The sequence below is a fragment of the Aureispira sp. CCB-QB1 genome (assembly GCF_000724545.1).
Lineage (GTDB): Bacteria > Bacteroidota > Bacteroidia > Chitinophagales > Saprospiraceae > Aureispira.
On sequence record NZ_JHBV01000024.1, the window covers coordinates 1 to 57,671 of the forward strand.

59 protein-coding genes, 1 tRNA gene and 1 pseudogene are annotated in these 57,671 nt (G+C 35.5%); 43 read left to right on the forward strand and 18 right to left on the reverse strand.

What is annotated here, in order from left to right; translation table 11 throughout:
- Window positions 1-82: 82 nt before the first annotated feature.
- Window positions 83-424, forward strand: a pseudogene (locus CG11_RS11260) (restriction endonuclease subunit S); the annotation flags it as partial.
- A 364-nt stretch (window positions 425-788) separates the two neighbouring features.
- Here CG11_RS11260 and CG11_RS11265 read toward each other — a convergent pair.
- Window positions 789-2,438 carry an RNA-binding domain-containing protein gene (locus CG11_RS11265; RefSeq protein ID WP_052596220.1) on the reverse strand — a complete coding sequence of 550 codons (1,650 nt, stop codon included), beginning with the start codon at window positions 2,436-2,438 and terminating at the stop codon, window positions 789-791.
- Between the two features lie 133 nt (window positions 2,439-2,571).
- Here CG11_RS11265 and CG11_RS11270 point away from each other — a divergent pair, with 133 nt between their 5' ends.
- Window positions 2,572-5,850 (forward strand): DEAD/DEAH box helicase family protein, encoded by a 3,279-nt coding sequence (locus CG11_RS11270; RefSeq protein ID WP_052596222.1) that lies wholly within the window; start codon window positions 2,572-2,574, stop codon window positions 5,848-5,850.
- Window positions 5,851-5,900: 50 nt separating this feature from the next.
- Here the strand turns inward: CG11_RS11270 and CG11_RS11275 are convergent, their stop codons facing one another.
- Window positions 5,901-6,575 carry a JAB domain-containing protein gene (locus CG11_RS11275; RefSeq protein WP_052596224.1) on the reverse strand — a complete coding sequence of 225 codons (675 nt, stop codon included), beginning with the start codon at window positions 6,573-6,575 and terminating at the stop codon, window positions 5,901-5,903.
- Window positions 6,576-6,694: 119 nt separating this feature from the next.
- On the opposite strand from CG11_RS11275, the gene CG11_RS11280 reads away from it, so the two are divergent.
- Entirely contained in the window at window positions 6,695-7,402 is a 708-nt protein-coding gene (locus CG11_RS11280; RefSeq protein ID WP_052596226.1) for a hypothetical protein, read from the forward strand.
- 379 nt (window positions 7,403-7,781) lie between these two features.
- Here the strand turns inward: CG11_RS11280 and CG11_RS11285 are convergent, their stop codons facing one another.
- Entirely contained in the window at window positions 7,782-8,195 is a 414-nt protein-coding gene (locus CG11_RS11285) for a transcriptional regulator (protein ID WP_052596228.1), read from the reverse strand.
- Between the two features lie 494 nt (window positions 8,196-8,689).
- Between CG11_RS11285 and CG11_RS11290 the strand changes: the two genes are divergently transcribed.
- The 14 genes from CG11_RS11290 (at window position 8,690) to CG11_RS11355 (ending at window position 19,650) form a co-directional block, all read left to right on the forward strand.
- Window positions 8,690-8,956 carry a hypothetical protein gene (locus CG11_RS11290; RefSeq protein ID WP_052596230.1) on the forward strand — a complete coding sequence of 89 codons (267 nt, stop codon included), beginning with the start codon at window positions 8,690-8,692 and terminating at the stop codon, window positions 8,954-8,956.
- A 27-nt stretch (window positions 8,957-8,983) separates the two neighbouring features.
- Entirely contained in the window at window positions 8,984-11,224 is a 2,241-nt protein-coding gene (locus CG11_RS11295) for a VapE domain-containing protein (RefSeq protein ID WP_052596232.1), read from the forward strand.
- 44 nt (window positions 11,225-11,268) lie between these two features.
- The gene (locus tag CG11_RS11300; protein ID WP_052596234.1) at window positions 11,269-11,787 is read left to right on the forward strand and encodes a hypothetical protein; all 519 of its coding nucleotides are present in this window, start codon (window positions 11,269-11,271) and stop codon (window positions 11,785-11,787) included.
- A 206-nt stretch (window positions 11,788-11,993) separates the two neighbouring features.
- A complete protein-coding gene (locus CG11_RS11305; RefSeq protein ID WP_052596236.1) occupies window positions 11,994-13,169 on the forward strand; it encodes a hypothetical protein in 1,176 nt (391 codons plus the stop codon).
- A gap of 55 nt (window positions 13,170-13,224) precedes the next feature.
- A complete protein-coding gene (locus CG11_RS11310) occupies window positions 13,225-14,073 on the forward strand; it encodes a hypothetical protein (protein ID WP_052596239.1) in 849 nt (282 codons plus the stop codon).
- Between the two features lie 24 nt (window positions 14,074-14,097).
- On the forward strand, window positions 14,098-14,598 hold the full coding sequence (locus CG11_RS11315; protein WP_052596241.1) for a hypothetical protein: 501 nt from the start codon (window positions 14,098-14,100) through the stop codon (window positions 14,596-14,598).
- A gap of 178 nt (window positions 14,599-14,776) precedes the next feature.
- Window positions 14,777-15,163 carry a hypothetical protein gene (locus CG11_RS11320; RefSeq protein WP_052596242.1) on the forward strand — a complete coding sequence of 129 codons (387 nt, stop codon included), beginning with the start codon at window positions 14,777-14,779 and terminating at the stop codon, window positions 15,161-15,163.
- Window positions 15,164-15,204: 41 nt separating this feature from the next.
- On the forward strand, window positions 15,205-15,582 hold the full coding sequence (locus tag CG11_RS11325) for a hypothetical protein (RefSeq protein WP_052596244.1): 378 nt from the start codon (window positions 15,205-15,207) through the stop codon (window positions 15,580-15,582).
- Window positions 15,583-15,796: 214 nt separating this feature from the next.
- On the forward strand, window positions 15,797-16,699 hold the full coding sequence (locus CG11_RS11330; RefSeq protein ID WP_052596246.1) for a hypothetical protein: 903 nt from the start codon (window positions 15,797-15,799) through the stop codon (window positions 16,697-16,699).
- Entirely contained in the window at window positions 16,692-17,402 is a 711-nt protein-coding gene (locus CG11_RS11335) for a hypothetical protein (RefSeq protein ID WP_052596248.1), read from the forward strand. The genes CG11_RS11330 and CG11_RS11335 overlap by 8 nt, the downstream gene beginning before the upstream one ends.
- A gap of 3 nt (window positions 17,403-17,405) precedes the next feature.
- The gene (locus CG11_RS11340; RefSeq protein WP_052596250.1) at window positions 17,406-17,879 is read left to right on the forward strand and encodes a hypothetical protein; all 474 of its coding nucleotides are present in this window, start codon (window positions 17,406-17,408) and stop codon (window positions 17,877-17,879) included.
- Between the two features lie 129 nt (window positions 17,880-18,008).
- Window positions 18,009-18,425, forward strand: coding sequence for a hypothetical protein (locus tag CG11_RS11345; RefSeq protein ID WP_052596252.1), 417 nt, complete (start codon window positions 18,009-18,011; stop codon window positions 18,423-18,425).
- Between the two features lie 5 nt (window positions 18,426-18,430).
- A complete protein-coding gene (locus CG11_RS11350) occupies window positions 18,431-19,024 on the forward strand; it encodes an N-acetylmuramoyl-L-alanine amidase (RefSeq protein ID WP_052596254.1) in 594 nt (197 codons plus the stop codon).
- 2 nt (window positions 19,025-19,026) lie between these two features.
- On the forward strand, window positions 19,027-19,650 hold the full coding sequence (locus CG11_RS11355; RefSeq protein WP_052596256.1) for a hypothetical protein: 624 nt from the start codon (window positions 19,027-19,029) through the stop codon (window positions 19,648-19,650).
- 87 nt (window positions 19,651-19,737) lie between these two features.
- Here CG11_RS11355 and CG11_RS11360 read toward each other — a convergent pair whose 3' ends face one another.
- Entirely contained in the window at window positions 19,738-20,529 is a 792-nt protein-coding gene (locus CG11_RS11360) for a cation transporter (RefSeq protein WP_052596536.1), read from the reverse strand.
- Window positions 20,530-20,995: 466 nt separating this feature from the next.
- Here CG11_RS11360 and CG11_RS11370 point away from each other — a divergent pair, with 466 nt between their 5' ends.
- From CG11_RS11370 to CG11_RS11445, 17 genes are all read left to right on the forward strand, one after another.
- Window positions 20,996-21,331, forward strand: coding sequence for a hypothetical protein (locus CG11_RS11370; protein ID WP_052596261.1), 336 nt, complete (start codon window positions 20,996-20,998; stop codon window positions 21,329-21,331).
- Window positions 21,331-22,011, forward strand: a complete 681-nt coding sequence (locus CG11_RS11375; protein ID WP_052596263.1) for a hypothetical protein — start codon at window positions 21,331-21,333, stop codon at window positions 22,009-22,011. Before CG11_RS11370 ends, CG11_RS11375 begins: the two co-directional genes overlap by 1 nt.
- Before the next feature lie 78 nt (window positions 22,012-22,089).
- Window positions 22,090-22,359 (forward strand): hypothetical protein, encoded by a 270-nt coding sequence (locus CG11_RS11380; protein ID WP_052596265.1) that lies wholly within the window; start codon window positions 22,090-22,092, stop codon window positions 22,357-22,359.
- 3 nt (window positions 22,360-22,362) lie between these two features.
- Complete coding sequence (locus tag CG11_RS11385; RefSeq protein ID WP_052596267.1) at window positions 22,363-22,668, forward strand: hypothetical protein; 306 nt, start codon at window positions 22,363-22,365, stop codon at window positions 22,666-22,668.
- Window positions 22,668-23,012, forward strand: a complete 345-nt coding sequence (locus tag CG11_RS11390) for a hypothetical protein (RefSeq protein ID WP_052596270.1) — start codon at window positions 22,668-22,670, stop codon at window positions 23,010-23,012. Before CG11_RS11385 ends, CG11_RS11390 begins: the two co-directional genes overlap by 1 nt.
- A complete protein-coding gene (locus CG11_RS11395; RefSeq protein ID WP_052596273.1) occupies window positions 22,996-23,886 on the forward strand; it encodes a hypothetical protein in 891 nt (296 codons plus the stop codon). Before CG11_RS11390 ends, CG11_RS11395 begins: the two co-directional genes overlap by 17 nt.
- 14 nt (window positions 23,887-23,900) lie before the next feature.
- A complete protein-coding gene (locus CG11_RS11400) occupies window positions 23,901-24,347 on the forward strand; it encodes a hypothetical protein (protein WP_052596275.1) in 447 nt (148 codons plus the stop codon).
- Window positions 24,347-24,937 (forward strand): hypothetical protein, encoded by a 591-nt coding sequence (locus tag CG11_RS11405; RefSeq protein ID WP_052596277.1) that lies wholly within the window; start codon window positions 24,347-24,349, stop codon window positions 24,935-24,937. Before CG11_RS11400 ends, CG11_RS11405 begins: the two co-directional genes overlap by 1 nt.
- A 12-nt stretch (window positions 24,938-24,949) precedes the next feature.
- Window positions 24,950-25,222 (forward strand): hypothetical protein, encoded by a 273-nt coding sequence (locus CG11_RS11410; RefSeq protein WP_052596280.1) that lies wholly within the window; start codon window positions 24,950-24,952, stop codon window positions 25,220-25,222.
- 5 nt (window positions 25,223-25,227) lie between these two features.
- Window positions 25,228-25,614, forward strand: a complete 387-nt coding sequence (locus CG11_RS11415) for a peptidoglycan-binding protein (RefSeq protein WP_052596283.1) — start codon at window positions 25,228-25,230, stop codon at window positions 25,612-25,614.
- Window positions 25,614-25,799, forward strand: a complete 186-nt coding sequence (locus CG11_RS11420; protein WP_052596285.1) for a hypothetical protein — start codon at window positions 25,614-25,616, stop codon at window positions 25,797-25,799. Before CG11_RS11415 ends, CG11_RS11420 begins: the two co-directional genes overlap by 1 nt.
- A 12-nt stretch (window positions 25,800-25,811) precedes the next feature.
- Entirely contained in the window at window positions 25,812-26,018 is a 207-nt protein-coding gene (locus tag CG11_RS11425) for a hypothetical protein (RefSeq protein ID WP_052596287.1), read from the forward strand.
- Window positions 26,019-26,021: 3 nt separating this feature from the next.
- On the forward strand, window positions 26,022-26,579 hold the full coding sequence (locus CG11_RS11430; protein WP_052596289.1) for a peptidoglycan recognition family protein: 558 nt from the start codon (window positions 26,022-26,024) through the stop codon (window positions 26,577-26,579).
- A gap of 10 nt (window positions 26,580-26,589) precedes the next feature.
- Window positions 26,590-27,201: a hypothetical protein gene (locus tag CG11_RS11435; protein WP_052596291.1), complete on the forward strand. Its 612-nt coding sequence runs from the start codon at window positions 26,590-26,592 to the stop codon at window positions 27,199-27,201.
- A gap of 41 nt (window positions 27,202-27,242) precedes the next feature.
- Complete coding sequence (locus CG11_RS11440) at window positions 27,243-27,908, forward strand: site-specific DNA-methyltransferase (RefSeq protein WP_052596293.1); 666 nt, start codon at window positions 27,243-27,245, stop codon at window positions 27,906-27,908.
- A 117-nt stretch (window positions 27,909-28,025) separates the two neighbouring features.
- The gene (locus tag CG11_RS30935; RefSeq protein ID WP_255351933.1) at window positions 28,026-28,148 is read left to right on the forward strand and encodes a hypothetical protein; all 123 of its coding nucleotides are present in this window, start codon (window positions 28,026-28,028) and stop codon (window positions 28,146-28,148) included.
- A 1-nt stretch (window position 28,149) separates the two neighbouring features.
- The gene (locus CG11_RS11445; protein ID WP_052596295.1) at window positions 28,150-29,058 is read left to right on the forward strand and encodes an LPD1 domain-containing protein; all 909 of its coding nucleotides are present in this window, start codon (window positions 28,150-28,152) and stop codon (window positions 29,056-29,058) included.
- 181 nt (window positions 29,059-29,239) lie between these two features.
- Here the strand turns inward: CG11_RS11445 and CG11_RS30940 are convergent, their stop codons facing one another.
- From CG11_RS30940 to CG11_RS11470, 5 genes are all read right to left on the reverse strand, one after another.
- Window positions 29,240-29,371, reverse strand: a complete 132-nt coding sequence (locus CG11_RS30940) for a hypothetical protein (RefSeq protein ID WP_255351934.1) — start codon at window positions 29,369-29,371, stop codon at window positions 29,240-29,242.
- Between the two features lie 202 nt (window positions 29,372-29,573).
- Window positions 29,574-30,479, reverse strand: a complete 906-nt coding sequence (locus tag CG11_RS11455) for a site-specific integrase (RefSeq protein WP_052596300.1) — start codon at window positions 30,477-30,479, stop codon at window positions 29,574-29,576.
- A gap of 358 nt (window positions 30,480-30,837) precedes the next feature.
- Window positions 30,838-30,910, reverse strand: a tRNA-Pro gene (locus CG11_RS11460).
- A 285-nt stretch (window positions 30,911-31,195) separates the two neighbouring features.
- Entirely contained in the window at window positions 31,196-31,987 is a 792-nt protein-coding gene (locus CG11_RS11465) for a tol-pal system YbgF family protein (RefSeq protein WP_052596302.1), read from the reverse strand.
- Between the two features lie 68 nt (window positions 31,988-32,055).
- Window positions 32,056-32,640: an RNA polymerase sigma factor gene (locus tag CG11_RS11470; RefSeq protein WP_052596303.1), complete on the reverse strand. Its 585-nt coding sequence runs from the start codon at window positions 32,638-32,640 to the stop codon at window positions 32,056-32,058.
- A gap of 550 nt (window positions 32,641-33,190) precedes the next feature.
- Between CG11_RS11470 and CG11_RS11475 the strand changes: the two genes are divergently transcribed.
- Window positions 33,191-36,163 (forward strand): pitrilysin family protein, encoded by a 2,973-nt coding sequence (locus CG11_RS11475; protein ID WP_052596306.1) that lies wholly within the window; start codon window positions 33,191-33,193, stop codon window positions 36,161-36,163.
- Window positions 36,164-36,269: 106 nt separating this feature from the next.
- Here the strand turns inward: CG11_RS11475 and CG11_RS11480 are convergent, their stop codons facing one another.
- Window positions 36,270-36,788 (reverse strand): hypothetical protein, encoded by a 519-nt coding sequence (locus CG11_RS11480; RefSeq protein ID WP_052596308.1) that lies wholly within the window; start codon window positions 36,786-36,788, stop codon window positions 36,270-36,272.
- A 67-nt stretch (window positions 36,789-36,855) separates the two neighbouring features.
- Here CG11_RS11480 and CG11_RS11485 point away from each other — a divergent pair, with 67 nt between their 5' ends.
- A complete protein-coding gene (locus CG11_RS11485) occupies window positions 36,856-37,794 on the forward strand; it encodes a hypothetical protein (protein WP_052596309.1) in 939 nt (312 codons plus the stop codon).
- Window positions 37,795-38,011: 217 nt separating this feature from the next.
- A complete protein-coding gene (locus CG11_RS11490) occupies window positions 38,012-38,965 on the forward strand; it encodes a GYDIA family GHMP kinase (protein WP_052596311.1) in 954 nt (317 codons plus the stop codon).
- 146 nt (window positions 38,966-39,111) lie between these two features.
- On the opposite strand, the gene CG11_RS11495 is transcribed toward CG11_RS11490, so the two are convergent.
- Window positions 39,112-39,885, reverse strand: coding sequence for an MBL fold metallo-hydrolase (locus CG11_RS11495; RefSeq protein WP_052596313.1), 774 nt, complete (start codon window positions 39,883-39,885; stop codon window positions 39,112-39,114).
- Window positions 39,886-39,947: 62 nt separating this feature from the next.
- A complete protein-coding gene (locus CG11_RS11500; RefSeq protein WP_052596315.1) occupies window positions 39,948-40,502 on the reverse strand; it encodes a Crp/Fnr family transcriptional regulator in 555 nt (184 codons plus the stop codon).
- A 212-nt stretch (window positions 40,503-40,714) separates the two neighbouring features.
- Here CG11_RS11500 and CG11_RS11505 point away from each other — a divergent pair, with 212 nt between their 5' ends.
- Window positions 40,715-41,749 (forward strand): diphosphomevalonate/mevalonate 3,5-bisphosphate decarboxylase family protein, encoded by a 1,035-nt coding sequence (locus tag CG11_RS11505; RefSeq protein ID WP_052596321.1) that lies wholly within the window; start codon window positions 40,715-40,717, stop codon window positions 41,747-41,749.
- Window positions 41,750-41,799: 50 nt separating this feature from the next.
- Here CG11_RS11505 and CG11_RS11510 read toward each other — a convergent pair whose 3' ends face one another.
- On the reverse strand, window positions 41,800-43,212 hold the full coding sequence (locus CG11_RS11510) for a hypothetical protein (protein WP_156039748.1): 1,413 nt from the start codon (window positions 43,210-43,212) through the stop codon (window positions 41,800-41,802).
- A 747-nt stretch (window positions 43,213-43,959) separates the two neighbouring features.
- Here CG11_RS11510 and CG11_RS11515 point away from each other — a divergent pair.
- Window positions 43,960-45,111 (forward strand): T9SS type A sorting domain-containing protein, encoded by a 1,152-nt coding sequence (locus tag CG11_RS11515; protein ID WP_081909531.1) that lies wholly within the window; start codon window positions 43,960-43,962, stop codon window positions 45,109-45,111.
- Window positions 45,112-45,688: 577 nt separating this feature from the next.
- Window positions 45,689-47,836 carry a T9SS type A sorting domain-containing protein gene (locus CG11_RS11520; RefSeq protein WP_052596326.1) on the forward strand — a complete coding sequence of 716 codons (2,148 nt, stop codon included), beginning with the start codon at window positions 45,689-45,691 and terminating at the stop codon, window positions 47,834-47,836.
- Between the two features lie 187 nt (window positions 47,837-48,023).
- Here the strand turns inward: CG11_RS11520 and CG11_RS11525 are convergent, their stop codons facing one another.
- The 4 genes from CG11_RS11525 to CG11_RS11540 form a co-directional block, all read right to left on the reverse strand.
- On the reverse strand, window positions 48,024-48,959 hold the full coding sequence (locus tag CG11_RS11525; RefSeq protein WP_052596328.1) for a hypothetical protein: 936 nt from the start codon (window positions 48,957-48,959) through the stop codon (window positions 48,024-48,026).
- 104 nt (window positions 48,960-49,063) lie between these two features.
- Window positions 49,064-49,816, reverse strand: a complete 753-nt coding sequence (locus CG11_RS11530; RefSeq protein WP_052596330.1) for a DJ-1/PfpI family protein — start codon at window positions 49,814-49,816, stop codon at window positions 49,064-49,066.
- Window positions 49,817-49,940: 124 nt separating this feature from the next.
- Window positions 49,941-50,519 (reverse strand): NAD(P)H-dependent oxidoreductase, encoded by a 579-nt coding sequence (locus CG11_RS11535; RefSeq protein WP_052596538.1) that lies wholly within the window; start codon window positions 50,517-50,519, stop codon window positions 49,941-49,943.
- Window positions 50,520-50,597: 78 nt separating this feature from the next.
- The gene (locus tag CG11_RS11540; protein ID WP_197043829.1) at window positions 50,598-51,086 is read right to left on the reverse strand and encodes a Crp/Fnr family transcriptional regulator; all 489 of its coding nucleotides are present in this window, start codon (window positions 51,084-51,086) and stop codon (window positions 50,598-50,600) included.
- Between the two features lie 372 nt (window positions 51,087-51,458).
- On the opposite strand from CG11_RS11540, the gene CG11_RS11545 reads away from it, so the two are divergent.
- The 3 genes from CG11_RS11545 (at window position 51,459) to CG11_RS11555 (ending at window position 55,265) form a co-directional block, all read left to right on the forward strand.
- Window positions 51,459-53,594, forward strand: coding sequence for a T9SS type A sorting domain-containing protein (locus CG11_RS11545; protein WP_081909532.1), 2,136 nt, complete (start codon window positions 51,459-51,461; stop codon window positions 53,592-53,594).
- A 392-nt stretch (window positions 53,595-53,986) separates the two neighbouring features.
- On the forward strand, window positions 53,987-54,421 hold the full coding sequence (locus tag CG11_RS11550; protein ID WP_052596336.1) for a hypothetical protein: 435 nt from the start codon (window positions 53,987-53,989) through the stop codon (window positions 54,419-54,421).
- Window positions 54,422-54,878: 457 nt separating this feature from the next.
- Window positions 54,879-55,265, forward strand: coding sequence for a hypothetical protein (locus tag CG11_RS11555; RefSeq protein WP_052596338.1), 387 nt, complete (start codon window positions 54,879-54,881; stop codon window positions 55,263-55,265).
- Between the two features lie 122 nt (window positions 55,266-55,387).
- Here the strand turns inward: CG11_RS11555 and CG11_RS11560 are convergent, their stop codons facing one another.
- Complete coding sequence (locus CG11_RS11560) at window positions 55,388-57,385, reverse strand: hypothetical protein (protein ID WP_052596340.1); 1,998 nt, start codon at window positions 57,383-57,385, stop codon at window positions 55,388-55,390.
- Window positions 57,386-57,671: the final 286 nt, after the last annotated feature.

Consider the following 57,671-nt stretch of genomic DNA (forward strand, 5'->3'; position numbering starts at 1 on the left):
GTGAATTTTCTTTTCTTCATAAGCACTAATTTAAGCTTTTTTTGCGAACTTAACTAGTGGTCCTAATTTTGGGGTATACTGCACTTCAACTATCGCAAAGTTGAATTTTAATCAAAGAATAGCTATTCCAGAATTTTTCTATTTTTTAAGAAATCAAATAGAATATACCTTAAAGAAAATCCCAACAGGTATGGGAATTCCTCACTTAAACCCTAATGTATTAAAAAACTTTCAATGCCCTTTCCCCCCACTCCAAGAACAACAACAAATAGCCAAGTACCTAGACGAAAAAACGGGCATTATAGACCAAATCATTGCCAATATCCAAAGCCAAGTAGAACGACTCAAAGAATTGCGGAAGAGCTTGATCAATGAGGTAGTCACGGGAAAAGTACGAGTACCAGAAATGGAGCATGTGAAATAAAGATAGAACTATTTTAAAAGGTGCTTTATGTGGATAACTTTATACAAAAGAATATCTAAAAGATGATACTAGGCTGAATTTAAAAGTTTATATATAGGCAAAAAAATGCCCTCTTAACATTCCTATTAAGAGGGGCTTTACTTAGATAAGTGGAAGGTTATTTAGTGAATCTAATTCAAGCCTAAAACCTAGCTTATCTTTTTATCTTTAGAAGGAGAACAATCTATATGAATTAAACGTTCCTTTTTTATTTTGGTCTAAAAAGCAACAATAAATTATTTTATACCAATACATAAACATCTATTTTACAATACAATACAATACAAAAGGTATAATTTACGTCTAAATTTCGTCTATTTCACGTCTAAATTTCGTCTAAATACCAACACTTATCCGTTCCCAGTTTAATGCGCTTCTCTTTTTTCATTTTCTGAAGTAGATTTTTAATCTTATTGTCTTTTTGGTTATCATCTAATATTTCAGGCAATTTTTTATCTAACAAGGTTCTAATATTTACTCTTTTTGCCTTTTTAAATTCTTTTAAGTAATTAATAATTAAATCACTATAATAACTATCATCAAACCCTTTCATGTTAATATAGCTCTCTTCCTCCCCTGTTGCCTCTGCTATGGATGCTGATATATAAACATTAGGCTTTCGACCTTCAATCAATTTTTTAGCTCTTAAAGTTTTTATTTCTTCCTTCGTTAATAGCTTTCTTTTAGCCACCTTATCCAACAAAATAATGTCCAATAAAGTCAAGTCTTTAGCAGTAGCCAATTTTTGAGCGTATTTAAGGTCAATAACTTTTCCTATTATAGTAACCTTTACTCTATTATTAAAAATATCATAATCAGGTAAGGGGAAATACTTTTTCCTTTGAATAAGGAACATCTTTTTAATTCCACTACCAATAGTATCAATCATATTCAAACTAACCATTGCATTCGCCAAAAACTTGTTGCGATAACGATACTCTGGCGCATCTGTAATAACGACATTTTCAACAGATTCTGGAATAAAAGTTCCTGCATTACTAAAAATCAATGTTCCTTCCTCATTTTCAACGACTACTATTTTATGTCCTAAAGTGTAATCTTGGTGTGCGATACAATTATTCAACGCTTCTCTTATAATATAAGGATCATACTGATCTACTTCTTCAGGAAAAAGCGTATCATATCTCATGTAACGATATTTTAAATTCCTTATTTTGGAGTAAACCTCTGATGCAGAAATTAGTAAAGGGCATGTAAAATGAGCATAGTCTTTTTCTATGTTATCCTTATCTTTTAAAATCCACGTCATTTGACTAGTCGCAGGACTAAGAAAGTGCTCCGATTCAGGTTTTCCAAGCAATAAAATAGCGGCATTGGTTATCTTGCCTTTTATGGTCACTTTTGACTTGTTCAGAAATTTAGCATCATCCCAATCGCCAATATCTTTTTCTAATTTGGGATTTTTGGTTTTAAATAACTTTCGAGCCTTTGCAATTGCTACTGGTGACAAATCTTCAATTGTAGCATTTTCAATAATTTGTGCACTCCAATCTTTTTGATTTACTTGTAATCTAATACGCTCCAACTCTTCTAAATTAAGAGGAACTAAAGCTTCTCCATCTCTACCATAATAATGCCCATCCCACGCAATAGGGATTCCTTTAGGGGCTGCTGGTATATCAAGAATTAGAACTCGACCTTCTGGCAAATTTAATTCATGTATTTCAATAAAAGTGATTCTATTGGTTGTTTTATTTGCAATTTTTTCTTTCAAAGAAATAAGATGTTGCGGATTTACACCATACTGTGTATCAACAAATGACTTATCCTTATCTTTTATTCCAAATACTAACCAAGCAGAAGGAACACCTTTTAAGCTAGCCTCATTTGAAAGAGCAGAGAAATATTTACCAAGCTTATTAAAATCATATTGTTTTTTAGCTTCCTTAAACTCTACTATTTCATTTTCAACTCCTTGCGCAAGCAACAACCTTAATTTTGCTTCAACTTTCATTTTTTATTTTAATTTGTAACCGTACTGATTCATAGGACTAAAGATACAGGTTTATACATAAAATTTATATAAACCTTAATTTTAGTTCGTCATTTGTGTAACTTTGAGGTTAAACCTTCAACATTTTTACAACATGAAAGAACTCGATTTACAAGATAAATATCTAATCCATTTCTTAACCCAAAGAAGAGATGGTCTACAATATAGAGAAGTCAAAGCGAATACGGTATCTAGTCGATATTTGATCATAGAAGAAGACCTCAAAGAGTTTATCAGCAGTAGCAAACTAAATAAGAGCAACTATAAAAAGCTACTGAAACAGTACGACAATGAAAACGCTTTAATGGTTGAATTGATGGAATTTTTGTTTGATAAAATCAAACGAGCTTCCAATATGGCCATCTTTATTAATAGTAATAAATCGGTTACGTTCAAGGGCTTAAAATTTCATTTGTTTTATCCTAGTGGCAGCGTTACGGAGGGCGATCAGCTTTTTGAAGAAAATATCTTTTCAGTAGTCCAAGAATTACCCTATATCTATAAACATGAAGGAAAAACAAAGTTTTCCTTTCGTCCAGATTTAACCTTCTTTGTGAATGGTTTATTTTTGGGTTATAGTGAGTTAAAATCTACCTACAACAACCAAAACACACGAAGAAACGGTCGTAAGAAAGTAGCCACCGACTATCAAAAAGCGGTTAGCAATTACTTAGATATTGCACAACATAATGACGTGAACAAGGATATTAAAAATGATATGCTCAAAATCTTTGAGAAAGCTATTCATATTACTTGTACGGACATTAATAACACCTATGTTATCCGAAACCTTGCCCTTAATTTTGAAGAGCTTAAAACTCAAATTGATAGTAAGAGCTATTCTTTTGATAATTACCAAAAGAACGTAAAAAAGACCTTTAAGGAATATCCCTTATTGGACGAATATGATACTAGAGTACAGCGATTTGAAGAAGTTTTTAGAGCGCACTATTCTAAAAAAATGATTGAAAAAGAAATTCTCTATTATAATTTCATTGAACGAGAATACACCAAAAAGGAAGGCAACAAAGAAAAAGAGTACAAACATCATAGAGGGCGTTTAATTAGTCCTAGACCCAAACAAAAATTTGGTACAGATAAGATCATTGCCAAAGTAGAAGAGTTTTTGGAGCATGAACAAGAACCAGACTATTTTATCAATAAGCTCAAAAAAGAACTCAAACACCTAAGCAAAGAACAACAAGAAGAGTTAATTCATAAGCGTTCTAAGTATCAGAATAACAAACACGTTTATTCTTTATTGTTGCAATATGCAGCAGGATTTGGAAAAAGTAATATTATTGGATGGACGGCTCTACAATTAAAAGACCTTAGAAAAGATAAAGCCTATATCTATGATAAAATTATGTTAGTAGTGGATAGGGTGCAACTTCGTGACCAACTAGATACGAAGATGCACAACATGAATATTACCAATAGTTTGTTCCTAGAAACAGACAACCAAAAATCATTTTTAAAGGCATTAAATACAGACATTAGAATTGTTGTGGTCAACCTTCAAAAGTTTGGTTCTATCAAAGAATTACTAAATCCAGAAGCCGTTGAACGACTCGCAGAAATGCGTATTGCGTTTTTGATTGATGAAGTACACCGTTCCCAAAAGGGCGTACAACATGAAGAAATGGTCACTTTGTTTGATGAACTCCAAAGTAGTTTTGACAATAACGAGCAATACAAAGCTCAACAAAAAAAGAAAAATCTAATTATTGGTTTTACTGCTACTCCGAGCGATCACACGTTGGCACGATTTGGAGAATTCAACAAGTATGCAGAAGGTGAAAAAATATGGATTCCTTTTGACAGCTATACAATGAAAGAAGCCATTTTGGATAAGTATATTTTAAATCCAATTGCGGGCTTAGTGGCGGTTTCTGCAAAGATGTTCTTTGAAATGCCTGAAAATATTTTAGAAGGTTTTGAAGATGCTCCAGTTCGTTACGAACGATCATTTGATAAGGTCATAGAAAATGAAGAATATAATAAGAATTATAGAGTCCGTAAAAAGAAAATCTATGAAGATGAAGAACGAATAGAAGCCATTTCTAAATTCGTAGTAGAACGCCTTTTAAGTACCGTTTATCCAACGATTAGAGGAACAGGCAAAGCAATGTTGGCAGCGTCCTCTATTAAGGCAGCAATTAAGTACAAGCGGTTTATCCAACAGTACTTTGATGAAATGGTACAGAAAACTAAATATAATCGTTTTAAAGACGCTCCTATTTATATCGTTTATAGTTCGGATGGACAAACGCATCAAAGCGCAACAAGCTTAAATGGTAATTTATCAGAAGCTAAGGTTTTGCAGAATTTTGCACAAAAGAAGAATGGTATTATCATCGTAGTTGCCAAGCTCCAAACGGGCTTTGATGAACCTAAATTACAAACTTTGTTCCTAGACAAAGAGATTAGAGGGATTAACGCTATTCAAACTATATCAAGAGTCAATAGAACCACTAAGTATAAAAATGACTGTAAGATTGTTGATTTTTCTTATAAAAATGTCAACATTGATAACATCAAAAAAGCCTTTGAGCATTTCTCTAACCTTGTGGTTAGTGATTTTGACCCTTTAGGCGATGAAAAACGATTAGACGACCATTATCAAGATTTAATTATTCATCCTATTTATACGCAGAACTTCAACGCCTTTGCAACCTATAATAGTGGCAATTCGGATGATATAAAAATCCCGTTGGACTTTGGAACAAACATAGATTTGTATTTAAAAGTATCTCCAGATGAAGCCAAAAACCTAAAATCAAAGGTTAATCAATATTTTAGAATTCTCAATTTGATTGAGTCTGTTATTCAGATAGAAGACAAACATAAAAACAAACTATTCTTAGAGTTTTGGAGAAGATTCAACAATGAATACAACAACATTAAAGGAAATGAATCTGATGATATACTAGATGATGTTGAAATCTATTTTGATAACAAAATTGGAATCGTTGCTCCTAACGATTATATAAACCCACCAACAACAGGTGGAAAAACAGAAGAGGACGGCAATCCAACAACAGGTGGAGGACAACAACTAAAGTTAAATATTGAGGTCATTATCAAAAAGCTGAATGCAGCAGAAGCAGAAATAGAAGCTAAGATCAAAGATTTTGAAGATAAGGTAGAACTACTATTTAACTATATGCAAAAAGAAGGAAAACGCCTTATTGCTAAAATTAAAGATACTAGTCCTAATTTTGACGCTAATGATATTTATGACGAATTTAATAAGTTGTATAGAAGCTTTATTAGACGAAACAAGACCGAATTAGGGGCGTTTTTTGTCAAAGAGAGTAAAGCTTTGGTCAATCAATTTTGTGATGAATTTGAACGTAGAGTTAAGCAATAAGCACACAAAAAACGCAACAGGATATTTCATTTTGTTGCGCTTCTATCTTATCATTTACGCACCCGTATTTTTTCAACCTCTTCAACAGATAGCCCCGTAAATTTAACAATAGATTCTATCTCCATTCCACTACTTTTAAGTTCTTTAGCAATTTTTAGTTTTGCTTTTCGGTCAGCTTCTTTGACTTTTTCTTTGAGTGTTTCTTTGGCTTTTTTATTCGCTTCTTTTATCAACTGTTCAGACTCTTCTCTAATGTTTTGAATGAGTTGATAAGTAGGAATGTATTTTGTACTTTCTCTTAAAGTATCCATTAGTCCAATATTCTCAAAAGATAAATAGCTCCTAGTCGAGATAATCAAATGATCTATAACAGGCGTTTTTACAATACGCCCTACTTGAATTAAACGGTCGGTTATATCCTTATCTCCTGTTGATGGTTGTAATTCACCGCTTGGGTGATTATGGCAAAGCATGATTTTAACTGCTCGTTTTTGGAGAGCTAAACTAAATACTTCCATAGGCTCTACTAAGGTTGCATTAACCGTACCCAAACTAATTAACTCTATAAATAGAATACGATTGTTATTTTCAAGACCAATTACCCAAAAATGTTCTCTATTCTGGTCTATCTTTTCTTCACGCAATAGAATTTTTTGCATGACTCCATAAATATCATCTGAATTGAGAACTTTGATTTTTTCGGCTTCTGTGAGTTTAATATCCATTCTATTAAAGATAAGTGTACTTATTAATATGTGCAGATCAATAAAAGTAGTTAAAATCAAACTTTTAATGCCTCTTTTCCGTAAGAATTTAGGTTATTTAGAATATAAAAATCAATATCATGGGGAGAAATAGAACAGGAGCTTCTAGTATTAAAAGTACCACACGTATAGAATTAAGCTACTTAGTAAAAGGAAAACTGATTGTTAAAGGAAAAACTCAATCTGGTACAGTATCTTGGAATTCAGGAGTAAAAATTCAAATTATATCAAAATGGACAGCAGAAGAAAATTATTTACAATTTATCTATCAATGTTCTAACTCTAGCGAAGGATGGACAAAAGATTTGAATTATAGGATAGAATTAGCAAGCGTTAAAAGCAATTTAGGCAAAGGAGAGGTACTTTATTTTGTTTGTCCTATTAATGGGAAACGATGCCGTATTTTGTACTTAGATTTTAATGATCTTAAATTCAAATCTAGAGAAGCATATTCTAAACGACTTTATTACAATTGTCAATGGCAAAGTAAGTATGATAATTGGTTAACTCGTTACCACGATACTAAAAGGCAAATAGAAGCTTTAGAAAAGCAACCATACCGAAAAACATACAATAATAAGCCTACTAAAAAGGCTTTGAGAATAAAGCACCTCAAAGAAAAGTTAGATTTGTATGAATTCCGCAAAAACAATATCTTCAATTGGAGGTGTCGTAATTGGGGCGTTGATCTTTTCTCTATGCCTTTATTGACACAAAAAACCGTTATAAATACAGGAAACTTCTTTTTTGATTATCCCACCAAAAGTAAATTATTCTCTTTTAGATAAAGTCCAACCTTCTCTAACTATAAAAGTATAGAATCAAAGTTCCCGTTAAAATAACATGAAAATAACGGTGTATGCCTTGTTTTATGAAATAGCAAAACAGGTAATTGTTTTAACTATGTTTTAACCAACAAAAAACAAAGGGTTCAAGCAAAACGCTCAAACCCTTTATATATCGAATGTCGGGATGACTGGATTCACTAAGCTCTCTATTTTATAAAACATTGAAAATCAAAACATACCCCTTCCTTCTCCCCCCCTTATATTATTATTATTATTAAAAATATAAGGATATAGGGTTCAGACGTGTTAAATAGTTTAAGTCCTTGTTTTTTAGATTTTTAGTTGGCACTTTTTTCTTATATTTTCGTTGTGATTTCTTTTAAAGCTTTTTCTTCTCTAATAGGTCAATTATTTTGTCCTTAGCCTCGAGGAGTTTTGTTTTTTCAGCTATTAAGAGGTCTTTTTCTTTCAACTTTTGTTTAAGATACTCTATCTCTTTCTTTTCTCCTTTTACTTCCTCTTTGCTTTCTAACGCTTTTTGAGCATGTAGTTGTCTATTTTTTTTATCTGCCTTAGATGGGTCTATAAACATCTCTCCTACCCCAAACAATACCCAATCTATACTAACACCAAATTTCTCACCTAAAGGGATCAATATTTTTGCACTTGGTAAGGATTGTTTTTTAAGTATTCTTCCTATTGCAGTATGAGAGATTTGTATCTCATTTGCAAAACTACTTACGTTTTTACTGCATTTTCCTATAGCCAACTCAAGTCTCTGTTCTACAGTCATTTGTAATTAATTATTAAATAAATGTGCTTTTTATTCACTTTTTTACTAATCAAAGCTTGCAAATGTGCTTTTTGTTTCGTAATTTTGAATTATTGATTTTTAAATTGACATCAACAAAACAAAAATTAGCTACTAAGATATAAAAAAGCTGTGTATTACTATCTATTGGGGAATAGAAGTTTGTACGGTCTAGGTGACTTATTAGGAAGTTGGATATTTGGGGAAATATTCAGGAGTGTTCGACTCTCTCCCACCTAACAAATTAAATTATTCATAAAAGTTGTGAAAAACTGCCCTAAAGGCGGTTAGGCGTAGCTATGCCTAAAAAGAAGGATATGTCATTGAAAGAGATTTTAATACAGGTGAAAAATGGATTTTATCAACAGGCTATCAAAGCCACTAGAGCCAAACAGAAGGAAAAAACAAGGGAATAACTTCGGTTCTCTCTTTTCAACATTTTAACAATAATTCATATAAATAAAAACCATCATCAAATGCCACAAGAAGAAACACAAACATTTCGCCAATTTTGCGAAAACGAGCTAAGTAAGACACAATTTAACACTTTGTACCAACTCCCTAATGTCACTAAGTACAGCATTACCAATGCGCTCAAAAGACCTCAAAAAATGTCTTTTGACTTGTTATTAATCATTGCAAAAGAACTCGAAATGTCTCCCCTATTTTTAGCTCAAGCGTATGAGTGTAGTTTAGACAAAATGACCGCTAGACAATACTTATATCTACAAACGATCAATTAACATATACCCAACCATTAAATACACAGAATGAAAGTAACCGTATTGCATGGGGTTTATAAAATACAGAGTCCGCCCCAAGAATTGCACGAACTTGCAGAGGAAATCAAAAACGGCGTTCATGTCGCTGCTACTTTTGAATGCAGAAAGGGCAAACACGCCTTATCAAAAGCTAGGTATCAGCAACTTAAAGCCAATACTTTAAAATGCTTTACACCTTCTGGGCGTTTTGGTCAACAATGGACGAAACGCAAAAGCGATGGAATGAAAATTCCTATCCCTCCTAAAAAAGAGGCATTAATAGAGTATAATGGTAATGTCGTACTAGATTATGATGGGATAACCGATTATTTCGAGTTAGAAGAATTGATACAAAAAGTTCAAGATTGCCCCCATACCCTACTTTCTTTTTTATCTCCTTCGGGAGAAGGTATCAAAGTCATTGTAAAAACGTCTAATTCTGACCCTTTACAGCATCCAAACGCTTATAAGGTAGTAAGTGCCTATTATCAAGATTTAACGGGCATAGAAAGCGATAAAAGCAGTAAAAATATAAATCGTCTTTGCTTTGTTTCTTCTGATCCTCACTTGTATTATAATGAGGAAAGTACCGCCTTTGTTTATCAAACCCAATTATTTGAGACAGTACAAGTTGAAAAACAGCAAAAAACGCAAGCAAAAACGGCTCAATCTATTGACTATGATAGTTTTGACGACATCACCAAAGCAATTAACAAGATTGAATCCAAAGGCTTTAGTTATGTAGAAGGTCAAAGACATGAATACGTAAAGCAATTTAGCATTGAATGTGTCAAATATGGGATTGAGCAAAAAGAATGTCAAGACTTTGTAGAGGGAAATTTATTACAAGCTGATCAAGACGAACGCAAAGCGTTTAAGCTTATCCAATGGGCTTATGACAATATTAAAGAAGTGGGTATCTATGACACGTGGAGAAAGGAAAACGGCAAAGAAGGCAAGAGTACCCAAAGCTCTACGAATGAATACGAACCGAACTTATACAAAGAGAAGGCTACAGAAGAACAAAGCATCAATTTACCCGAGCTAGACGAGGAAGAAATAAACGAACTAGATAAGAAAATTAGAGCCTCAATGTTTATGCGTCAGAAGGTTGAAGATACGCTAAAACAGTTCTTTGATTTTAGGATAAATACCTTAAAAAGCCGTGAAGAGTACCGCCCCAAAGGAAAGGGTAAGTTCGTTGCTATGGAAAAGAAAGAATACAATTCTATTGCGGGGGAATTACTTAAAAAACGGGGCTTGCGTTGCAGTCCTGCTGTACTAGAAGGAATCATTTTAAGCCAGTTTTCAAAAGACGTTCACCCACTAAAAGAAAGCTTAAAAGGTTGGGGTGATAGCTTGGAAAATGATACAACCGATTACATTGAAAAAGTAGCGGCTTTGGTTAAAACAGATGCCCCAAAAGACCTTTTTAAAAGTGTGTTCAAAAAATGGTTAGTGGCTTCTGTTGCCAATGTATTTATTGAAGGACATTGTACCAATCATCATTGTTTAATTCTTTGTGGAGAGCAAGGAACAAACAAAACAACCTTTTTTACTTCCCTATTTAGCGCAGAGTACACGTTCACGGGCCATCTTGATTTAAAGAATAAAGATTCTATGATCTTGCTATCCGACACTTTTATAGTCGTACTAGATGAACAGTTCAGCGTACTAAGCAAGGATAGTGAATGGGAAGCTCTAAAAAGTGCCGTTACAATGCCTAGAATCAAAGCTCGTAAGCATTACGCTAAAAACAGCACGTTAGCCCCTAGGATTGCTAATTTTTGCGGTACAGCAAATAGAATTGAGATACTACAAGACGACACAGGAAACCGCCGTTTTCTGCCCTTTAAACTAATTGCACCAATAGATATAAATGAGCTTCAAAATATAGATATGCGTAAGCTTTGGGGGCAAGCTTACAAACTATACAAGCAGGGGTGGCGATACCTCCCCGATCTGAAAGAAAAAAGCCAAATAGATAAATATCAAAACGGGTTCAAAAAGCTGAGTAATGAACACTATTTCATTATGGAGCTTTACGAGCCATGCAGTAAGCAGGACAAAGACTTAGAGCTTCTAAATGCTACTGATATTTGGAAGCATTTAGATAAGAGCTTTACACTTAGTAAAGATGTTAGTGTTTCCAAAGTGGCAAGGGCTATGGGCTTCTTAGGTTTTCAACAAAAGACAGTTGCTCCCGAAGGACGAAAACGAGGGCGCTATTGGTGTGTAAAAAGGCTATAAAAAAAGGACTTAAACTATTTAAATAATTGATTAAACAGATAATTATGATAGATAACAAAACAGGTGTAGTCATAATAATAAAAGGATATACCAAAAGAAGATATTTTAATTCTTTTGGTAAGAAAAACCGCTTGTGTACTGCTTGGAGTTTAGCAGGTGCAAAGATGTTTTTATCAGAAGAGAGAGAAGAATTCAAAGCCGTTGTAAAGAAGCTACAAGCAAAGAATTTAAAATATGAAACGATTGAAGTTTCAACAACAAATGACTCATTAAAAATTGAATACAAAGGACATTCATTTACTCCAATCATACACCATTTTTATTTACTCTCTTGGGGTAAATATGATATTGATATACGAGACTTAAGATGGTATAGAAATGAGCCTAAATATAATAAAACCGATAAGTTAAATATCAGTCTTGAAACCCGTTTTTATATGGTTGTTGGAGAGGTTTTAAAATTAATAGGGGATCACGATTTGGAAGAAGTTTTAAAATCTTGCAACGAGGAACTTAACAAGGTTTTAGAACCCATTTACTTCAGTGATGATCTACCATTTTAATAACAATAATATGAACCTAAAAGGAAATAAAACTCCAGTAACAACAGCACGAAGCGGTTACCACAATATAGACTAGTTTGGATTTCATCAAAGAATCACTTTAGGAATGAACTATCCTAAAAACTAGAAGCATTAAAACAAAAAGGGGCTGACTAGTATATGACCTCTAGTCCTCCCCTATTATTAAACTTGAGAAACACCAATATATGACAACTTTCAGTAAAAATCCACACGCAGAAGCTAGGAAAAAGCTAAACTTTAAAATCTTTCATCTTCGATTAAATGAAACCTTAGAGGAAAAATTTAAGCACAAACGATTCTCCGAGCGTTTCGCAATGGCAAATGCGGCATTTATAGGCATGAGTGTCATTGCTCAATTTGCAAGCCTTACCACAGCATTTACGATGCTATCTTATTTATTTGTTGGTATCAATTTAATTGCTCGTGTTGCTTGTGCCGCTGCCTTGGTATTGATGATAGAAGCCATCAAACGAGAATCAACCAACGATGTAATGAAAGGCGCATTTCAGTACAAAGAAATAGAAAAATTCCCTGCCCTACTCGCTGTGATCACAGTATGTGCGAGTATTTACATTTCAGTTGAAGGTGCAAAAATTTTGCCTTCCTTTTTTATTGCGGATGCTGTAGAAACTAGCGCCATTTTAAAAAGTTCGGATGCTATTAATTCAGATTTTGCAGCACGGATCGCTGACAAGGAAGCCGAGCGCAACCAGTACCGAAAAAATAGGCTTTGGCAAGGTCGTCTATCCAGTAAAGATTCCAAAGTAATCAAAGAATACAACGAGGATATTAAAGCCCTACAAGGGCAAAAAGATGAAGCGTTAAGGGCATTAAATGAAGCCAACCAAAGGACAAAAGCAGCGGTTAGTGCCACTTATCAAACAGAAGTTGAACGGGTAACAAAAGAACGTCAAGAACTAGGCAAACAATTGGTCATTACTGCCGTAACTTTTGAAGTTCTCTTTTTACTCTCCCTGTGTTTTTCGTGGTGGTACCATACCGAATGCCGTAAGGAAAAAGAAAAGGGCGAAACTACAGAAGTTTCAACGCAATCAGTTGAAAAAGAGCAAAAAGGAACTACAGAAGTACACAGGGGTACTACAGAAGTACACCCCGAAACTACAGAAGTTACAGGCAGTCCAAGACAGCAAAAGAAGCCTAGTTTTATTGACTATGAGGAAGTGAACGAAACGACAGAAGTTACAGAGAAAACTATTGAAGTAGAGAAGGTAAAAAAGGAGTTTACAAGGATTTGTCCTGCTTGTGCAACGCCTTTTGTTCATAATTCAGCGAATCATAAATATTGTTCTAGGTCGTGTATGGTAAAAGCACGTAAGAAGCGATTAAAAGAAGATAAGTAATCCACCGCACAAGCCACTTTAATTGGTGGCTTGTGTTTCAAAAATATAGAAGAAAATGAAAATAGTTTCAAGTGTAAGCGGTGGTAAAACATCTGCTTATATAGCTGCCAATTATAAAAGTGATGCCTTAGTATTTGCGTTGGTCAGAACAGAGGACAAGCAATGCAGATTTAAGGATAGAGCTTTAGCTCGAAAAGTAGAACGCCGAATAGATAAGGAATTTAACGGAACCTTAGAAGATGATACAATCATACATACGATGTTTGATTTGGAACAGCATTTAGGTAAAAAAATACATTGGGTAAGTGGCTTAACTTTTGAAAAAGTATTAGAGACCAAAGGAGGTTGGTTGCCATCTATACATCGCCGTTATTGTACAACGTGGTTGAAGATAGACCCAATTTTTCATTGGTGGCATGAGTACTTTAATGCCGAACCTGTAAAAATGAATATTGGCTATAGATGTACCGAAGTTTCAAGAGCCAAAACGATGATTGAGAGCCTTAATGAAGATAATTTAAGTGTGTATAAAGCAACGTTTGAAAGGCACACCAAAGGAAGGCATAAAGGACTAAATAAATGGGTAAATATTGCATGGAGAATGCCTCAGTTTCCATTAATAGAAGATGGGATAGACAAAGTGGATATTGAAAATTTTTGGAAAGATAAATTGATTCGATTTGCTGAGTTAAACAATTGTGTGGGCTGCTTTCATCGTCCAGCTGCTCTGTTGAAACAACAGAGTATAGAACAGCCTAATAAATTTCAATGGTTCGCTAATCAAGAAGGGAAGGGCAAAGGTACTTGGAAAAAGAACATTTCATATAACTATATTTCAAAACTAAATTTCACACAAAATCTATTTGAATCCGAAGGATGTAATAGTGGCTTTTGTGGAATGTAATTTAAAAAGAATAATCATTCAAACATGAACTTAATATATAAAGAGAAACTCAATAAAAAAGACAACCATTTTGTATTAAAAATTTGGGCTTCAATACTAGCAATGAATAATCATTCATTTTGTAGTTTATACAATCAATATTACAATGGATATAGACTAAAAACAGGGGTAGAGTGGGGCGATTATAATAAAAGTGTCAAACCGAAAATACACACGATAAGAGCAGATAAAAAAGATCGATGGAAGGTTGGAACTAAGATTCATTTTGTTATCAATCCTTACGACACCAAACGCTTTCAATTTGCGCCTATTCTAAAAGTTACAGCAATTCAAACCATACAAATCAGAAATATTTTTAATGATGCCAACGGTGTATCAATAGATGGGCGAGAGTTAAGCAAAGAAGAAATTCAAGAATTGGCATTTAATGATGGTTTCGACACGGTTAAGGATTTTTGGGACTATTTTAAATGGAAAGATTTTGAAGGAAAAATAATTCATTGGACACAGGGTTCTAATTATTAATATCTCTATTATGAAACAAAAGCACTCCAAAAAACGGGGTGCTTTTTTTTGTTTTAGGAGGAAAAGTGTCGAATTACGCCACAAAATGAAGGGGGGAGGTCTACGAAACCTTTTTTTTATTATAGGTGTGACATAGTTTTGTAGATATAGATTATTAACCTACTAAACTTTAACATCAATGCATCACTTTTTAAAATTTCTTAAAATCGTTGTTGGACTGCCTTTTTTTGCCGTGGTGGGCTTGTTAGCTCTGATCGTGTTCTTTTTTATCAATCTGTTTTTTACCGATAAAAATAAAGTTCAAAAAGCAGATATAAAAGAAGACTTAAACAGAAGAAAAGGACTTTATAAGTATAGACAAGAACACAAAGTCTCTGTTGATGGAAAATTTTTCACAGTAGAAGAGATTGAAAAAAACACACCTCCTTCTTTAGCTTGGGACGACTTAGAGCCAAGTTGTAGCCCTCCAACAGATCAGAAGCAGCGCTGCAAAGAAAAAGCGATCACCAAACGCAGAAAGCGCAAAAAATTGGCAAAAAAGAGCCGCCAACAAAACCGCAAATAATTATTAAAAACTAATCTAATAACCTATTAAAATTATTTATCGTGAGCAACCAAAATTTAAAACTAAGCAAAGGTTCAAAAATTGCCATCTTAGGCAAGAATTACAAAGTTACTAGGACTACAACTCTAAATGTGAGTAAGTGCCGAGAAACGCTTAAAGAGGACATTGTGCAAGGCAATCACCAAAGCGATCCACAGCCCGACCGTACCAAGCGGATTGCTTGTGCAAAAATTGAAGCAAAAATAAAAGCACTGGAAGAGGAGGAGTACAACGCTTTATTTGACATTGAAGAGGATGATCCCTTGTTTTTGTCGGATCGTTCAGAAGGCTTTGAAAAAGTAACGATTTCTGAACAGTTGGGAAGGATACAAGCGATTAATTATTTAAAAGAAATTCTAAAAGAATTACAAACGATTTAAAAGAAAAATAAAAGCCATTTTCAAAGAGTTTTCAAAATAGTTTCAAAAGCTTTTCAAAAGAAAATAAAAACGTTTTCAAAAACAAATAAATGTGTTTAAACGCTAAAAAAGCACTTTTCAAGGTTTTTTCAATTTTTCTTCAAAAGAGTTTTCAAAACGTTTTCAAAAGAATTTTCAAAAGGATTTTCAAAAACTAAAAAACAACCTAAAATACATGAGCGAAAAAGAGGACGACAATCTAGAAAAAGAACCACTACAGGAGGAAATAGGCGATTTTGTCGAGGAAGAAAAAACCGACTTTGATAATTTTATGGATGGTTTAGAGGAGGAGTACTCCGAAGAGGAAGAAACCGACTTTGACCAATTGATGAACGATTGGGAAGACGAGGACGAGGAAGGGGCAGAGGACTTGGATTTGGACGATATAGAGGAACAGGAGGGCGACCCGTTGGCAGATTACCAAGGCGAGCCAATAAGCGACGAGGAAGCACCACCACCAACTGAAAAAGTAGAGCAAGTAAAAGAACGCATTAGCAGCGAAAAGAACCGCAAAAACTTGGAACGTTTGGGGGCAAAGTTTTTGGATAAAGCGGATTTATTTAAAGCTAGTCTTTGCAGCAAAATAAGCGGCGAGCATTTCGGCGAGTATGTGGCGGATGAGGAAATGAAAGATATTCTAATCGAATGTATCAAAGAATATTTAGCCACAAAAGAAGTGACCGAGTTGTCGCCATTTGGAGCCTTAATGGCAGCTTTGGCAATGTGGACGCTGCCACCTTTGGGAGTTGCGCTCTTAGATAGATTCCAGTTGCAAAAAGAGGAGAAAAAGAAAAAGACTTCAAAAAACTTAAACCAACCCAACACAGAGACCGAGACCATCACAGAAACGGAAGACGAGGAAGCAGGGGAGGCACAAAGCGATTACACGCATTTAAAAGAGTATCAAGAGCAGCGCAAAGTATTTGAGACCAATGCGGCAGGAAAATACAACCGAACCCCAAAAGGCACCTATTTAAAGGTTGATTTAGCAGACGAACTACCAAGCCCCGAAGTGCAGGAGCTGATCGACCAAGGGAAAAAGGATAGAGAAATAAGAAAAATATTAGGCTATGGATAACAAACCGTTTTTCCTTGCCTATTTCGGACGACAGCACAGCGGCAAAACCTACGATCTACAAAAGTTCGTTGCCAATTGCAACCGACAAACTATTTTTGTGTACAACTCTGGACGAGACGAAGATTGGCAAGGCTATGAAGAAATAGAACTTTGGAGCGATAAAAAAGAAGAAGTTTTATATTTCACGTACAAGGGCAAAGATTATGAATTTGCCACGCATTATATGAAAAAGTTTAGAGGTAAGAAGGTAAAAGCAATGGAAGCGGACGAGGTACTGACAGAAACCCTTTTGTACAAACAGTTAAAAATGAAAGGTCGTTATAGTGGTTTATTCTTCATCATTGACGATGCGACTAATATTTTGACCTCACGACTGACCAAAGCACAAAAGGCTTGTTTCTATCGAGCGAAACACATCAACGTTTGGATATGCTTGATTTTTCACGATCCGAATATGTTTCCAAATGGAGCTTGGAACGCCTTAACAATGGCTAAATTTTTCAAAAATAATGTTGCACCACCGAAACAAAAAAGTGATAAAATACCGCACTTTCGACAATTACAACAAGCTTATTATAAGCTCAAAAAAGCACCTGATTATAGCTATTGTACTTTAGTAATGAATACAGGGAAATTGACCTATACACCTTACAAGAAACCAAGAAAGAAAACCAATTCAAAAACTACTAAAAAAACAACTTAAACCATGTCCATTTTTGATAAATTAGACCCAAAAGCACAATTTAAGAAACTATTTTTTAAGCGATTGCCACAGATTAGAGAAGACCTAAGCATGATGCTAGATTCTTTGTTCTTAGAAACGGCAGACAAACACCAATGCAATCCTTTTGAAACGTCTTTGGTCTTGCTAAGAATGCAAAATAAGGCAGTTGGTAAATTCTTTGACCACCACAAAAAAGAGGTTGGAGCGTTTGATGCAGGCGCCTTGATTCAAGAATTGTTTAAAAAGCAATTGGAGACCATGCCCGAAATTGTAAAAGGCTATGTATTGGATGAATTAGGGACAGAAGATACGACAAAAATGATCTTGAAAGCTTTGAAAAATAGACGCCTATTGATTCACTATGGAGAAGGCGACGAATTTGTATTTGTTGAAGTCACCAAAAAGGGCAATAAAGTGATTGATTTAGACGAATTTTTTAATACATTTGAATTTTAATCCTACTTCGTTTAAAATCGTGTTCGACTAATGAGTAATTAGTCGAATACAAGATGTTTTTTTATGTTTTTTTTTCAAAAAACTAAAAAATAAACGAAGTATCTTAATCAATAAAAATACTTATAAACTATGAGCGTCAAAGGACAAACTTTGACCGTTCAAACTCCCATTCCTCAAAAGCATTTAAGCAGATTCCGCAACAAAACAGGCATTTACCTCATACGCCGAAACGAAACCGTTCTTTTTGTCGGATCATCTAAAAACATTTACAAGGCAGTCATGCGCCACTTTCAGAAAGGCGGTGCATTGAACGAATTAGACCGTAATCGACTCACTTTTGAAGTAATAGAAAGCAATCTATTATTTCGGAATATAGAAACGGTCTTAAAACGCTATTATCTGCCAAAATTCAACAAAAGAATTAAGCCCAAGGGGAAACCTTCTCGATACGAAAAAAGTCACTACAAACGTATTTTAGAAGCCTATCTAAATCAAACAAGATTTGAAGTTCAAGCCGAACACAAAACAGACTTAAACAACTCTTAAACACCATGAACAGACTAATTCCAGTCCTAGGAAATGGACACGGCGGCATGATTGGCGGCGTGTACCAAACCAAGGGCAAACGCTACACTTTTAAGGATGGTACCACCATCTACGAGGGGGAATACAACCGAGCGATCAAAGCTCGTGTGATCGAGCAGCTCACCGCCAAGGGCATTCCTTTTTATGATTTGGTACCCGAACAGCAAGATATTAGAATGAGTACCCGAATTTCAAGAGCAGATTATTTGTACAAAAAGAACCAAAAGAGGACTTTTTTAATTGACTTGCATTCTAATGCAGGCGGTGGTCACGGTTGCGAGACGTGGATCGCTAGACAGTCCAGTTCCAAAAGCAAAGCTTTGGCAAGATGGACAGAAGCTTTATTTAAAAAGCATTTTCCTGAAAGTAAATTTCGAGGGATCAAACGCAAGAATTGGGATATACTTGCCAAGACAGATAACCCTGCCATTATCTTGGAGCTGTTCTTTATGGACAATTACGAGGAATGTAAAAAGTACTTGCTATCGAGTGAGGGAAGAGACAGAGCTGCCGCCTATGTGGTGGACATTATTGAAAACTTTATTAAATACCATTCTTAACCATGACGAGTCAAAACAAAAATAGATTGCTGTATATTTTGCTTATTGCAAATCTTGCGCTTAGTACCTTTTATTTGCTCTCGGATATAATAAACGTTCGTTTTTCAACAGAACCAACAGCACCGCCTCAAGAAAGAATTATATCCATTGACACCACACCACCGCCGCCCATTATTATACAAATGCCAAGGCAGGCAACTCCAAAGCCTATCATTGTTTATGTAGACAGCACAGGGAGCAGCGTTCCAACAGCTAAAATTGACACTTCTAAGCACGAAAAGGCGAACTTATACAGGGATAGTATAGAGGACGAGAATTTAACACTTTATTATGAATCGACAGTCAAGGGATCGCTTTTAAAAAATGCCTTGGATTACAAATTGAAAATACCGAAACTAATCACTAAGAAAATTGAGGTTTTAAAGCCTGTTCCAACGCCCGTTAGTACTTTGATGCTAACGGGTGGCGTTGGGGGCAATGTGAACCAATTTTCAAGCGTTCGGCTTGGGTTGTCTTTTGTAAGTGCAAAGGGTTGGGCGGTTGGTTATGATTATGATGTTTTACAGAATGTGCATTCTGTTAATTTGGGTATGAGGTTGTTTGAGTTTGGAACTAAGGTGAAGTGACATGAAATAGAATTTTTATATCAAAAAAAATCATAAACATTCTTTATTTCTAACATAGAAAACATATTGTTGTCGAGAGTTTTGTTTTTATTCTCCAAGCTTTAAAATTCTGAAAGCCCCTTGAGTTACAATAACAAATACAATTGTTCCGATAATTAAATCTGGCTTATTTGAATTTAGAGTATTTACTAAAATACCAGCAATAATAACCCCAATATTTATGATAATATCGTTAGAAGTGAAAATCATACTTGCTTTCATATGAGCTTCTTGACTTTTAGATTTTTGAAGAAGATACAGACAAAGTGCATTTGCTATAAGTGCAAGAGAAGAAACAATAATCATTGTTGAAAAATCTGGCAACTTTTCAAATCCTAAGAATCTTCTTATCACTTCAACAAAACCAATCAAAGCTAGAGTTATTTGAAAGTATCCTGCAAGTTTTGCAATTTTCTTTTTTCTACTAACTGATGCTCCAACAGCAAACAAACTTAACCCATATACAGATGCATCCGCAAACATATCTAAACTGTCTGCAACTAAACTCATAGATTTAGAAAGAATACCAGTAATGCTTTCAATGAGAAAAAAAAGAAAGTTTATAAGTAGTACCGTCCAAAGAAGCTTTTTTTGATTGCTTTCATTTTTAAAAGACTCAATATCAGAATTTTCGGATTGGATAATTTTTCCACCTAAATTTAAATCCTGGATAGCTTTTTCAATTTCATTTAGATTTTCTTGATGGAAGACAGTGAGTTTTCTATTTGGTATGTCAAAGTCAAGATTTTTTATACTGAACTGTCCTTCTAATTTCATACGAATAAGATTTTCCTCTGATGGGCAATCCATTTTAGATACTTCGAAAACGGTTTTTAGCATTTTGTATTGATTTTCTTGTATTTTATTCTTAATAACTTGTTTGTATACACCAATTAGCGTATCTAACATTTAATATACGCTCAATATATGTAATCTCCAACAAAAACCCACCCCCAACACCCGTAATTAAAAAAGCTCCCCCTTTGTAACCCCCTCAAAACAAACATATACGCCACTATTGGAGTGGCAGCACCAAGGTGGCGTAATTGCCCGAAATACGCCACAAAACGCCCTAAAACAGGCTTAAAAACTCGCTTTTGTGGTACTTTTTGCCTCATCTTTGTAACACTAAACAAAGCAACCAAAAACAAACCCTAAAAACCCTCTACGATGAAAAACTAAACCCTATTTTTTATGCTAATTCCAAACGAAATTGTGTTTGAGATCAAACTAGATTATTTATCCATTGCTTTGGTCGGCGTAACCGTCCTATTATTGATGGTAATAAAGAAAAAATTCCTATAGAATGAAAGCATTACAAAAGCCCTTCAATTGGCTACTCACCTTTTTTAACGTTGGTGTATACAACCTTAGCGACCAAATCGACAGCCTAGTACAAGACCTCTTGTTAAATGGCTTAAAAAATCAAGCGGAGGCAATTATCACGCTTTCTCAGAGCATCGCCCACCAACAAGGCATTATCATCCTACTAGATACCTTTAAATGCCTATTCATGCTAATTTCTTTGGTGTTTTTCTTTGTGACCAACCAAGCAATTATTAAACAATCTTTTCAATGGTTTCAAAGCAAGTTGAAGCAATTGTACTCTTTTTTAAAACAACAATTAAAAACTAAATCTTAATGATGAAGAAAACCGAAGTAATCCGAATTTACACCCCGATCACCGCTGAGTTATGTGTGGCCACTCCCAATGCCATGATTAACGGCAAAAAGTCGTATATGCCAATGCCTGCGGATGCTCCATTGGAATGGGAATTAATCAGCGAAGTAGAGGCAGAAGGGGGCATTGTTGATGCCAATTATTCTTTAATTTCTAGCCAAAAAGGACACAGCGAAGAGGGGCAAATTGAGCTAACGGTATTGATGCCGAATGTGGCAGAAAACCCAGCCAAAACAGACCTTTTGTTGGGAGTAAATGCTGATAGCTTGCCTATTTTTGGAGTAGACACGACCCCAAGCGACAAACTAGAAATTAGTGGCACGTTTGGAGCAGACACCTTGAACATTATTGCCGATTTGGCAAAACGTGGAACAGCTCTGCGTATCAATGGGATTCACGTAGATGCAGATGATGACAAACATTTTACAGGTCGAGTGGTCGAGCGTCAATTTGCACACGATGGAACAAGTACTGGAGATAACAATCATGTTTATCCAAAGTCAGATTCCAAAGACCAACAAACGACTATTAGAACCCTAACAGGGATCAACGCCTATTTAGATGGTTTCTCCTTCTTAAAAATGCCTATTTACAAAGGTGTTGCGGTTAATATGACCATTGAAACGACTTACATCAAGTAAGCCCCAAAACTAAACCCTAATTATAACTAAAGCCAATTGCCAATTATTGGTAATTGGCTTTTTTAAATCCTGTAAAATATGGCATTAGCACAAACAGGAGTAGTTGGCGATATACAAACAGGCGACATAGGGATCGACCTATTAAGCGGCGGGATCGGCAACCACGGACTAAGCGGCAAAGATTTGGCAAACATATTTGGAGCGCAAGCTCAAGCCGAAGTCATCCAAGACGCTAGGGATCGAGCAGAACGCAAACAACGGACTAAGATTTTTATTATTAGCGGTTCGGTCGTTTCTGCCATCGTCCTAATCATACTCCTCTATTCTTTTACCTCAAAAACCAAATAACTCATGAGTTTAGGCACTCTATCAGAAAAAAGAAATACGGCGACTATTAGCCCAACAGCCACCACGACAAGCAGCCCTCCCAAGGCAGAAAAACCTGCCTTAAAGCTTGTAGAAGAAACGCCCAAGCCCAAAGAACCCACTTTAGTGGCAAATCCTACCCAAACACCAACAGACCCACCAACAACTCCAATACAAGATAAAAAATGTATGTACTGTGGGCTTGAAAAAGGGATAAGCCTAGCCTTTAAAGGAAGTGTTGTTTTGGTCTTGTTGGCACTTTGTTTTAACCTTATCAAAACCGCTAAATAATGAGTACAGGACTAAATAAAATCAAATTTGAATTTGATAAACCCGACTTTCAAGGGCAGTTTGGCGGTAAAACAGGAACCTTGAGTGAAAAGCGAACAGAAGCCGCTCAAAGCACGAAAGGCAACGACACGGCAGAGATCATCGAAGCAAGTGCAGGCGGTTTGGACAGCATCACCAATTTTGTGTCCTTGTTTACAGGAAAAACGCCAACGACCGAAACGAACTACACGCCACCACCACCACCCGAAAAAAAAGTGAATCCTTATGTTTGGATTGGTGGAGGAGTAGCGGTGGTTTTATTCATCATCCTTTTAATCTCTTCAAAAAATGGACAAAGCCAATAACCTAAAATTACCCTTGTTGCTCCTTGCCATTGTCTTGATTTTAGGTGGTGGTGGTTTTGCCATTTGGATGGTGACCAAAAAAGAAGAAGACAAGGTACCCGAGCAGCGAAAAGGAGGAGCAGCTCCTCCCGTGCAAGGTCGAACGGATGCCACGAGTTTGTATACAGAAGCAGAGCTGCAACACAGTGGACTAGTCAACAAGGACAGCCCCGACAAGACGCCCGAATATTCAGCCGTATTAATGACCTCAACCGATGGTTTGCGCTTGATACGGGATCGAATGGAAAAGATACAATTGAATAAAAAAGACGCTGATTTTGTCCGAGCCAAGCATAAGGTGGGACGCACCTTAGTAGGGAACAGGGCATTTAGTACGGCCGCCAATAAAGCGATTGATAAAATGTTTGGTTTGGTAGATGGTGCCACAGGAGGTCAATACTTGACCTATCCCGTTTACGGGAAGTTTGAACCCGATGCCGACCCACTAAGAGCAGATATTGAAAACTTTTTATCCAAAGATGGTCAAGGCTACAACTTAACAAGTGCAAGGCATGGCGGGAATGCGTGGTGGTTTGGTTCGGTGGGATTAAATCTAATGTATGGAAACAAAAGTTCTCACCTACACAGCGCCGACCAAATATGGTGGTACAAAGCCGATCGAGAGGGCTTAGACTTCTTTAAGTTGGTGAATGGTCATAATGTGGATGATCGTCGGATGGTAGACGAGAAGCGTAATGGAAAAGGTGTTTTTGCCGCTTGGGGAATGTACAATTTAGTGAAAGAATGGAAAGCGCAAATGGACTTTTTCGACAAAGTGACCCGACTGGAAGCGATAGCAGCCCTAGAACGAGAGGGATTAATAAGACGCCTTTAAACCTTTAAAAACAGATGAAAAAAGCAGATAAAAAAAAGATGCTGTATGGTGTTGGTGCGTTGGTCTTGGTGCTAATGGTGGTTTTTGTTCTTGGAAAGTTGCAAGGTAGAACAGAGAAGGAACAACGAGAAATAGACGTACAAGTGGACATCAAGGACGAGAACGGGCAAACCGTGACTTATGACCCCAATCCACTTCTAGAACGGTTGCACAAAGGTTTAACCACCCGTTATTATTTTGATTTTTCAGAACGTTGTGATCCCATCAAAGAATTGTACTCTTTAGATTCAGTTCGATTTATGGCAGCGGTAAGAGCTTATAAAGTCAAATATGGCATAGACATTCAAGTTCACATGAAAGCCTGTAATGTGGATTGTAACGTAAATACAGGACTACAAGCATTGAGTTATTTTGATTTGATCTATCAGCGTATTAACAACCTAAAAGACATCATAAAATAATGAAAAATATATTTATCATACTAGTTGTAATTCTTCTTTTTGGGGTGGGCGGAGCGGTTGCTTTTGTCGTGCTGAAAAAGAAGAAAGACAAGGAAAAAACAAGCCCCTCAGCGTTGAGCGATTCCGTTGAAAGTCCTATCCTTGAAAACAAAGCGATCGGAGCAACGACCAATAACAAACCTGTTACAAAGACTCCAGTAACCAATCAAGGGAAAACAACCAATGAAGCGGTGCAAATGGATATTGTTGTTTCGGATATAGACACGAATAACAGGCGTTTTGAGTACGATATGCACTATCAAGGCGTTCGTTACAAAGGCATTTTTGAAGATGGTGTCACCGCACCAATGATCCAAGTTAAAAAAGGCTTTGGTTCTTTTATGATTCAACAATTGAAGCGAACCAAAGCAACAAGCCCAAAAACAAAAGGCGATAAAATGGGCAGCTCACTTGCTGTAAAAAACGACCTTGTTAGTTTATCTATTTTAGACCTAAAAGGACAGACCTTAAAACAAGTAAACGTAAACTTAGCAACAGGCGAACAAAAGAGCCTAAATGTCAACAATACATCTAATCTTAGAACCTTATAATCTTAACAAATCATGTTCAAAAAACACAAATTCAAATTTTTAGCCCTGCTTCTTATCTTGGTAGTCGGTGGTGGTGTAGCGTACTATTTCAAGAAAAAAGAAGCGGATAAAAAAGCGGCAAAAATGGATTCTAAACAAGAGACAGAGCAAGCTCCAAAAGAACCGCTTGCCGTTGATCCTGTTTCTGATAAACCAACCAAAAAACCAACTACAAGCGAAAAAGCAACCACAAAGGAATTGGTGATCTCCAAAGGAGATAAACAGCTCCTTGCTAAATCTAAATAAAGACCATGAAAAAGACCCTAAAAAAGAACCAACAAGCCCTACTTTGGGGGCTTGTTGTCATTGCCTTGATTATCGTTTATGTTAAAAGAGATGTTCTAAAAACTTTCTTTAGTAAGTCGAAGAAATTGCCGTCTACTCCTGCTGCAACAACCGCCAACACCAACTCCTCAACACTTTCAGAAAATGATATTGTACTGAAGAAAGGAAGTAGTGGCACACAGGTAAGAAAATTGCAGCAACTTTTGAACGACAAGCACCGCCAAAGCACGCCTACTTTTACGCCGCTTTTGGTGGAAGATGGGAAGTTTGGAGCGCTGACCGAAACGATGCTAAAAAAATACACTGGCAAAACAAGCATTACCCTTAATCAACTCCTTAAAGCCCTTTCCTAATGCCTTTTTTTATACCCTTAATCATTGGAGCAAGTACAACAGGCTTTTTGTGGTATAATTCAGCGAAAGAGGACAAAAAGGAACCCACCTTTAACGAAGAATTATTAAAATTGGCATACCCTGTTTTATTGCTGTTGATGGTTCTTTTATTCTTTCGTTGGTTGTATCACAAAGGTACTCCTTAAAAAACTAAAACCATGAAAAAAACAGATAGTGCCATGCTAGGCGGTGCCATTGTCACCCTATTAATTTTTACCTACGGACTAAAGACCCAAAGAGGGTGGAAATATTGGGTGTTCTCTATGTTGTTTATTCCTTATGCAGGCGGTGCCATTGGTTATGCACTAGGACAGGAGGAAACGACCACAGCAACCAAAGAGCGAAACCCACTAGAAATGATCTAAGCCATGAGCAGTCCTTTAAAACTAGTCCACAACAACAAAAAAGTCCTATTCTTGGGGCTGTTGTTGGTCGTGGTTTTGGTCGTAACCGCTGCCACTCGAAAAGTGCGCATTATTGACAAAAGTCGTCAATTAATGCGCTCTAACAATCAACAATACCGAACAAGATCGCTCGATAGCATCAACCAAATATTTGTCCATCATTCGGCAAGCATTGGACAAACCGCCGAAGATTACGCCCGTTATCATGTACAGTCGAGAGGATGGCCAGGGATTGGTTACCATTTTGTGATCGAGGTCAACGGCGATATTATACAAGGCAATCCACTAACGAAGGTTTCTTACAATGTAGCAGGACACAATACTCGAGGGATTGGTATTTGTTTGAGTGGGGATTTTACCAAGCAAGAACCCAGTGCCGCACAGCTCAAAAGTTTGGGGCGTCTAATCGCTCACCTCCGCAGACAATTACCACAATCCTTGGCGGTCAATGGTCACAAAGAGTTCGGGCAAACGTCCTGCCCTGGCCATCATCTAGAAAAGCATTTACACAAATTTCAATAAACCCAACCCTATGAGAATTGAAACCACAGGCGATTTTTTAGCCATTAAAGACAATCAATTAGAAGTAAAACATTTGATCCCTAAGAAGGGAATTTTTGTACACCAACATCCTATTGACAATGATTTTATTTTGTTGTCGGATCGCTCGAAAAAGAGTATTAAAGATGCCATTCGAGTGCGAGTATCACAATTAGACAAAGTAGGCAATTATCTGGTATACAATGCTAGTCGGGCAATCGCTTTGATTTACCTTTCTATTTTATTAGACCCAACCAAAAGCATTTTAAACAGCCCTAATAAGGTCGATGGACATTGGTTAATGAATGCCAATTCTGATGAGTTTCCATTGGCTTATGGCGATATTTCCAACCAACCAACACACATTTTTAATTCTTATGATGCAAGTGGAGCGGTGTTATTATTGGAAGATGCCCCCGATGATAGCTTTTCATTTCGCATTACCAACGGCAGTTTGTGGCACGTATGGCTAAAAAATGTTGATGATGAAAATATTTTTGTCTACAAAGGTAGAACCGATACCCAACAACAAATTTCAGTAGGTAGAACGGTGCAGGTAGATTACGACATCAACACCAATTTATACACCATTACTGATCTTTAAAATACGTCTCAAAACACAAAATTACAAGCTTACCCAACCCTATGAACATAGACTTAAAATTAAACGATTGCCTAGACGGCTTAAAACAAATCAACCACCAATCCATTGACGCCATTATTACCGATCCGCCCTACTTTTGCGGGATGACCCACAACGGAACCAAAGGCACCTACAGCGATTTAAACATGGTAAAACCGTTCTTTAAAGAAGTTTTTCAGCAATGGAAACGAGTATTAAAGCCCAACGGTGAAATATATGTTTTTTGCGACTGGAGAACCTATCCCTTGTTTTATGAGCTGTTACAGGAGGTTTTAACCATCCGCAACCGTATTACATGGGATAAAATCAGCGGTGCAGGCTGTTATTATAGTTATTCGCATGAAGATATTATTTTTTGTACCAATCCCTCACCACAGTACAAACGCTATAAAAAAGGGCAAAATGTTTGGCGAATGCCTGCCTTCAGCTCGGGAGCAAAAAAGACCAATGGAGAGAAGGTCCACCCCACACAAAAGCCAATTGAATTGATTGAAAGGCTTGTTTTGTCTGCTACTGAAAACGAAGGCGACACCGTCCTAGATTGTTTTGTAGGAAGTGGCACCACCGCCGTAGCTTGTAAGCGTCTTAATCGTAATTTTGTAGGTTTTGAGATTCAAGAAAAGTATTACAACATTGCTTTGGAGCGTATCAAAGCGGTTCCCTCTTAAAGAAAGATAGAATAAGGCTTTTAAACTACGTTTAAAGGGTGTTTTTACGCCTTTTAGGCGTCTTGTTTAAGTTTTTTTGAAGTCTTTTTGTTTTATTCCTAAACTAATTTAAACTACATGAAAAAACTAAAAAAAACCAAGGCAAAGCTGCCTAAAAATGAATTAAAAATCGGCTCGGGATGCTCTACTAAAGAACTGAATCAAGAACGCATTAAAAAACTGGGAAAACTAAAAAGATAAGATGGCTATTAAAATAACCGATACCTTAGGAGGAGCAGATACAGGCGTTTCTAAAATGGAGGCTTGGTGGCGTGGAAAAGGGTTTCAAGCCATTTATAAAGAATTTAGAAAAGGTTCTTTGCCTGCTGTTTTTCTCCATAAAATCAAAGATGTTCGCAATGTCCAAAAGGTATTTAATTTGAGAGGTTTTCAGTTTGGCAACTGGGTATCGAATGAAGATCGTTTTAATTATTTAGCAGGATTGGGAATTTGTTTGTATGATCTCAACAAAGTTCTAAAGTTTAAGGCTAATAATTTGGGCTTAGATGGTACGTTGGGCGTTGCCTTTGGCGCTAGAGGACAACGAGGAGCGGTGGCACATTATGAACCTAGTACGCATATTATCAACATGACCCGTTACTATGAAGCCACTCGATATAAAAACCCAAAAAGTAAAGCCGTTCGTTTTGTTAATTCGGGGGGTGTGGGGTCTTTTGCGCATGAGTACGGACACTTTCTAGATTATTTCTTTGGTTCTTTAGTAGAGCCGCACAATCGTTATTATTCGCTATCGAATGGAAGTAGTACCAACTCAACAAGGATTCCATACAATAAAAAAACGTATCCGATTCGTTCTGCTATGGAAGATATACTGGAGGTGGCGTACTGGAATGCGAATAAAACCGAATCATCAACCTTTATCAAGCGAATTAAAGCCTTTTCTAATAGGTCGTATTATGTGGAACGTACTGAAATTTTAGCCCGATTGTTTGAGCAGTACATCGCCTATAAATTAAAGCGTTTAGGGGTGGCTAATTCTTACTTAACTAAGACCAAATACACTCGAGAGGTTTATATGACGCCTACTGAATTAAAGAAAGTGGTGCCGCTTTTTGATCAGTTGTTTATTTTGATGCGCACGAAGTTTTAAAGCACTTGAATAGTACGCTTTTTAGAGGACTTTTTTCTATTAATTACAAAAGTCGTTTTTAAAAGTTCAGTATTTATCGAAGTTGTGGCGTTTCGTTTTTTCCTGGAGATCTGCAGCTGTTGCTCGTTCTTGAAATGAACGTAAAAAGCCCTTGACAATTATTGTTTGTCAAGGGCTTTCTTTAATCTTCTGTAATCATTTCTTGTAACTCTTCTAGTTGAAGCTCTAACCTACTTAAGTAATCATCTGAATACCTATGATTCTTTGCTATATCCAGCAAGTAGACCCGCTGCATATCGGCGTATAATTTCAAAAAATGATACTTGCTTTTTAGTTTTAATTTTCTGACCTTACTCTTTTTCTCTTTATTGTCTCTCATTTAATAACATGGTCTTAGAATAATAAATGTATACCGCTAAGTATATGTCAAATAAAGCCAGTCGTATTCTATAAAGCCACAATATAAACAAATTGTTTTAAATTTGAATAAAAATAAGATTTAAAAACATTTTGTTTTAAAAAAGATTAACATCAAAATTACGTACATCATTTACATAATCTGTAAAACTTTCTAAATATCGTTGAGTTGTTCCCACATCACGATGTCTAAAATGTTTCATTATTGTAATGATATTAAAGCCTGCTGTAATCATGTCTGCTGCTGCTGTATCTTTCCAACTGTAGAAAGTTTTCCCCTCTATGTCTTGCAAAATTTTATACTTTTTAAGCTCATGCATCATAGCTCGATGCTTTCGAGTAAAGGCATTTACACCGCAATTATCAAGATTAGGTTTTAGGTCTGAACCAAAGACAAAGTAATCCGCAGGATATTTTGTAATTCTTATTTCTCGCAAATAAGCTAACAAATACTTAGGCATTGTGATCCGTGCGAGGTCTTTATTTTTAGTATCTGTACCATCCAAAGTTATAATTCCCTTCTGTATATCAAAATCTCTTATCCTAAGCTCTATTAGCTCACTCCTCCTCAATGCACAGTAATAGCATAATGAAACAGCTAAAAATAATCCCTCATCATATTCTTTTAAAAAATTTGAAACAATAGACCTTTCCATAGGATTAAACATCTTACGTCTCTTTTTGGGCGCTTTTAGCTTTTTAATTTTTGCAAAAGGATTCTCTTTGGTGTACTCTCGTTCAGTAAGGACATAAAAAAGCGTTTTCATTGCTTGCAAATAATTATTCCTTGTTACTGGTGATACTTTCTTCACACATAAAACATAGTCTAAATAATGGTGGGCCTCTCTTTTTCCAAACTCCTCTAATCCTATTTCTTGCAGTCCTTTAGATTTTAAGTATTGTTCAAAACGATTGACAAAACTATCATACCTCAAAGTTGTACTCTTTTTAGTCTCATTGCTCTTGATATTTAGAGCCAAATTTAAACCTTCAATCAATTTCATATATAAGCCTTTTTAACTCTGTTACATTTAAAATAAACAAAACAGAAAATTCTATTAAAAAAGAAGAAAAAAGGTCAACAGATCACACATTTTTAAAGATAGTCACACTTATTTATAGTTATTTTTCACTAATGATGTGATAAATAAAAATCTAACTATCAAGAAATTACCATTTAAAACACGGCAAGCACACTTGTTTTTTTGATTTTTGTGTAAAAAGTTTTTTTGAAAAAAAATTGAGAGTTTCTTTTGTCACAAAAAATATTTTTTGACTTTTTCAGTCTAAATTATCATTTGCCTATCAAAACACAAAGCGCAATCAATTGAAAATCAACTAATTGCGCTAAGTTTATCTTAGTCGGGATGACTGGACTTGAACCAGCGACCTCACGCCCCCCAGACGCGTACTCTACCAACTGAGCTACATCCCGCCAATCTTCTACAGCGAAGAAGGGCTGCTAAGGTACAGTCTTTTTTTATTTTTTCCAAAAAATAAGATTTCATTGATATACATTTTTTGTACTTGCCAGTAAATCCCAAAGAAGCACATACATAGCTCGCGATTCTATAGTTAGAAGACACTAAAAGATCTACCTACATTATAACATGAATTATGGAATTCAATTGACTAGGTTAAACATACTGGGCACACAACAAAAAATGACTTCCTAAAGCAGGAAGTCATTTGTATAAAATTTGAGTTATTGGTATCTCGTTTAAAGTTGCCCTAACACTTCAACAGCATCCTCTTGGTGGATGTGCCCTTTTTGAAGTGTAATTTCTTGAAGCAATTTTTTAGCAGCCTCTGTATGATCCAACTTAATTTTTCCCAATGCCCACATCCATTCTGCTTCTTGTTTGTAAGAGGAATCTCTGCCGTTTAAAATTTGCTCCAAGGTATTGATAGCACTTGTAGTCTTGTTTGTTGCCAATTGAGCTACCCCTAACACCAACATAGATTGATAGTCTTTGGATGCTTTTTCTGGGTAGGTATTCATATAATCTTTCAATAAATCAATTGACTTTCTATATTCTTGCTTTTGATAAGCTGTAAATGCGCTTTTTTTAATTTGCTCTGCTGTCGAAATAGTTTGACCGCTAGCACGAGTAGATTCGATGTGAACAGCAATTGATTGAGAAGCTGCAAAATGTTGGTCAAAAACACTTGGCAACATCAAATTGTAGGTAATCGTACAGCAAACTAGTAAAGCAACGGCTGCTGCAACAGCATACAGTTTTCTCATAGGTCGAACCACTGCGCCAGTACTACTACTCATAGGAACTACATTATCTTCTTTCTGATATTTTGCTTCCATCTTTTTCAAATTCAATTGAAATTGTTCGATGTGCAATGCTTCTAGTCCATTATAAATTTGCTTATAGTCGTTAACTTCTTGCTTAAAACTAGGGTCCTCACTCATGAGTTGTTTTAAATAGGCTTTATCAGCTCCCTTGAGGGTGCCTCGATGATAGGCTTCAATCAGTCTACTTTTGTCTACTTTTGCCATGACTGTATTTGGTTTATTATATTTGGTGAGGTAATTGTCTTCTTAGTCGCTTAAATTAGTTTTGATAATTATAGAAAGTTTGAATCTTTTTTTTCTGCTACCATTTCTCTAAGTTTCTTTAAACATAAAGATTTTCTTTTTCGGACAACTCGTTCATCACTATATCCCATTTCGTGTACGACTGCTTCGGCAGAATATCCTTGAATAAACATTAACTCTAGTAGTCTCTTGCAAGGATTTCCTATTTCATTGAGCAGATGTCGTACCAATTCTTTCTGATGCTCGTTTTGATAATTATCAAACACATTAGTATCTAAATGATTATCGATTGCATTTGTATTACTAACGTCGTCTAAATTAACTAGCCTATTGTGTTTATCTCGAAATTTTTCCCGAAATAAATTTTTTCCAATAGAAAAAAGATACGTTTTTATGGTACTAGTTAAACTTGTCAATTTTTCATTCCTGACATTTAGATACAAAATCGTATATGCTTTTTGATAGATTTCTACTGCATCTTCTGACTCACATTGATAGGATTGAGATGCCCATACCAAAAAGGGTTGACGATTATCATCATAGAGTTTTTCTAGAACTTTTGGATCGCCTCTTTTTATAGCTTCTAAAATCTGATTATCTTTCTTTTCAAGCATTTATGAATAGAATTAGTAAAGTGTTACCGTTACCAGTATATTAAAGAAAAAAAAATTAATAAAAAATCTGTCTGTATTTAATTTCTTTATAATCTTCATTAAATAAAATTGCATTTCATAACTTACAGAGCTCATTAGGTGTTATTTAGAGGGAATATTTTATATAATTGGCAAATCTATCCACCTAAAATATTATTTTATTTAAAATAAAAAATAATTCATTTCAATAAAAAACAAAAACGTAGTGCCAAACTCTAAGTCTTTTATATACGCTTTGTATGTTATAATATCCTCTCTAAAATTTAAAGAGGTCTACACAAACTATTCTTCTTTATAATTGTAATAAATATAGCCTTTTTTATTAAAAAAGACTAATCTTGCATCTATCTGTTTTTATGGGGTTTTCGAGGGTACTAGTCGAAAAAAAACTATATTTTAGGAGCTTTTAATTAATTTTAAAGCTCTAAAAGAAGTTACATTAAAAGTAAACGCACTTTTTAATTACTCCTAAAGTTACACTTTTCCTAATCATTATTAAAATAAAAAACTTATGAATAACGCATCTAAGTTTTTAGCATTGTTTCTTTTTATCTTGCTAGGTTATGCAGAAATGGGCTGTAAAAGTTCGTCGGATACAACATCTAGCAACAAGAACAAAGAAAAAGAAACTGTTGCTAAATCAGATACGAATGCTCCTTCACCTGTTAGTGGTTTAGGCAGCTTAGGTTCTACGGCAACAACAGATGCAGCCAAAGAGGGTGCCAGTGGAATGGATGCCAAGCTACCTTTCTCTCCTGAAGTACGTACAGGCAAACTTGACAATGGTATGCAGTATTATATCAGAAAAAATGCAACACCAGAAAACCGTATCGAACTTCGCTTAGCTGTTGATGCTGGTTCTATGCAAGAAGACGACGACCAACAAGGTTTGGCGCATTTTGTAGAACATATGGCATTTAATGGTACGACTAATTTTGAAAAAAATGACTTGATCAACTTCTTAGAAAAAACAGGAGTTCGTTTTGGAGCAGATTTGAATGCTTATACTAGTTTTGACGAAACTGTTTATATGCTGCAATTGCCTACAGACAAAGAAGGTTTGGTAGACAAGGGCTTGTTGGTTATGAGCGACTGGGCAACAGGCATTACATTTGCAACAGAAGAGATTGACAAAGAACGTGGTGTCATTCAGTCTGAGTGGAGAACGGGATTAGGTGCTAGTGAAAGAATGCGCCAAGTTTGGTGGCCTAAGGTGTTCTACAATACTCGCTATGCAGATCGCTTGCCAATTGGATTGATGGATATTATCCAAAATGCTCCGCACGATCGTTTCCGTCGATTCTACAGAGACTGGTATCGTCCCAACCTACAAGCTATCATTGTTGTTGGTGATTTGGATGTAGATGAAATGGAGAAAAAAATCAAGGAAAAATTCAGTGGTTTGAAAAATCCTGAAAATCCTAGAGAGAAAAAATTGTACGAAGTTCCTAATCATAAAGAAACATTTGTGGCAATTGCAACAGATAAAGAAGCTACAGGAATCAGTTTGCAATTGTATACTAAACACGATGCTCAAAAAATTAATACCTTAGATGACTACAGAACTTCTTTGATGCACCAACTGTATAATTCAATGATGAGTAGCCGCTTTGATGAGATTGCTCAACAAAACGATGCTCCATTTATTAGTGCAGGGGCAGGATATGGTAATTTTGTTCGCTCTAAAGATGCTTACTATGCTTCTGCTCAACCTAAAGAAGATGGTATCTTGGGTAGTTTGAACATTTTGCTACGTGAAAATCAACGTGTTTTACAACATGGTTTTACTGATTCAGAATTAGAGCGTCAAAAATTGGCTTTGGAAAAATTGGCAGAACGTCAATATAAAGAGCGTGACAAGAGTCGCTCTGCTAACTTGGCAATGGAATGTGTTTATCATTTCTTAAACGATGCTCCTTTGTTTGGTGCTGAAAAAGAGATGAAATTGGTCAAAGAATTTTTGCCAACTATTAAGCTTGAAGAAATCAACCAGTTGGCAAAAGATTGGATCAAAGAAGAAAATAGAGCGATTGTTCTTACCGCACCAGACAAAGAAAGTGTGGTTTTGCCTACAGAGGAGGAAATTAGAAAAGTACTTGAAACCGCTAAGGATTTGAAGCCAGAGCCTTATAAAGACAAGTTCTTAGATATGCCTTTGATGGCAAAAACACCTACTGCTGGTAAAGTTGTAGATACAAAAAAGATCACTAAAGATGATTTAGAAATTACTGAATACACTTTGTCTAATGGTGTTCGTGTGATCTTGAAACCAACAGATTTTAAAAATGACCAAATTCTGCTAACGGCATACAGCCCTGGAGGACATTCTTTGTATGACGATAAAGATTTTGTTACAGCACAAAATGCTGCCAACATTGTTGACGAAGCAGGTCTTGGAGAATTTGATCTAATTGCTTTAGAGAAAAAACTAACTGGTGCTACTGTACAAATTGGTCCTTACATTGGTGAGTTGTACGAAGGGTTCTCTGGTTCTTCTTCTGTTGAAGATTTTGAAACCATGTTGAAACTTGTTCACCTATATGGAACAAATCCTAGAAAAGATAAGGAGTCGTTTACTCGTGTTATGGATCAGACCAAAGAACAATTGCGTAACTTGAGTGCTAATCCTATGTTGTATTTCCAAACAGAAATTCAAAAAATTAAGACTGGTAATCATCCAAGACGCAAGGTTGTTCCTGCTGAAGAAGACATTGACAAAATTGACTTTGAGCGTGTTTATGAGATTTACAACGATCGTTTTTCTGATTTTAGTGACTTTACTTTTGTTTTGGTAGGTAACTTTGAGCCTGAAACAATTAAGCCTCAATTAGAGTTGTACTTAGGATCTTTGCCAAGCACCAATAGAAAAGAAAAAGGTAAAGATGTTGGGGTTAAATATCCAACCAATACAAGCACTAGTAATCTCAAAAAAGGATTGGCTCCACAAGCGAATGTTTATATGGGATTTGTACAAGAAGAAGATTGGTCTCAAGAAAAAGCGTACCATGTATCTTCTATGGCAAAAGTATTGAGCATTATGGTTCGTGAAAACCTTAGAGAAGACAAAGGGGGTGTTTATAGTCCTTATGTAGGGGGTGGCATGAACCAAGAACCTAAAGGAGTTTCAGATGTTACGGTATTTTTCCAATGTGCTCCTGAGGATGTGGAAACATTGGTTGAAGCGGTAAAAGAGGAAATCAAATCTTTGCAAGAGAATGGTCCTTCTGATGAGAATTTCAACAAAATTAGAGAAACACAACGCCGTTCTCGTGAAAGTGATTTAGAGAAAAACCGTTTCTGGTTAAATACATTGACGAACTATTATAGAACGGATAGAGATTTAGCTCAAATCAAAGGCTATGATCAATTAGTTGAGAATTTGACTAAAGAAGATATTCAAAAAGCAGCCAAACAATTTTTAGACTTAGAAAAATCTATTATTGTGACGGTTAAACCTGAAAAGGAAGAGGTTAAAGGACCTTAGTCTTATTGCTTCTTAACATTAAAAAAAGCTTGTTTGTCGATTGACAAACAAGCTTTTTTTATAAATAAAATTCTACTAAGAATCATCTCATGGCTAAACAAAGTGGTTAATCTGTAGTACTGTAGATAATTTGTCCGCTGTGTACCTCCCATCCTTTATCTAGGTTAAAACGCTTGTATTTTGTAATCAAAATAATGCCGACCACAGCACCAACTACAGCAGCAGCAATAACAGTTCCTCCTAAAGTAACATTACCTAGCAAGGTTGCGCCTACTATTAGTCCTGTGAAACTGGCTCCTAAGGTTATGCCTCCCACCAAAACTTCTTGTGAACTCACACGACCTCCAATCATAGCACAATCATTAAATTGGATTTCTTTTCCATCAATAACCATTGCTCCTTCCTTGATATCTTCCAAGGTTCCTTTTTGAACTTTTTGAGCATCCCCACGCAATTTGTATTTCACGCGTCCTCCTTGGCTTACTAGCTTTTTTTTGTCCTTCATTGTATGTTCAAAAACCAATACCTTTAGAGTTCTGGTATCATCTATTAATTTTTGTCCTTTCAAATTGGTATTTAATAATAAAAAGCAGGCAATTAGGATTGTGATAGAATTGATTTTCATAGTAAATACTATTTTTTTTTAGTATATTAGACAGGCAATTCTCTGTTGCTATCTAAAACAAAATTTTATGTCTTTATTTTCTAAATATAAACTCAATTATTTAATTCCTATTGCCTTTGTGGGAATTCTTTTGCTTTCTGCATTTCCCAATAGTAGCAAAATAAAGAAAACCAAGCCTCTAGCAATTGTTAATTCCAAATTTGATAAATACTGGTACCAAGGTAAAGCTGAAATTACAAGCTACCAATTGAAACAAGCGCGTTATGGTGAAATTAGAGAAGGATCGGCTGTATTTGTCTTTGTAACAGAGCCATTTTCAAAATCCAAACAAGTTAAACTTAACAATACGACTAGAAATAAAGAGGATGTTGTCCAAGTCTTAAAAATGAATTTTACGAAGAAATTTACGACGGGCATTTACGACTACTCTATCCTTCAATCTATTTTTACTCCCATTGATTTAAAAAATTACAAAAATAGCATAAAAGTCACCACAAGTCTGCAAGAATGGTGTGGGCATACGTATACACAACTCAACTTACAATCTTACAAATACAAGGTCTTGCTCAAATCTTACTTTGAAACCGAAGGTGATCAAGAGTATCAAGTAGAACAAGCGATGTTGGAAGATGAAATTTGGAACCTTATTAGAATTTCCCCTAATGCCCTCCCTATTGGTGACATACAATTGATTCCCAACACCGCTACGACACGATTGCGACATACTCGACTTGATGTCGAAAATGCATTTGCGACACTAAACGATCATGAATCTAATAAGGGACTGATGACGTATAAAGTAGAGTTTGTAGAGTCACAGCGCACCTTAACAATTGATTATCACAAGAAATTTCCTCATGAAATTGAAGGATGGACAGAAACCTATATTGATAATGGTAAAGAATTAACTACCAAAGCAACGCGTATCAAAACAATTTTATCAGATTACTGGAATAAATATCAAGTCAAAGACGAATCTATGCGTCAAGAATTGGGCTTGGAATAAGTTTAACCCTTTTTAAATTCATCAATAGGATATTAATAAAATTAGCAGTTCGTTGATTTTTTACTTTTTTACCAAAAAGATAAAAAAGCACATTTATATTAGTTTGATAATCAAAATTTTAACGCAAAACACAACAAAGGTATAACTTATTGATTATCAAACTAATAAAGTTTTTCAACGAACTATTGTAAAATCACAACCATAAAAATATTTACTTATGAGCTTTTCTATGCGTACCAACGGAAAACTACTCTTGACAGGAGAGTACTTTGTTACGGAAGGAGCTGTTTCTCTAGCATTACCAACCCAACTTGGACAAACATTAGAGGTACAACAATCCAATTCAAAAGGCGATTCTAAATTGATTTGGAAAAGCTATTCTAAAGACAATACGATTTGGTTTCAAGCAACCTTTCAACTACCTAATTTTAAAATCATCGCGTCAGAAGGTGGAGAAGATCATCTTGAAGTAGCCGAAAATTTGCAAAATATATTAAAAGAAGCCCAAAACCTAAACCCAAGTTTCCTAAAAGAAGCAAAAGGAACTTGGGAGGCGCAATCTGTTTTAGAATTTTCAAGAGATTGGGGACTTGGTTCTAGCTCTACATTAATCACAATGATTGCCGAATGGGCTCAAATAGATCCTTTTTTATTGTTAGAAAACACCTTTGGAGGTTCTGGATACGACATCGTTGCTGCTAAATCAGAGGGACCTTTGTTGTTTCAAAAATTTAATGGCAATAATCGTTGGGACAAATCTAATTTCAACCCTGAGTTCAAGGATCAACTCTATTTTGTGTACTTAGGAAAAAAGCAAAGTTCTAGAGAAGCTTTGGTTTATTATACCGTTACTCCACCCGAAGAACGAGAAAGACCTTTGCCTCGTATTACGCAAATCACACATGATATTGCCCAATACACACATAATCTAGAGGACTTTGAAGCATTAATTGAAGAACACGAAAACTTGGTACAAAGCATCATTCAACAGCCTAGAGCAAAAGAGTTGTATTTTGAAGATTACTGGGGAGAAATCAAATCGCTAGGTGGCTGGGGAGGTGATTTTGTTTTGGCAACTAGCAACCAGTCAGAAGAACAAACCAAAGCTTATTTTCAAGAAAAAGGCTTTGATACGGTATTAAAATACAAAGAGTTGATTAAGGAGTATTAAATTGTACTTCTAAGCACTTTCTCAATTACAACGTTTCGTAATAAAACCATTCTTTGGCTACACTATTCATGTAGCCAAAGAATATTTTTTGTCAAAATGAGTAGGCAATCTTAACTTAACAATAAAAATTGTTTACAGTTACCACACTACTCAACCATTTCCTCTGCCTCCAAATAACGACCATCTTCTAATAGCAAATACCTTTGCTCCATTTTCTTGGACCATTCGACCAGATCTTGGGTTCCAAAATTGGTTGGCACATAATAAGGTGCTCGTTCAAACAAGCCATAGTGCATTGGTATCAAACACTTTGCATGAAGCAACTTAGCCGCAACAAATGCCTGTTGAATACTCAGCGAGGCTACTACTGGACTGTATTCTAGACCAATCATAGTAAAATTAACAGTTACCCCATTGGCAGGCAAAAAAGCATAATCAATACCTTTGTTTTCTTTTCCTAACCTCCAAAACTGATTGTGCCACATAGTATCGCCACCATGAAACACCTTCGTTCCCTCTCCTTCTACAATCCAAGAAGATTGAATGTCTCCAATTCCATCCATTGCAAAAACAGGTTTGAAACTAATTCCGTCTTCAGCATAAGTCTCTTCCAACTCTAAGAAAATAGCGTCAAAGTTTGCCCTTAGGTTATCAACTAGTGGCTTTAGAGCTGCGTAGATTAATAATTTCCCATCTGGCTTTAAGCATTTCGCAATCAGTTTTTCATCAAAATGATCAAAGTGCAAGTGCGTAAAAATAATATAGTCTGCCTTAGTATCATCAGAAAAAGACACCAAATCTACTTTGGGTTGCCCCAATACGGGTTTATACGCCGAAAAATCTTCTACGGCGTCAATTAAGATTGTTTTCCCCGAAATAAGGAGCTTTACTCCTGCCCAGTTTAATTTTTGAATTTTCATATTACAGTATTTTTGTTTCTACAAAAAAACATCAAACGCAGGAACAAGGCAATGAACTTCGGTTAACTAATCCGTTTTCGGATTCGACTTAAGGCTTGGGGCGTTATACCAATATAAGAAGCCAAATATTTTAAAGGAATCAATTGCAAAAACTCTGGTCTATGTTGGAGGAGATATAGATACAAATCTTGGGGGGTTGATTTTAACCGTTGAATTTCTTTGGCTGTCTTATCCCGCAATTGTTTTTCTAAAAAAAGCCGCTGATAAGTATTGCACTGAGGCGAGGCAACAATAAGTTTTTGAACTTCCTTCATCTCTGCCACCCACAACACACCATTGTCTATTGCCTCATAGTAAATCTGTTTTGAAAAACTATTCTTCTCAGTTACAAATATATCTCCTGCCAAATAAAAATCTAGGGACAATTTTTGGTCGAACTCTATTCCAACATTTAGATAATACTTTCGAATGGTTCCTTCTTCTAAAAAACAAAGTATGTTATTAGGGATTTTTCCTTTTGGCTCTACATTCATCTTTTGGAGTTTTTGCCAAATTTGATCCTCTTCCTTTAGTGGATAACGATTAAATATCTCTTTGTTTATTTTTGTAACAAGCATTCTCTATTAGGTTTTGTATCGTATGCAAATTGCCCTCTAAAATTCAAATTAAAACTACCAATATAAAAATGGAGTTCATAGCAACTGCGCAACAAGTAAAAACAAGGCATCTAACAATTAGACTTTCGGATGATTTGTTTTTTAAAAAAAAGAAGGTATTTTCATAACAAATTACCCAAACAGATTTAAAAAACATAAAAAATACAATTTTCATGAAAATAACTTGGCGTAGTCCCTCCAATTTAGCTCTCATCAAATATTGGGGAAAATATGGTCGTCAATTGCCCAAAAATGCTTCCATTAGTTTTACCCTTCAAAATGCCTATTCAGAAACTTCGTTAAGCTATACTCCCAAAGAGGACAATGGAAAAATAGAACTTGATTTTTTATTTGAAGGCAAAGAGAACGAAGCATTCAAAAACAAGATTGTTCGTTTTCTAGAAAGTATTACGGAATACTTTCCGTTTCTTACAGCTTACAAATTGCATTTAGAGTCACACAACTCCTTTCCTCACTCGGCTGGAATTGCCTCTTCTGCATCTAGTATGAGTGCGTTGGCGCTTTGCCTTTGCAGTATGGAAAGAGAAGTCAGTATCACCATGCCAAATGAAGAATTATTCTTTCGCAAAGCCTCAGATATTGCTCGTTTGGGTTCAGGATCTGCGAGCCGTTCTGTTTATCCTTACTTGGCATTGTGGGGCGTTACTGATTTAGCAGAAAATTCTTCCAATGAATATGCCATTCCTTTTGCCAAACAGGTTCACGAAGTTTTTCACAGTTTTCATGATGATATTTTGATGGTTAGCAAAAAAGAGAAAAGTGTTTCTAGTACAGCAGGGCATGCGCTGATGGAGGGCAATCCATTTGCAGAAATTCGTTACCAGCAAGCGCACCGCAACTTAGAAAAACTTTTGGTAGCCCTAAAAGAGGGCGATTTGGCAACTTTTGGAACCATCACAGAGCAAGAAGCCCTACAATTACACGCTTTAATGATGACTTCTGAGCCTTCGTATATTTTAATGGAAGGCAATTCCATAGAGCTAATCAAACGTGTTCAAGCTTGGCGCAAAACAACAGGAAATCACCTTTATTTTAGTTTAGATGCAGGGCCTAACCTCCATTTGTTATATCCTGACTCGATCAAAAATGCTGTTCAAGAATTTATAGAATCCGATTTATTAGATTTCTGTGAAGGACGGCAGTACTTGAAAGACCAAGTTGGCAAAGGACCTATTAAGCTGTCATAATTCATAATTACTTATAGGTATACTGTCTGTAAAACTTAACGGACAGTATACTACATTTTTTCGCCTAGTTGCTCCAATAACCACCGCTTTTCAGGTAGTGGATTGGTCGCTGTTATTTCTTCTTTCAAGGCAGCTTTTTGTTCTTTTGTATAAGCATATACTACCTTTTGTGTGAATCGAATGGTATTTAAAAAACTTTGTTTGTGGGTAGAACTCAACTCAGATTTTCGGCGAACAAATTGTGCAAAACTATGCAAAAAAGACTCTAACAAATCAAAGCTTTCTTCAACAGCATAGATTTTAAGCAACAATAATTTTGCTCCTATCGTCATAAACAAGTCGTCATATTCCATTGAAATCAAAAGCTGTATGGCTTTATCATAATTTTTGGTAGCAAAGTAATAATTAGCTGTATTATAATGCACATAACTTTCCCGATGTTCTGGATGCAACAGATATTCTCCTTTAGGTATTAAATCTTTGACAGCATCGAACTTTTCTAGATGCAACCCAATAGTTACCGTGTTTTTGTAAGCAATGTGACTCAAATAATCATTTTCTAAAAGAACCCCTGTTTCTATCCCATTCATATACAACTCAAATGCTTCTTCTATATAGTAACGCTCTCCTTTATTCAACCTCTTAATACAATAATTGATAGCCATTTCGTACAACTCCCTAAATTCATCCTTAGGCAAAAGATTTGGATATTCTGTAATATAACTTTTTAACCGAGTATAATTATCATCGTCCTCTGGTTTGGTCAATGCCATATAACAAGCATGATAAAACTGTATGCTATGAATAGAAGCATAGTTCCCTGCTTCTATAGCTACCAAGATGGCTTCTATAAACGGGATGTCATACTTTGTCTTAAATAAGTTTTGGTGTGTAATACTAATACAAGCATAACGCAGTGTACTCAAGACAAATACCACAGAAGAACTATTCATTACTTCTTGCAAATGAAGACTCGTACTAGTTGGCTGATCAGTATCCGTTTCCAAACGAAACAACTCCAACTCCAATTGATATTTTGTCCAATAATATTCTTCATTTCGAATTGTTTCTTCTGCCAAGTTATTCAATAAAGCTTGTTCTTGTTTTTCGGCGTCCTTTCTCAAATCTCTTTTTCGAAAACTCCTCAACAAAAGAATTTCTCCATTTTTTTCGTCCGAAACATACTCAATATATCTGATAAAATTTTCTAATACATCTGTCGCAAAAGACATGACATGACGCAAACGGGCCATGTTCATTTTTTTATTCGGGTACAAATGTTGGAAAACACGTTCTCGGTCTGTTGTTATAGGTGTGATTCCCTTTCTTGAAAAAAGATACTCAAACAATAACTGAACATCTTTGTGTTTGTTGTGGATAGGGGATTTTATCCATTTCTTAAGCTGCCGAATCTCTCCATCATCCAATGTCTGATACAGCCTTATCAATTTGCTTTTATACATGATAATAATTATTAGAAAAGGCTTTTTAGCCATCAATTATTCATTGTGGGGCGAAGTAATTTAGAGTTTTTTTCTGATAAATAAGAATTCATTTATCTCAAGTTATTTAGCTTTTTAAGAAAATAGAAATCTCTGTATAGGAAGATCATTTGTAATTTTTTTTCTTTTTTTAACATAGCACTGACACTAAAAAGAAAAAAAAACAGTAGATGGCATTATTCATGTGGCTAATTAATTGACACTATTTATCTAATTTTGAGTAATCATTTTTACATAATTATGATAATAAACTCAAACGGAAGTTTTACTTACCATCTATTATAAACACTTATGTAAGGATATTTATTGATTTGCAATAAGTTCATTTATTTTTAAATCAACATATCTTAAAACAAATTTAACACAGGATATTACTTCGTAATAAAAAAGCACAATAAACTGAAAAACAGCAATTTATAAATTTGTAAAATAAAAAACTAACTCCCTAAATATCAACTTGTTAGCTTCATAGTATTTTTATAATAACAATAATAAAAACAAAATGAATACTATGAAATATCTGATAAAATAAACTTAAAAAATGTATAAAATAGCTATTACAAAAGAGTAAATGGCATTTTTAAAGCTATCAAGTACATTATTTTTTCTGACAAATGGTCTTTTTTGTATTACACTATATATATATAATGTTATAGATTTGTAAAACACACAAGGACTAATAGCAATAATAAATTAAAGCACGCAATTATGAGACTCACTATACTTACATTTGTTTTCATTGTTTTATACCACGTATCTGTTGCCCAGATATCGCTTGCTAATAGTAATTTGCAAAACAGTAATAACTGTCCATTAATGGAGGTGAGTATTAACTCCAATAACAATAATGGCATTGTTGAGGTCTCTTATTGCAACCACGGTAATACTACTGCGGTAGGTGCTTATGTAGAAATCGAGGTTACCAATGAGTTATTAATTACACAAGCTACCATCCCTGTTTACTCTGTAGTTGGTAAGAAATACACCTTTCACCTCGGTAATGTTAATAGTTCGGAATGCGCTGCATTCTATATTGAAATACCTAATTCTGAAAAGAAAATACATTGTACTAATGTACATATATACCCCGACGACCCTTGTCAAGGAATGATTAACCAATTCATTATCAACAATGCAGGCAACAACAGTGATAATGGTGTCGGGAATGGAAATAACAATGATGATACTAATGATACTAATATCAACACAGCAGTTACAACCACAGCAGCCAATATGCAATATAGTGCTCCTGGACCACCTGTTTTAGGTCAAGGTAGTAGTTCTGTTTTTGAAGATCATGTATTCTTAGATAATATTCCAACTTGGGATAGTTTATTATCTGTTTTGACTACTAGTGGTGTTCAACCAAACTTAGTTATTTCCAATAATGGCGCAGGAACAGCCAGCACCATTAATGATTTGAATGATATTACTACCTTGTTTTCTGCGGAACTATGTTCTAATAATAATCAAGGAGGAGGTCCAATTATTTTAGATATTCATAGCCAAACAACATCATTGGCTATAGGCGATAAAACAGTTTATGGTACAACACCCAATACAACTGTTTCTGCTGTAACAACAGAAGTTAAAGATTATACAAAAGAAGATAAAGAAGTAGTCGTACATTTATTTCCTAATCCATTTAGTACAACGGCTACAATTACTATAGATGGCGCTGATTACCAGCAAACAACACTAGAAATTCTAGATCTTGCAGGTAAAACCATCCAATCGTTACAAGTGAACAAACAACAAAGCATTACGCTTCATAGAGAAAATCTTAGTCAAGGAGTCTATCTCTATCGCTTAATTGGAGATGACATTGCTATTCATACAGGTAAATTCGTTGTTCGTTAATTCAGTGATCTGAAAAATCACGTTAAGTTTACTTACAACTAACTTCACCATTACAGTTGAGAGAATTTAGTCCATTCTCTCTATTAACAAGTTGAATTTCTAAGGTTGGATTATAGATTTTCCAAATCTTAGAACAGGCAGAGTTATGCCTAATTTTATCAGAAAAAGTTCATTACACAAATTGCTTGCAAACCTATTTGAATGATAATAGTGGCCGTAAGGTCACTGTTATCTAATAATAGATTTGTTCTTTAATATTGCTTATTTTTTAAACTAAAAGTTAATTTTTATTGCTTAGAAATAGTAGGAAGGGTGGTCAAGAAATAATGAATTCAAATGCAGCTTCGTGGGGACGATTAGCATAGGAACAAACCTGACCATCTTCCGAACTTTCTATCATATAATGTCTAGTCAACATTGTATGGCAATCCCTTTTTTTTCTTAAGCCTCTTAATAAACAGTACAGAGTCGTCTTAAGTCTTTATGTTATCATTTATTGACTTAAAAATATTAGTCATTTACGTTTCAGGTCTCTGAATCACAGTACAAATCTTACTAATTAAAAATTTAAACTATCATGATTAAATTTAACCTATTCTTTGTTTGCGCATTGGCACTTGCAAACCTATGCTCTATAGGAGCCAATGCTCAAACTAAAATTTGGGGTGCAGGAGCTTCAGCTGGTTCTGCAGATGGAGAATTCCAAAATGCATTCACACAATCAACTACCTCTGGTTCTTACTCCGCTACTTCTTGGACAGCACTTTCTGTCAATGAAGGTGGTGGAAGTGTTACCCCAGGTAATGCCTATTGGACAAGAAGTACTTTAGGTTACTCTCAAGGATACTATGCTGCTCCTGCGGGTCAAACACCTCCTCCTATGCCATCACCTTCTCAAGCGAATGGTGTTGCTATTTTTGATTCTGGCTTTATGGATAACAATGGAACTAGTGCTCAAGGAGTAGGTACATCTCCTTCTGCCCACAGAGGTGAACTAATTTCTCCTCGTATTGATTTAACAGGATATGCCAATACACCTTTAGTCGTTCAATTCTTTTCTGAATATAGAGATCATGATGTTGCAGAACTAAGTGTTTCTATGTCTGTAGATGATGGTCTAACATGGAGTACTCCATTTGATTATAGAGCTTTGCAAGCTGCTAATACATCAAGCATGGTTCGTGTTATGATGCCTGACGTTACCAATGGTGTAGCTAACTTAAGTCAATGTCGTATACGTTTTGTTTTTGATAAAGAATATTACTATGCAATGATTGATGATGTAACAATCGAAACAGCTCCTGCTTATGACATCGCTATCGGAACCCCAGATCCTAATGGAACTAATTTGAGGAGTTCTATCGATTTTGTTAAAATTGGAGGAAATAGATATCAAGCATTGTCTAATATAGACCCAACCAATACAAACGAATGGTTCTGGGGAGCAGAAGTAGTTAACTACGGTGCTCAAAATATTTTGCCAGCTAATAATGCTAAGATGCATGTTGTTATTGATTTTTACGATGAAATTAATAATGCTTTGACTCCTAATGTATATGTTGATAGCATGGCTATTGATACTGTAATAGGTGGTGATGTTAATGGTCGTCTATTTGTTGAAGAATTGGACAATATCAACTTTATTACAGCTAATGGAAAAGGTAGCTACCGTGCAAGATATTGGGTAACCCATAACGGTACCGATGCTGTTGCTACAAACGATACCGTTTCACACATATTTACGATTACAGGAACAACAACTAGCTATATTTCTAAAGCTAGAAGAGCAACTGCTGATGGACGCGTCTTCTCTTCTCGTAGTGTTTTCCCGGGAGTTAGTAGCCCTATTAGTGCCTTTGAATATGGTTCTGTATACTATTTCCCTAAAGGACAAGCAAGTGGGTTATCAATTGACTCTATAGAATTCCGTTATCAAGTACCTAATGGCTATACTGGTCCAGCATCACAATCTATGGCTGTTAAAATTTATAGATTAGTTGATGGATCTGGATCTTCTGCTTCAAATGGGCTTTTGGATAGCGATGAATTGACAGAAGTTGGTTTGGCTGTTGCACCTTTAACTGGTCTTGGTACCACAACTGCTGCGGGAAGCTATAAAGTAGCTACTGTATCTAGCTTTGTAGATGCAAGTGGTGCTGCAATGGGTGGCTTGGATAATCACGGTTTATATTATATTTCTTTGTTACAAGATCCTGCTAATTTAGGTGGAGCCATGTCAACCTTCACATCAACAACAGGACTTTGGATCGGTGCAGACGAGTATAACTATAGCTTAAATGCAGCCATGTCTATGAACGATACTATCATCAACCCATCTCCTTCTTCTAGAACAGATGCTGGTGGTTCGACTAACTGGAACTGGTTAGGTTTTGGGGCAAACATTGTTCCTTCTATTGGTATTCATATGGCACCATTCCCATTATCAACTAGTAATCCAGTGATCCAAACAGGTGAGGAAGTTGGTCTTACTGTATTCCCTAATCCTGTATCAACAAACTTAAACTTTAAAGTAGAGTTTGAAGAAGCACGCGATGTACGTTATATCTTAACAGATGTTTCTGGTCGTGTATTGTTAATGTTCAATAGTGATAATGTGACAACAGAAACACAAACTATCAATGTAGAGCGTTTCCCTACTGGTGTTTATTTCTTGACTGCTGAAACAGATAAAGGAGCTAAGACACAACGTATCATTAAAAAATAAATTTAAAATAACAGTTTCAGTTTGTTAAATTGTCCGTATCCGATTAACAATCAGTATAATTTACAGACGCGGTAACTATTAAATTGGTCCCTAATTCTTTGATAGATTAGGGACTTTTTTTATGCTTTTTTCCGTAAACTGTGGGCTACTATTATAGTTCTTTGGCAATCCTTTTCTATTATGAGTTTTATTCCTTTAATAACCCTTCTAGAGCCATAGCAGCTTGCTTCAAAGCAAGTACTTCTTTTTTGCTAAGTTCTAATAAGTTGACAATTGTCACTGTTGACCGTGCTATGCTACAAGGCAAACTAATAAAAATATCTTCTTGGATTTCCAATAGCTCTTTATAAAAAGAATTTATATTGATAGACAAAGGCATAAATTTTGGCTTTTTATTTTCTCCTACAAAACCTTCAACAATCTGACAAACGCACTCTGATACACCATATTTAGTAGCTGACTCTGTTGCTCTAATTTTAGTAGCTGCCATTTTCAAATCACTCAAGAGTTGCTCCTTTTCCTCTTCAGAAAGCAAACTATCAATACTACTATCTGTATTTTTATTCGCTAATTGGCTCTGTGAGTAAATAGGAGTCATATGCGCTCCATGTTCCCCCAATACCAAGACCTGAACACCATCTATATCTATCTTCAAATGTTTGGACAATAGATACTGCAATCGAAATGTATCTAATGAGGTTCCCGTCCCAACAACCAATATCTCGTTATGCAATACTTGACGAATCCAACAACTAATTAATTCTACAGGATTTGTCACTACAATTATTATCGCAGATTTTAATAGTTTTTTTCCTTTAAATACTTGATCTACAATTTTTTTATTGTGCTGAGCAACACTATTTCGATCCATTCCAGGAGCATTGCCATAACCTGCACTATAGATAATTATGTTCGACTGACACAACAATGCATCACTATTAATAATAATTGTATTGTTCCGAGCAGTGGCTGCATGTTCGAGATCAAGCAACTTCCCTTTGATTTCCCGAATATTTATATCCATCAAATTGAACAAGGTGCCTGTAAATTTGGACAAAAGTAATGATGTTGTTACTCCTCCTACTTCGCCAATACCTATAATAGAGATGACTTGCTTACCCATTATTTTATTTGCTTTATGAGATAACGAAAAGCAAAGGAGGGTATTTTACATACTTTTGCTCCCTCCCTTTACCTTTCAAAAAGATAAGCTAAAAGCCCTTCTTTTTATTTTTTCCAATTTCTAAGTCTATCAATATACAAATACTCTTCGACAAATTCTCTATGCGCAGTACTAGTCATTTTTTCTACTAAATTCAAAGCAGAAATGTAACTGGTTAAATTTCCATTTGAGGAACTAAATTTTCCATCCTCAACAAAGGTTACCAAACTGTCATCCTGAACTTTTAAATTGGGATACTGTTTCTGTAGTTCCCGACCACCTCCAATGTAAGTAACAATTTTATGACCATCTGCAATTCCTGACGCACCGATTAGTTGAGCTCCTGCGCAATTACTTACTATATATTGAGTTTCTTCGTTTTTCTTTTTTATAAAATCAATCATTTTCACATTACGAACCTGTGTATGCATGTCGTAACCACTTGGAATAAATAAGGCTGTCAATTTAGGACAATTATCAAATGTATAATCAGGAACCAAATGAATGCCTTCCTCTGTCGTAATGGCAGCCTTGGTCTCAGCTATCGTTATGACATTAAAAAGTTGTTCGAAATCTCTACTTGGCTTGCCAAAAACATCTGACGTTGCAATAACTTCTCCCTGCAAAACGCCATCGAACATAAGAAGTCCTATTGTTGGTAGTTCAGGTTTAAACGGTTTTAAATGTTTTGCTAATCCATCCTTTTGATTTTGTTGCTGGGGAGTTGGACTTGTGCCTTGAATGGTTTCTGGTTCTGAGCTGTTGGTATTGCAGCCAACTATAATAGTGGCCAATACAATAATCATTAATTTTCTCATTTTTATATTTTTATATTTTTTAATTATTCAATCGTTCGTTAAAGCTACTCAGTAGTAACATCGCTGACTAAAAGCAAAGCGTTCACTAGGTTAGCATTCAAAATCAGCCCATTGGCACCTACAATTATTTCAAATGACTCCCCATTTGCTCAATTTTTTCAATCCATTTATTCCTCCATTCTCTTGTGGAATCTTTCAAAGGACCAATAGACGTTATTCTAACAGGTTTGATGCCCGTAAAATGTAAAATGGATCTTTTTATAGAGTGATGACTTGGCTTCCCAAACAGGAGTCCATAACTCCACCCAGGCTGGTCTAATGTGCAAATCACTCTGGCACTTCTTCCTCCTAGCATTTTGTCCCACCAAAGAGAATTTTCTCTTTTTTTATATGAAAATGGCGCTAAGAATGTTCGATCAAAAAAACCTTTCATAATAGCAGGAAAACCTCCCCACCATACAGGAAAAACAATAACAATGTGTTCACTCCATCGTATTTTTTCTTGAGCATCTACCAAATCTGGCTCCAATTCCATTCTCTTTCGATAACCAAATTCAAGATTAGGGTTAAAATCTAATTCTCGGATAATAATTTCTTTTACTTCTGCATTAGATGCGTTGGCTCCTTTTTTATAAGCATTACTAAGACCAAAATTGAAACTTTCTTTATCAGGGTGTCCGTTAATAATGAGTATTTTTTTCATCCTATTGATGTTTTTATTCGCTATTGTTATTTTCTCTGCAAAACTCAACATAATAGGAGATAATTCATTTGATATAAATCAAATTCGATTTTTAGGATTCCTTATTCTGCTCAAAGTTTCTAGTGTTATTCCCAAATAGGAAGCAATATGCATCAGAGGGACTCGATTGGTTATATCAGGGCGAATACCAATCAACTGCTCGTACCTCTCTTGAGCTTTATTGAATAATATAGAAGATAGTCTTTCTCGCAACCCGAGCATTGTTTGGGTAACTACTTTGCTAATCAGTCGTTCAAAATCATGGTATTTATTACAAAGATTATCTATCGCATCTCTCGAAATTTCCATAACTATCGAATCTTCAACAAACTCAATATAATGAGGACTTGGTTCTTTGCTAAAAAAGCTGACAATGGAACACATAAATTCATTTTCAAAGGCAAACCAATCTGAAACATCTTTTCCATCTTTTAAATAATAGGCTCTTGCACACCCCTCTATAATCAAAAACGCTTTGCCTGAAAATTGTCCTTCTCGAACAACTACTGTTCCTTTATTAATCGTCATTAAATTCGAATTAGCGATAAATTCACGTTGACATTCGGCAGACAGTGGCGCGTAAATTTCACCAATTTTATTTACTATTTTTTCAAGTTGCATTTTTAAAATTATAAATCATATAAATCCGAAATTGAGAAAGCTAAAGATAAACAATCTCTATTCAAAAGCTAGAATTTCATCAATCTCTGATGAGGTTTATTCCTTTTTCAAGCCCGCAATACAATTAAAAGATTTAACCAATGTTTAAATCATTCAAAATCTTATAATTAACATTTTTTTTAGTATTTTTAATATCCCCACAACGCACTATTTACTAATCTATAAAGTAAAATTTTGCAGCTGCAACAACTCTAACCTATTTTACTAATATCATTCACTATGAAAACTAGCATACTTTGTAACCTCTTATTATTGCTATCTATGTACTCGTTGTGTGCTCAAACCAAAATTTGGGGTGCAGGAACCAATAATGGTGCTGCCGAAGGAGAATTTCAAACGCCTTTTATTACTACAGGAACCAATAACAACTACGCTCCAAATGCCTGGACAGCCCTATCCATCTATGATACAGATTCTATATCTCCTGGAAATGCCTATTGGACTAGAAATACTTTAGGGTATTCGCAAGGAGCTTATGCCGCTCATCCTTGGCAAACACCTGCTCCTCTCCCCTCACCATCTCAAACTAATGGGGTCGCCATTTTTGATTCTGACCTTTTGGATAATAATGCTGTAACAGGTGCTTTAGGAACGGGAACTTCTCCCAGTAGACACAAAGGTGCCTTAATTTCTCCTAGAATTGACTTGAGTGCTTATCAAGACAGTAGTTTAATGGTTCAATTTTTTTCTAGCTATAGAAGTTATGACATAGATGAATTAAGTATCGCTATGTCTACCGATGATGGTACAACATGGACTCCTTCTATTAACTACCTAACGTTACAAGCTCCTTTTAATCCTGGGTGGATAAGAACGTATTTTCCTAGTTTGACTAATGGTAGTAATAATCTCACCAATTGTCGCCTAAAATTTACATTTGAAGGAGAGTACTATTTCGCTATGATTGATGATGTTTCTATTGAGGTAGCGGCAGATTATGACTTTGCGATTGCTCGTCCCAACCCTAGTAGTCCACAATTAGAAGAACAAGGCGATTACATAAAGATTGGCAATAATCAGTACTTTGCCCCCATTAACTTGTCCGTTGACGATATTCAGCAGTGGTACTTTGGTTTGAGAGTTGTGAATCATGGTTCAAAGGATCTGCTGCCCAGCGACTCTGCTATGATTTGCCTAAGAATTGATTTTTATAACAATCATACCAATGTGGCTAATGTTTATAACGACACCATCCTCGTAACAGATACATTACTTGCTCACGCTCAAAATTCTATTTTTGGAACCAAAAATCTAAAAAACATTAACTTCTTCATGTTATACGGTCAAGGCACGTATCGTATTACCTATACTCTACAACACCGCCAAGTCGATGCTTACAACGATAATGATAGTGCGAGGTATTATTTGAACAATGCAGCGCACCTTTACCAACATACCTATATTAATTATCTATCTAAAGCACGACTCTCTAATTCAACAGCAAAAGTACTTACAACCTCCGCTATTTTTCCAGCACGAAAAGATCTAACAAGTTACGAATATGGTTCCATGTATTATTTTCCAAGAGGCAATACCAACCAAATTAGAATTGATTCTATTGACTTTGGGTATTTCGTGCCTTGGGACTACACGGGAGATAGTATTATGAACCTCACCGCAGAGATTTATCAATTTAGAGATACGGTTTACAACAATGGTATACTTGATCATCTCAACGAATTGCAACATGTTGGAACAGGCATGATTCGCTTAACAGGGATAGGAACAATCGTTCCACCAGGTTCCTATGGTTTTGGGCGAGTTATTTCTTTCGTCAATCCTATTTCAGGTAGTACAATGCACAACTTAACAAACAATGGATATTATTTAGTGACTATAAAACAAGAACTAGTCAGCAGTACCACCTTAGATTCCACACAACATCTCTGGTTTGGAGTAGATGCATACAGCAACTTTGCTCAAAATATGGCTTTAACCAATGTTAGCAATGTAATACCTCACTCATTTGTTACAATAGCTATAGACTCTAACCAAAATAAAGTTATCAATACACAAGAACATGGGAGCCATACAGTCCCATCAATAGGTCTTCATTTGGGAGGCAGGTCTGGATATTGTAGTACAATAGAAACCACAGCTTATCCGTCCACACTTTTGAATATTTCCCCTAATCCCGCACAAGAATTCATTAATGTTCGTGCTAATTTTAAGAACCAAACATCAATTCAATACCTTTTAACCGATTTTTCTGGTCGCATTCTTCAAACAAAGACACAAAACACAGCAAGTGCCCCACAAGAGTTTAATATTAAGGAACTTCCTGCTGGCATATATTGGATTTATGCCAAGAATAAAAACGAAAAAACAACTGCAAGCTTTATAAAAGCTAAGTAACATTCTACATTTACTTGTTTTTTTTCTTGTTTTTTTGTTTTTTGCAATAAACATTCAATCCCTCATTCTTATAAGGGTAACAATATGTTTTCCAAATGCATACATAAATACCTCAAATGTTTTTTATAGATTTATAATAATTTATAAAATCAGAAGTACTTTATGCTTTTAGTAAAATATTGAGTGTTATAAGTAAGTGGACAGAAAAAAGTATAGTTAAAAATGTAATTGTTTTTAGTGCTGTTCAAAGAAAAGAATTGAAGTTTTAGCGGGCTAAAACGAGATTTTTTGATGAAGAACAGTGCAAAAAGAATTCTATTTTGCCTATAATTTTTTATGAACGATTACTTACTACAAAAAATAAGTCTTTAGTTTATCTTAAACCAACTTTTATGAAAAATAATATTTTAACTTTATTCAGTCTTGCTTTCTTGCTAATGGTCGTAGCTTGTTCAACTCCATCTCCAGAATCAGCAGGAGCTGCGGCTGATGTTCATTCTAATACAAGAAGTGCTCCATCAGCTAATCAAGAAGAAGACTTCAATATTTTATTGGCTCGTAAATGGCAAAATGAAAGTGGAGAAATTTACATCAACCTAAAAATTGATGGTTCTTTCGAAGGGCAATTTGACAGCGAAAACATTGTCGTTGGTCAATGGTCAGTTTCTGATGACCAAAAAACATTGACTCTACAAGGCACCAAAGCATCAGACGGCAAAGGTGATAACTTGAATGTTTCTTATACTATTCTAGATATGTCTTTAAACAACATGAAGGTGTTGGATCAAGATGGAAAGGAATTAACATTTGTTTCACCTGACAAATAGCACCAACTTTTTTATAAAACCTTTAGTTGTGTTGCTATTTAGCAAGTAAAAAATCAGTAGGGAATGTTCACTCTACTGATTTTAATTTTTCCCCTTTTACGTACCAAACGATATTGTCAAGACATCACAGGCTATTATTCCTAGTTGATTTTATAGTTTCTTATTATATCCATGAAGTACTGATTCCTCCCAAACATTCTACCTACGAAGCTGTTACATAATAAGATCGTATGGAACGTCCCCTATATTTAAGCCGCTTTTAGCTTAAATATGCTAGTAATACAAAAAATTAGTTCGCTATTATTGTTAATAATGATTTAATATTTTATTTTTCATAGAATAAACTTTCTAGAATAATTTTGCGCACAACACTAGAGAAGTTTTACCTCTTTAAAAAAACGTCCCTTTACTATCTTCTAATTATTATCAAATAGCATGATTTAACCTATCACACACTATGAGTAAACACGTATTTTTTTCTATCCTAACCTTTTTAATGCTTGCCACAGTCCCTACCTTACAAGCAGGTTTTAATACATCTTATCAACCTCCCTTTATTTTAAACCAAGAAGACACTTATTTACTTTTAGCACATAAGTGGGTTAGTGGTACTATTTTTCTTGATTTAAACATTAATGGTTCATTTGAAGGTACTGTCAACAACCAAACTGATTTGTACGGCAATTGGGAAATTTCCAACAACCAAAAGACCTTAACTCTAACCAACAGCCCTGAAGATGAAGATGAGTTTAAACTAGAGTACACCTTGTCTAATATATCGTTTGATTCCATCACTCTAATTGATAAAAAAGGAAAAACCATTGTCTTAGAAATTGCAGATTAATGCATCAGCTCTCAAATTGGTCTAAGTAGTTAGTTGGCTTAAAATATCTTATACAAAAAAGAAAACGCAGCAATCCATTTTAGACTGCTGCGTTTTTTCATTTTGCGATACCTAAGTACGCTCTAGCGCTTGGTAACAGTTTCTGCTGTTCTTTTTTTGTTAGAACGCATTTCTTGTTTTGCAGCCGCTTCCTTTTTGTCATGTTTCTCCCTTGAAACACTGTTAAGTTCTCCTGCCGTTACAGCTCTTTGTTGTTTCACAATAGCTCCACGTTCCAAGTAATTTTTTTCTCTTCCCGCATTGTACAGAATACCATATTCTTTTGTCTTTCCATAAGCTTCTGGTGTATAGTATTTGCCAATCTCGTGCGGACGTTTCATTCTAACATTAGTTGTATAATTATCAATTTTTGATTGGTAATATTGAATAGTAGGATCATTTCTTTGTGCATGTACTGTCCAAGAAACTTTAGTGTTAGGAGCACCTGCAACAACAAATTGATTGTTCGCAATTTCAGAAAGCACATAAGGCTGTGTCGCCGTTCCGATTGCTGTTAACTGATAACTTGGATTAATATTAATCGCATCAAAATAATCTGGTAACTCTACAATAGCTTGTCCATTGGCACCCAACTCAATCACCCCTCTATACATATTTAAGACCTCATCAGATTCTATACAAAAATGACGTAGGGTTTTGTTTTCTGGATCTAATGGGTGGTCAATCATAAATGCCTTCGTTCCCACAGCAGCAAAATCGGTATTCGAAAATAAACCCAAATTATTTCCTCCATTGGTAGAACCAACAACTCCCAAATCACCACCAAAACCAAAAACACCAATACCTTCTCCCCCTCCTGCATCCGCAGATTGAGAATAAATAGCAGCAGCCTGATTTGCTGCAACAACAGGTGTAATATAGACTTCTACACCACTTCCGTCTGCGGTTCCATTATTGTTGACCAATATAGTAGGGTCAGCACTATTATTAGAGGCACTAATAGCAGTTTTGACTAAACCTGGAGTTGGAGAGGTCCCTGTTGCCATATGGCTAACAGAAAGTACGGCATATTCAGAAGTTGTATTCGCTGGTCCTGCTGCCACTGTCGGGTTTCCCATAAATACATCCACAGCATTTCCATTGTTTCCATAATGTTGTACCTCTACAGCATTTCCACCACCACCAGCACCGCCACCAGTACCATTGTAGTTAACAATCAACCCTAAGCTATTTCTAGTTGCTGCGGTATTACTCATCGTTATATATTGCCCTGTACCATCTCCACTATGAAAAACCCCCAACCCCATATCGGTATTGGCAGCATTGCTCAACACAATTTGCTCTCCTCTACCTAAACCATCGTGAAATAGGGAGTATATCATACTGGTATTAGCAGTGTTTAGAATTCCAATTTCGCCTCCTACACCTGTTCCTGAATGATATAAAGCAGATCCTGTTGCAGCATTGGCAGCATTGGTCAAGCTCATAAAAGAAGCTCGCCCAGTTCCCGCATGATATAAAGCGGTGCCTGTAGACGCATTGGTTGCCTCTGATAAGTCCACATACACACCTCGTCCAGTTCCTGCATGTCTCAAATCATATCCAGTAGATGCATTCGCAGCATTACTCATATCCACATACATGCCCACACCTGTTCCTTGATGAAATAACGTATATCCTGCTGCTACATTCGCTGCATCCATATATAAATCAACTCCTCTAGAAAAGTTTCCTGTACCATTTTGTACTACCTGTAAAGCAGGTTGTGTAGCACCAGCATTTGCTTGAAGTACGTCTAACCCTACTCCCAGACCCTGGTTATTAGATATAATCGAGCTTGCTGTTGAAGCTGTGTGTGCCATAACATTATTGATACCTGCACCAGATGTAGCATTCGCTATAAATAAAACAGAGCTGGTATTAGCAGTATTGGTTGGGACTAATTCGACTGAATTACCTGCTGCACCTGCATGATCTACCAAAATAGCATCAACACCCGCTGTTTGATTAACATGCAGTTTCGCTGTTGGGGCAGCGATGCCCACACCAACATTTTGTGCATTGACTTTAGCAAACCCTAAGATAGCGAATGCTAAGATAATTGTAGTTTTTCTATTCATAATAATAATAAAGTTTGAATGGTAATAATTTATCTTTGTTTAGGGGGAATATTAAATTTAATACTTAAAACTCAATAATTCAATAGCTTATTTGTATTTTTTATTTCTTTTTGCTTTTTTATTATAATAAAAATCAATTAATCCATTTATATTTCTACTAATTTCACATTTTTCATTTTTTTATTTCGCAACCAAATAGCACATAAACAACTGATAAACAACAATTTAAACATAAATTTACAGTCATATAAACTCTTGATCATCAATTAAATACACCAAATATCAT

Coding starts and splice junctions, on each gene's coding strand:
- CG11_RS11480 (WP_052596308.1), bottom strand. CDS start 36,788: ATGAAAATCAATTCTATCACAATCCTAATTGCCTGCTTTTTATTATTA.
- CG11_RS11300 (WP_052596234.1), top strand. CDS start 11,269: ATGATAGATAACAAAACAGGTGTAGTCATAATAATAAAAGGATATACC.
- CG11_RS11265 (WP_052596220.1), bottom strand. CDS start 2,438: ATGAAAGTTGAAGCAAAATTAAGGTTGTTGCTTGCGCAAGGAGTTGAA.
- CG11_RS11465 (WP_052596302.1), bottom strand. CDS start 31,987: ATGGCAAAAGTAGACAAAAGTAGACTGATTGAAGCCTATCATCGAGGC.
- CG11_RS11470 (WP_052596303.1), bottom strand. CDS start 32,640: ATGCTTGAAAAGAAAGATAATCAGATTTTAGAAGCTATAAAAAGAGGC.
- CG11_RS11400 (WP_052596275.1), top strand. CDS start 23,901: ATGAAAAAAGCAGATAAAAAAAAGATGCTGTATGGTGTTGGTGCGTTG.
- CG11_RS11415 (WP_052596283.1), top strand. CDS start 25,228: ATGAAAAAGACCCTAAAAAAGAACCAACAAGCCCTACTTTGGGGGCTT.
- CG11_RS11540 (WP_197043829.1), bottom strand. CDS start 51,086: ATGACGATTAATAAAGGAACAGTAGTTGTTCGAGAAGGACAATTTTCA.
- CG11_RS11385 (WP_052596267.1), top strand. CDS start 22,363: ATGAGTTTAGGCACTCTATCAGAAAAAAGAAATACGGCGACTATTAGC.
- CG11_RS11350 (WP_052596254.1), top strand. CDS start 18,431: ATGAACAGACTAATTCCAGTCCTAGGAAATGGACACGGCGGCATGATT.
- CG11_RS11550 (WP_052596336.1), top strand. CDS start 53,987: ATGAAAAATAATATTTTAACTTTATTCAGTCTTGCTTTCTTGCTAATG.
- CG11_RS11440 (WP_052596293.1), top strand. CDS start 27,243: ATGAACATAGACTTAAAATTAAACGATTGCCTAGACGGCTTAAAACAA.
- CG11_RS11295 (WP_052596232.1), top strand. CDS start 8,984: ATGAAAGTAACCGTATTGCATGGGGTTTATAAAATACAGAGTCCGCCC.
- CG11_RS11420 (WP_052596285.1), top strand. CDS start 25,614: ATGCCTTTTTTTATACCCTTAATCATTGGAGCAAGTACAACAGGCTTT.
- CG11_RS11445 (WP_052596295.1), top strand. CDS start 28,150: ATGGCTATTAAAATAACCGATACCTTAGGAGGAGCAGATACAGGCGTT.
- CG11_RS11515 (WP_081909531.1), top strand. CDS start 43,960: ATGAGACTCACTATACTTACATTTGTTTTCATTGTTTTATACCACGTA.
- CG11_RS11305 (WP_052596236.1), top strand. CDS start 11,994: ATGACAACTTTCAGTAAAAATCCACACGCAGAAGCTAGGAAAAAGCTA.
- CG11_RS11525 (WP_052596328.1), bottom strand. CDS start 48,959: ATGGGTAAGCAAGTCATCTCTATTATAGGTATTGGCGAAGTAGGAGGA.
- CG11_RS11405 (WP_052596277.1), top strand. CDS start 24,347: ATGAAAAATATATTTATCATACTAGTTGTAATTCTTCTTTTTGGGGTG.
- CG11_RS11555 (WP_052596338.1), top strand. CDS start 54,879: ATGAGTAAACACGTATTTTTTTCTATCCTAACCTTTTTAATGCTTGCC.
- CG11_RS11535 (WP_052596538.1), bottom strand. CDS start 50,519: ATGAAAAAAATACTCATTATTAACGGACACCCTGATAAAGAAAGTTTC.
- CG11_RS11320 (WP_052596242.1), top strand. CDS start 14,777: ATGCATCACTTTTTAAAATTTCTTAAAATCGTTGTTGGACTGCCTTTT.
- CG11_RS11430 (WP_052596289.1), top strand. CDS start 26,022: ATGAGCAGTCCTTTAAAACTAGTCCACAACAACAAAAAAGTCCTATTC.
- CG11_RS11390 (WP_052596270.1), top strand. CDS start 22,668: ATGAGTACAGGACTAAATAAAATCAAATTTGAATTTGATAAACCCGAC.
- CG11_RS11520 (WP_052596326.1), top strand. CDS start 45,689: ATGATTAAATTTAACCTATTCTTTGTTTGCGCATTGGCACTTGCAAAC.
- CG11_RS11370 (WP_052596261.1), top strand. CDS start 20,996: ATGAAAGCATTACAAAAGCCCTTCAATTGGCTACTCACCTTTTTTAAC.
- CG11_RS11510 (WP_156039748.1), bottom strand. CDS start 43,212: ATGTATAAAAGCAAATTGATAAGGCTGTATCAGACATTGGATGATGGA.
- CG11_RS11475 (WP_052596306.1), top strand. CDS start 33,191: ATGAATAACGCATCTAAGTTTTTAGCATTGTTTCTTTTTATCTTGCTA.
- CG11_RS11505 (WP_052596321.1), top strand. CDS start 40,715: ATGAAAATAACTTGGCGTAGTCCCTCCAATTTAGCTCTCATCAAATAT.
- CG11_RS11490 (WP_052596311.1), top strand. CDS start 38,012: ATGAGCTTTTCTATGCGTACCAACGGAAAACTACTCTTGACAGGAGAG.
- CG11_RS11360 (WP_052596536.1), bottom strand. CDS start 20,529: ATGCTAAAAACCGTTTTCGAAGTATCTAAAATGGATTGCCCATCAGAG.
- CG11_RS11310 (WP_052596239.1), top strand. CDS start 13,225: ATGAAAATAGTTTCAAGTGTAAGCGGTGGTAAAACATCTGCTTATATA.
- CG11_RS11530 (WP_052596330.1), bottom strand. CDS start 49,816: ATGAGAAAATTAATGATTATTGTATTGGCCACTATTATAGTTGGCTGC.
- CG11_RS11270 (WP_052596222.1), top strand. CDS start 2,572: ATGAAAGAACTCGATTTACAAGATAAATATCTAATCCATTTCTTAACC.
- CG11_RS11355 (WP_052596256.1), top strand. CDS start 19,027: ATGACGAGTCAAAACAAAAATAGATTGCTGTATATTTTGCTTATTGCA.
- CG11_RS11435 (WP_052596291.1), top strand. CDS start 26,590: ATGAGAATTGAAACCACAGGCGATTTTTTAGCCATTAAAGACAATCAA.
- CG11_RS11485 (WP_052596309.1), top strand. CDS start 36,856: ATGTCTTTATTTTCTAAATATAAACTCAATTATTTAATTCCTATTGCC.
- CG11_RS11330 (WP_052596246.1), top strand. CDS start 15,797: ATGAGCGAAAAAGAGGACGACAATCTAGAAAAAGAACCACTACAGGAG.
- CG11_RS11560 (WP_052596340.1), bottom strand. CDS start 57,385: ATGAATAGAAAAACTACAATTATCTTAGCATTCGCTATCTTAGGGTTT.
- CG11_RS30935 (WP_255351933.1), top strand. CDS start 28,026: ATGAAAAAACTAAAAAAAACCAAGGCAAAGCTGCCTAAAAATGAATTA.
- CG11_RS11285 (WP_052596228.1), bottom strand. CDS start 8,195: ATGACTGTAGAACAGAGACTTGAGTTGGCTATAGGAAAATGCAGTAAA.
- CG11_RS11545 (WP_081909532.1), top strand. CDS start 51,459: ATGAAAACTAGCATACTTTGTAACCTCTTATTATTGCTATCTATGTAC.
- CG11_RS11290 (WP_052596230.1), top strand. CDS start 8,690: ATGCCACAAGAAGAAACACAAACATTTCGCCAATTTTGCGAAAACGAG.
- CG11_RS11425 (WP_052596287.1), top strand. CDS start 25,812: ATGAAAAAAACAGATAGTGCCATGCTAGGCGGTGCCATTGTCACCCTA.
- CG11_RS11410 (WP_052596280.1), top strand. CDS start 24,950: ATGTTCAAAAAACACAAATTCAAATTTTTAGCCCTGCTTCTTATCTTG.
- CG11_RS11280 (WP_052596226.1), top strand. CDS start 6,695: ATGGGGAGAAATAGAACAGGAGCTTCTAGTATTAAAAGTACCACACGT.
- CG11_RS11345 (WP_052596252.1), top strand. CDS start 18,009: ATGAGCGTCAAAGGACAAACTTTGACCGTTCAAACTCCCATTCCTCAA.
- CG11_RS11495 (WP_052596313.1), bottom strand. CDS start 39,885: ATGAAAATTCAAAAATTAAACTGGGCAGGAGTAAAGCTCCTTATTTCG.
- CG11_RS11395 (WP_052596273.1), top strand. CDS start 22,996: ATGGACAAAGCCAATAACCTAAAATTACCCTTGTTGCTCCTTGCCATT.
- CG11_RS11375 (WP_052596263.1), top strand. CDS start 21,331: ATGATGAAGAAAACCGAAGTAATCCGAATTTACACCCCGATCACCGCT.
- CG11_RS11500 (WP_052596315.1), bottom strand. CDS start 40,502: ATGCTTGTTACAAAAATAAACAAAGAGATATTTAATCGTTATCCACTA.
- CG11_RS11335 (WP_052596248.1), top strand. CDS start 16,692: ATGGATAACAAACCGTTTTTCCTTGCCTATTTCGGACGACAGCACAGC.
- CG11_RS11455 (WP_052596300.1), bottom strand. CDS start 30,479: ATGAAATTGATTGAAGGTTTAAATTTGGCTCTAAATATCAAGAGCAAT.
- CG11_RS11315 (WP_052596241.1), top strand. CDS start 14,098: ATGAACTTAATATATAAAGAGAAACTCAATAAAAAAGACAACCATTTT.
- CG11_RS11380 (WP_052596265.1), top strand. CDS start 22,090: ATGGCATTAGCACAAACAGGAGTAGTTGGCGATATACAAACAGGCGAC.
- CG11_RS11275 (WP_052596224.1), bottom strand. CDS start 6,575: ATGGATATTAAACTCACAGAAGCCGAAAAAATCAAAGTTCTCAATTCA.
- CG11_RS11340 (WP_052596250.1), top strand. CDS start 17,406: ATGTCCATTTTTGATAAATTAGACCCAAAAGCACAATTTAAGAAACTA.